This window comes from Embleya sp. NPDC025285, from assembly GCF_055558835.1.
The window spans coordinates 1-53,904 of record NZ_JBVHLU010000076.1 but is presented as its reverse complement, the minus strand read 5'-3'; the positions used below and the strand labels follow the sequence as shown (position 1 = coordinate 53,904).

Genomic DNA, 53,904 nt, shown 5'->3' with positions numbered 1-53,904 from the left:
GCCCTGGAACGGGCCCGGGCCGCGCGGACGACCGCCATGTGGGCACTGATCGCCGCCCGCAAGGAAGCCGGCGCAGCCGGCGCCGAGGACCGCGACGCCCTCAAGAAGGCCGCCATAGCCGTCCTCGCCGACGAGGGCACCTCGACCTGATCGAACGCCGGCGCGCGGGACGCGGGCGCTCGTCGCAGAATCGACGGGTGGACCGGCCCGGAGTACACGCCTACCTCGAACTCGCCGACGGCACCGGCGCCGAGGTCACCCTCGACCTGTTCGACTGGCCCGACCCGCGCAGCGCCATACCGGTGGCCTGGACCGCGGTCGTCGACGACGGCCCGGTCCTGCCCGAGGGCACCGAGGGGGTCCTGTACCCGGACGAAGAGAGCCCGGTCGACGGCCACCCGTTCGTCGTGATCGTCTCCGCCGACCGGGTCTCGCAACTCCGCGGCCGCGAATCCTGACCACCCCGCGAGACGCGGCACCGAGCGCGCGCGGCGCCCGAGCGTGTGATCGGGCGCCTCCTCCCCCGCCGGAAGGAGACGCCCACCCACCACAAGCCATCCCTCGCCGGTCGGGAAACAGGGGGAACAGCGCGCCACCATGCCTGCCCCACCCGCAACGACCCGCACGCGCCCGACCGGGTGAACCCCGATACCACCGCCCGGGCTGGCGTCAGCCCGCAGCCGGCCGAGCACCCTCGCCGAACACCGGCACGTCCGCCGGGACCACGTCCTCGCGCAGACGCAACAGTCGGATCGGGTGACGCCACTTGCCGTCCTCGAAAGCGGAGTCGACCGCGATCTCCGCGACGAGTTCGGGAGCGACCGGGATCATGGGGTGTCTTTCGCGGGAGCCCCAGGACGGCGAGAACGAGCGACCGTGCCAAGGGTGGTCGGGCGCGGCCGGTGTCAGGCGCTTCACCAGTGCGGCGTGGACGCGGGGGTCCAGGACGGTGCTGCGGCCCACGAACCGCAGCAGGCCTGCCTCGTCGAACCGGCCGAACAGGACGGTGGTCGGATTCGCCGGGCTCCCGGCGACCGCCCCGACCACCGCTTCCGTCGTGTCTCGCGTTCGGTACTTGCGCCACCGACGCTCCCCCGGCAGATAACGCAAGGCCGGGTCCTTGATCATCAGGCCTTCGAGGCCCGCCGGCGCCCATTCCCGCATCCACCGCTCGGCCAGGGCACGGTCGGTGGTGGAGGGGCACAGCGCCCACGGCGGGCCCAGGGCGTGTTCGGCAAAGAGGTCCTCCAACACGGCGCGGCGGGTGGTTTACGGCAATGCGGTCAAGTCCCGGTCCCCCAGGCGCAGCACGTCGAACGCCACAAAATTGGCCGGGTGTTCGCGGGCGGCGCGCAGCGCTGCGGCGCGGGTGCGGTTCATCCGCCGCTGGAGCAGGTCGAACGCCAGCTTCCCGTCGTGCCAGACCACGAGCTCGCCGTCCAAGAGCACGTCCACGTCGGGCAGGTCCCGGTCGGCGGCTCGGGCGATGTCCGCGAACGCGTCCGACAGGTCGGTCCCCCGGCGGGACACGACCCGCGCCGGGCCGCCGGCCGGGCGGGCCACCCAGGAACGGAACCCGTCCCACTTCGGCTCGAACACCCCCGCGTGTGGCAGGGATTCGACCGGGGCGGCCAGTATCGGCTCGGGCGGGACGATGATCGTCATGGGCGGCCGGTACCACGCGGGGCCGCGCCTCACGCCGGTGTCAGTGGTGGGTGATCCACCACACGATCCAGCCGCCAGCGGCGCTTCCGGCGCCGGCGGCCAAGCCGCGCACCGCGTTTACGAGAAAGGATCGGGCGGCGCGCACCAGACGGCCTCGAACTGCTGCGGCAGGATTGGTAGTGGGCTGGTCCTCGTTCACGATGGTCTCCCCGTGTGGGTGCGAACCCCGGTCGGGTTCGTGTCGTCCCATCGGGCTATTACGGAGGTTCTTCCGGCGACCGCCCCGGGGGGCGGGTGTCCGTCTCTAGGCTGCTGGGTTGCACAGCGCGGGTATTCCGGCGGTAGTCCGGACCGGATCCGGACCGGACGAATCGAGGTGGGCGTTCGTGGCGGGCGATGCGGGCGGCAGGGCGAAGGCCGCGAAACTGGCGCGGGCGCTAAAGGAGTTGCACGAACGGGCCGGATCCCCCACGTACGCGAAGCTGGTCCGACAGGGCGCCGAACAGCATCCGCCGGTGGTGTTGAAGGCCTCCGTGCTCAGCGACTGGTTCAACGGGCGCGGTGTGCCGGCCGATCCGGGCCGGTTCGCGTTCCTGGTGACGTGGCTGGAGCACGAGGCCGCCCGCCTCGACCATGCGTACGTCGCGACACCGACCGCGGCGTGGGAACGTCTGCGGAGCGAGGCCGTACGCGAACGCCGACCCACCGGACGACCCCACACACCACACAGCGGCGAACCTTCCTCCGCCGACACAGGGTTCGTGGGTCGGCCGGTTCGGGAGTTCACGGATCCGTTCGCGCTGGAGGTGCACCACGCCATCGACGCCCCCGAACACGCCCGAGCCGAAATGCCGGTGCTGCCGGTGTACGTGGCCCGCACCCACGACCTGGTGCTGCGCGAGGCGGTGGAATGCGCGGCGGCAGGGGAGAGCGCGATGGTCACGTTGGTCGCCGGGTCGTCCACCGGAAAGACCCGCGCGTGCTGGGAAGCGCTCCAAGGCGTGCCGGACGGGTGGCGGTTGTGGCATCCCCTGCACCCGGGCCAGGCCGAGGCCGGCCTGGCCGGGGTGGGGCCTCGCACGGTGGTCTGGCTCAACGAGGCCCAGACCTACCTCGAACCCGCCGGGGCCGGGCAGCGGATCGCCACCGGCCTGCGCGAACTGCTCCACGACCTGCGGCGCGGACCGGTCCTGATCCTGGCGACACTGTGGCCGGACCCCTTCTGGACCACCCTCACCACCAGGCCCCCCGCTGGTGCCCCGGACCCGCACGCACAGGCGCGGGCCCTGCTCACGGGCACCGACCTGCGCGTGCCTGAGGTGTTCGCCGGTGACGATCTGGACGCGGTGCGCGCTCGGGCGGGTGAGGACCTGCGGTTGGCCAAGGCCCTCACGAGTGGGGGCAACGGACGCATCACCCAGTTCCTGGCGGGCGCGCTCGCCCTGCTCAAACGCTTCGAACTCGCCCCGACCCACGCCCGGGCGGTCCTCGAGGCCGCCATGGACGCACGCCGCCTAGGACACGGACCCGTCCTGCGCCAAGCGTTCCTCGAGGACGCCGCCGACGCCTACCTCACCGACCACGAATCCGACGCCCTCGACGACGACTGGTTCGAACAAGCCCTCGCCTACGCCACCACCCGTGTCCAAGGCGCGGTCGCGCCCCTGACCCGCATCCGCCCCCGCCGACGCACCCGCGACACCACCGGCAATGACGAACTCACCTACCGCCTGGCCGACTACCTTGAACAACACGCACGACGCACCCGCAGCGCCGGATGCCCCGGCACTTCGTTTTGGGACGCTGCGCACGACCACGCCCACACGCCCGCCGACTCTCTCAACCTCGCCGGAGCCGCCCGGGAAAGATTGCGGCTGCGCCACGCCGAACGCCTCTTTGGCAGAGCAATCGTCGCTGGCAAACCAGGCGCGTTGCTAGGACTGGCCAAGCTGCGGGAAACCGCCGGTGACCGCGACGCCGCCGAGCGCCTGGCCCGCGAAGCGGTCGAAACAGGGCACCCTCACGCGCTGACGTGGCTAGCCGCAACGCGGGAATCCGCCGGTGACCGCGACGACGCCGAGCGCCTGTACCGCCAGGCCGCCGACACCGGAGACACCCACGCGCTAAAGCGACTGACCGAACTGCAGGAGAAGACTGGGGATCGTGACGGCGCCGAACGGCGGTACCGCCAAGCCGCCGACACCGGAGACACCCACGCGCTAAGGCAGCTGGCTCGGATGCGGCGCGAGGCAGGTGATCACGACGGCGCCGAACGGCTGTACCGCCAAGCCGCCGACGCCGGAGACTCTTTCGCACTGGAATGGCTGGCTCGGATGCGGGACGACGTGGGTGATCACGACGGCGCCGAACAGCTGTACCGCCAAGCCGCCGACGCCGGGCGCATGTATGCACTGGCGTGGCTGGCCGAGTTGCGGGAGGACGCGGGTGATCACGACGGCGCCGAACACCTGGCTCGCGAAGCCGCCGACGCCGGGAATTGCTTCGCACTGGAGTGGCTGGCCGACCTGCGACGAGCGGCTGGTGATCATCACGGCGCCGAACGCCTGTACCGCCAAGCCGCCGACGCTGGGTCCCTCATAGCGCTGGGGTATCTGGCCGACCTGCGACAGGAGGTGGGTGATCACAAGGGCGCCGCAAGTCTCTACCGCCAGGCCATCGATGCCGGGGACACCGAAGCACTGCTGCGGCTCGCCGAGTTGCAGGAAGATGCGGGTGATCACGACGGCGCCGAACACCTGGCTTGCGAAGCCGCCGACGCCGGAGACACCCACGCGCTAAAGCGGCTGGCTGAGCTGCGAGAGGAGACAGGCAAACGCAACAGCGCAGAGCGCCTGCGCGCGTTGCTCCGATGTGGTCTCGACGCCGAGGACGACATGTCACCCGTCGACGGGTAGACCGACGTCGGCCCCAGAGCAGGCAAGGTGGGACTCCGGGTCGAACCGGTGGACGAGCCGGACGGGCTCAGGCCCAAGCGCGCCTGCGGAGTTGGCCTTTGAGATCGCGCTCGGCTTTGCGGCGGCATACCGGGAGTGGGTCGCCCGACGGGAAACTCGACACCCGCACTCGCAGTGACTTCCTTGACCGCGTCCTGCCCTGCCCTGCCCCCGCAATCGACCCTTCCGAGGAACACCACGGCACTCCGGTCGAGACACTGCCGACTTCGACGTCGGTTGCCTTCACATTGGGTGCTTTGAGTTCGACGATCAGGTGTCGCACTCGGTCGTGTTCTTGAGTGCTGGCGCTGAGCATGAGGTCGACGCGGGCGAGCCGCCCGTCCTCGGTCCGCACCGATCCGTCGGCGGGGGTGTCCAGTCCGACGACACGGCGGTGGTGCTCCAGCACCTTGGTGAGACCGATCTCGCTGCTGGTCATCATGTTGAACTCTTCGCCGAAGAGCCACAGCCCGCGCTCGATGATCTTGTGGAGGTGATCCCTCTCGTTGACGTGTCGAGAGGCGTCCTCGTCGAAGATCAGATGTTCGAGGGCGGTGAGGAACTCGAGGCGGGCGGTGATTTTCGAGGAGGCCCGGATGATGCTGCTGAGACTGGTCTTCTCCAGGAGTGCGTACAGGCTTGTCGCCTCCTCCTCCCGCACCACCGGCGTGACGCGCTTGTCGGCCGGAAGGCGGGCGAGTTCCCACGCGAGCAGGTGCGGATGGAAGGAGAGGGCGTCCAGGTCAGGCTCGGCCTCCAGGAGGTCGGCGGCGAGCCGGCGGCACCCGGCGAGCGAGCGCACCGTCTGCCGGCGCTCTCGTAACGCCCCCACCAGGCCGGTGGTCACCTGGCCGATCACGGACCCGACCGCGCCGGGCAGCAGCAGCGCCTGGGCGACCTCGGACATCGCCGTCTGCATCTGCTGGGGCAGCGCCTGCCCGATCCGGCCCGCCAGGCCGCGCCGGCGCAGGTACTCCTCCAGCGGCTCCCCGGGAGTGGTGGCAAATGGCCTGGACAAGCAAGCGGTGGCCTCGACGGAGTGTCGTCGGGGCCACCGCTATCGACGGGGATCAGCAGGTTCCTCCGGCGAGCATCATGCGGGTGGGGAGCCAGGTTCGCGGGAGGCAGACCTCGCCGAAGTCGGGGTCTTCGACTTCCTCGATCCCGGGTTCGGCCCTCACCACGTATCGCTCGGTGTCCTTGGCAGGTCGGGACGCCGTATCGGCGGGATGCGTATCGGTCGCGGTGGACGGGAGTGCGGCAGGGATGCTCGCGGCCCAGCGTTGCTCGTCGCGGGGTTCGCCCTGCACGCGGTGGTGCAGCATCAGGAACCGCACGGCTTCGTCTTCGTCGGCGCCGGCGGCGAACCGCCACCAGAAGGCGGCGGGTTCCGAGCGCCCGGTCAGGTAGAGCAGGCACGAGAACACCACGGCCCCGGCGGGAACGCGCTCGTTGACGAATCCGGTCAACAGCTGGCCTGTGTTCGGGCGGCCGATCACGTGGCGGCACAGGCGCTCGAGTTCGGCGGCGGCCCGGTGTTGGTCGGTGGTCGTGTCCGTCAGCGCGGTACCACCGGTCGGGGGTGGCACGGGGCCCGATCGGGCGAGTGCGGCGGTCAGGCCTTCCTGGACGATGCGCGAGACCAGGCGTTGAGTGGCGGCCGCGGGGTCGTAGTCCGCGAAGGCCTCGTCGAGGGTTCGGCGTTGCTGTTGGAGAGCGCGGTCGAGGGTGTTCATGCGGTCATCCCCCGGGGAGGGTGGGGCCGGGCCGAATCCAAGGCGACGCTTGCGTCGAGGACGGCGGCGAGTTGCCTGCGGGCGGTGTGCACGTGGGATCGGACGGTGGAGATGGTGACCCCCAGGTAGTCGGCGACGTCGGGTACCGGAATCTGCATCACCAGGTGCAGTCGCGCGCAGGCGGCCCGCTTGCTCGGCATGGCCGCGATGGCACCCACGACGATGTCTTCCAAGGTGGTGCGTTCGGGAACGAAGGCCGCGGGATCGCCCAGGGCGTGCCCGATGGCTTCGACGTCGGGCGCGTCCGGCGCGGTGTAGTCGACGTAGACCTCGGAGCGGATGTATCGCCGCCTTCTCCAGTCGACGATCTTCCCCTGGAGCACGCGGAACGCGAGTGCCCGGGGCGGGTTGGTGTGGTCGAGGCTGTTCCAGCGCGTGTACAGGCTGAGCATGGCCTCGGAGACGACGTCGTCGGCGTCGTGGGACGACCTCAGCCGTTGCCGCGCGTAGCGGGTGAGCGCCGGCTGTTGGGCGCGGGCGAACTCTGCGAAGTCCGGGCGCTCCGGGTTCGCGAACGGATCGGATGGTCGGAGGTCGGCGGGGCGAGGCGTGGGGACGGGTGGTGCGGGGTGGTTCTCGATACGCCGGGTCAGGAGATGGAAGGCGAGTCGGATCGGTGGGGCGGGGTTTCGCAGCAGGTCGTCCCACTGCTCGAAGAGCGTCACCATGACGTCCGCGACCGCGCCTTCGGCGTCCTCGAGGGAGCCCAGGTGTTGGTAGGCGTATCGGGTCATGGTGACTTGGTGGGTCTGCACGAACGCGATGAAGTCGTTGGGCAGGAGATCGGTGAGGTCGATCGGGTCGTCGAGGGCCCTGTCGGGCACGACCTGGTCGGGGCGTTCGTTCATCGTCCCCTCCCGCGCGCGGATCGTGCCGAGTGGTGGGATCGGCCGAGAGTGCGGCCGGTTTCGACCACCGCGATCGCGCGTCGCCGCTGGGCGCCGACGAACGCGCGCAGGACCACGACGAGCACGCCTATGACGAGCCAGAGTTCTCTGGCCCGGTCGGGCCCGATGTTGCCATTCAAGACGGCGGTCCTTCCGGAGTGAGTGGGGGCGCTGCGTCCCCGGGGGCGCTCGGCGCGCCGGGGCGTCGCGAGCGCTTGGCCTTCACCCGTATCCCGAACGGCGGGCCCGATCTGTCCAAGTGTGGGCGGCGAAAATTTCCGCAACGTCTTTGAAAGGGCATCGGATTGGCGTGTGAGCTCGCACGATGCCGGCGACACCCGTCGGCGACATGCGCAACGGCGCCGCTCCCGGGGTGGGGAACGGCGCCGTATCGGCTGCGCCCGGCGAGGATGGGCAGCCGGCGTGGTCGTGGTCGGGGTGGGGTGCGGGTATCGGTGGTCGGCTGGGCGAGCGGTGGGATCGCTGCTTGTCGGTGGTGGGTGTTCTAGCAGTGTCCGGCGACGGTGACGCGGCAGGGAAGCGAGGGTTGGGGTACGCAGACCTCTCCGAAGTCGGGGTGCTCGACCGCCCGTATCGCGGATTCGGCGCGCGAGACGTAGGTCTCCGCTTCGCTCGTCCGCCGACCGCTGGGGGCTGCGGACGGGGTGGGGGCGGTGTCGTCGGGAATGCGGTCGGTCCAGCACTGGGCGTCGCCGGACTCGCCCTCGGCGCGGTGGTGCAGAACCAGGAACCGCATCGCCTCGCCCTGTTCCGCGCCGGCGGCGAATCGCCACCAGAACGCGGCCGGTTCCCATCGGCCGGTGAGGTAGAGCAGGCACGCGAATACGACGGCGCCGGCCGGGGCGCGGTTGCCGACGAACTCGCCCAGCAGGCGGGAGGTGTCGGGGCGGGCGATCACCAGGCGGCACAGGTGTTCGATCTCGGCGGCGGCGCGGTTGCGGGCGGCGTTCTCTTTCGTGTCCGGGCCGGAGCCGTCCGGGTCGGGGACCGGCCGTGGCCTTATCAGTGAGGCCGCGAGGTTTTCCTGGACGATGCGCGAGGCCAGACGTTGGGTGGCGGCGGCGGGGTCGTAGTCGGCGAAAGCTTCTTCGAGGGCACGACGACGCTGCTGCAGTGCGTGATCTAGAGGGTTCATATGTTCTTCCCCTGGGGTGGATGGGGCCGGACGGGGTCGACGGGGAGGGTCTCGCGCAATGTGGCGGCGAGGTCCCGGCGGGCGAGATGCAGGTGGGAGCGGACGGTGGAGATGGTGACCCCCAGGTAGTCGGCGACGTCGCAGAGCGGCACCTGCATCACCAGGTGCAGCCAGGCGCAGGCTCCGCGTTTGAGGGGCAGGAGCGCGAACGCGCGGGCGAGGGGGTCGCGTTCGGGGACGAATCGGCCGGGGTCGTCGTGTGTGGCGGCGGCCGGGCCGTCAGGGGCGTGGGCGGAGGTGAAGTCGACGCTGATCTCGCGCGTGTGCCGGCGGCGGCGCTGCCAGTCGACGGCCTTGCCCCGCACGATGCGGTACGCGAGTGCCTGTGGCGGGCTGCGGTGCTCGGTGATGAGGTCCCAGCGCATGTACATGGCGAGCATGACCTCGGAGACGACGTCCTCGGCGTCCTGGTGCAGTGCCCCCAGTCGTCGGCGCGCGTGGCGGATCAGCGCGGGCCGGTAGGCGCCGGCGAACTCGACGAACGCGTCCGTCCACGGCAACGCGGCCCGGATCTCCGGGCGTTCGGGCTCCGGGCGGTGGGGTGCCACGGCCCGACGGGCCCGAGCACGCCGGCCTGCCTGGTCGTCCAGGCGACCCAGCAGGAGACGGAAGGCGAGTTGGTGGGCCTGCTCCGGGAGTTCCTCCCAGTGTTGGGACACCTCCAACATGACATCGGACACGGTCTGTTCCGCGTCCTTGCGCGAGTCCAGGTAGCCGAGCGCGAACCGGGTGAGGCGATGCATGTGGTCGTGGAGGAACACGACGAAGTCGTCGGGCAACACCTGGGTCAGGTCGATCCCGTCGCTTTCCTCTTCCGCGGCGTCCGCGGCCGACGGGGCGCCCGAGGATCGTTCGGGGTCCGCAGGGTGGAACGTGGTGAGGAGACAGTCCGGGTCGAAGTCCTCGAACGCGTCCAGTACCTCGATCGCGCTGATGCCCAACTCGGCCATCTCCGCGTCGGTCGGATCGTACGGGTCGTCCAGCCGCTCGGGCGACTCGCTCATCGTCGTCCCCCTGCGTGCTCGCCCACCACAGGCGTGGGCCGGCCACCGGGGGCGGCGGGGTGTGTCCGGCGGCGCACCGCGACCGGACGCGGTGGACGAACGACGGTGGGCACGTCCGCGATGACGAGCACACCTATGCCCAGCCAGAAATCTCTGGCGCCGTCGGGCCCGAAGATGCCATTCAAGACGGCGATCCTTCCGAAGTGTGGAAATGCGCGCCCCCGAATGCGCGGAGAGGGAGCCGGGAGCGTGAGGGGCGCGCGAGTTGCCTTCACTGGGTATCCCGTACGAGAGGACGGCCGCGTCCAACCCAAACCGCAAAAACTTTCGAGCACCCCGAGGCGGTCGTTCCCGGCCGCACCAGCCGTGGCACTGCATGTCCGCGCGCCCAGGGGTCACCATCGAGGGTGCCTCATCGTCTCGGAACGCTGTCGGCCCAACCGGCCGATCGTCGGTCGGCGCTCATCGGTAACTCCGGGGTTAACCGTGGTTGCCTGAACCACCGTTGTTCTGAGTCGGCGCAAACGCGAGCCTTGAGATGCCGAGAGCGGAGCGGCCGACGCGGAGATCGCGAAACCCCCCGCCCCCACATCCTCGTTCCCAGGGAGTTCACCATGGCCGTCATCGAGCACACCCTCACCGCCCCCGCCCGCTCGATCGCCGGCACCCGCGACACCGTCGGTCGCTGGCTCACCGCCGGTGCCGTGACCAACACCCTCATGGCCGGCACCTACGTCGCCTTCTCCACTGTCGTCATGCCGCTGCTCGGCACCAAGGACGACGCCGACTTCGTGCACTCGATGCAGCACATCAACACCAACATCGAGAACCCGCTGTTCTTCGCCGTCTTCACCGCGGCACTCGCCACACCCGCGATCGCCGCCTGGAAGCTCCGCAAGCGCGGCGGCGGCTCAACGTACCGGTGGGCGATCGCCGCCCTTGCGCTCTACACGACCACGGTCCTGACCACCTTGGGCATCAACGTCCCGCTCAACGAGATGCTCGCCGGCGCCGGCAGCGTCGACCCGGGCAAGACCCGCGCCGACTTCGAGACCACCTGGAACATCTGGAACGGCATCCGCGCCGTGCTGTCCACCGCGGCGGCCGTCGCGATGGTCAAGGCCGTACGCCTGCACCGCCGCAACCACGCCTGACGAAGTCGTGATTCAACATCCTCGTTGCGCCGGGCCATGGGCCCGTGTCACCGGAAGGAGCGACCAAAGCGACTCGGTTCAGGATCAGCGATACGAACTGCGAGATCTCCGCCGGTCGGAACGCGCGACCGGGGGTCGGGGAGCGTTCAGGGCCAAATCGGCCTCACGCGCACGTTCGTTCCTGGAGAAGTGATTCGAACTCGAAGCATGGCTCCGTCCGCGTACATCGAACTACCCGACACTCATTGCGCCGGGCGCGCGCATGTCGATTGCGGTTCGCTTCAGCACCGGTCAGGCACGTAGCGTTTCGATCGTGCGTCTCGATCCTTGTAGTCCACACCAGCCTGATATCGACGACAAGATTGAGCGTGGTGTGGTGGCGCCGAGCGCGTGGACGTCGGGGATCCTCCGGTGCGTCGTCGGGTGCGCCGTCCCGTGCTCGCTCACCACGCCATCGAGTCGAGGGCCCATGTGCGCCGGGCGACGATCAGGCTCGGAGAGCGTCGATACCGTTCCGGTGTCAGTTCGTGATGCGTGGCGAGGAAGCCGTTCATTGCAGGTCGACATGTGCCGTCGTGGTGCTCGCCGTCTCGCGTACTTCGGTGCGATGTGCGTCGAGCACTGCGGAAGCACGAAGGGCGTGACATGCCGCACGGGTGTCGCGACGGTGGGTGCGGCAGTCCTCGGCCGAGACGATGTCCGGAAGGACACGGGGTGGCGAGGTGCTCGAGGGCGGCTCCCTCGGCGGCGAAACGGTCACCGATATCGCCGATCATCCGTTGCTCTCCGGGTCGGGGACCCTGCGGCGGACGGTTCGGTCGGCGATGGCGGCGCGGATGCCCTCGCTGGCGAGCCATCGGCCGAGGCGCCCGTGCAGCTCGGCGACCTGGTCGATGGTCAGTCCGGTCACCGGCGTCGGGTCAAGGCACAACCGAGGTTCGAGCGGTGTGCCGGCGGGAATCAGATCGGGGCGGTGCCGGCCGATGTCGTCGAGGAGGATCCGCCGGTGGTGTTCCTCGATGTGCGCGACCACGCCCGGTTCAAGGTCGATCGGGTGGACGACGACCCGCAGGAGAAGGCCGAACCCGTCCCGGACCACGCGCGCCCTGCCGGGCTGCGGCTCCTGCGGATGCCGAGGACACAGCAGGGTCTCCGCGAACGCGGCCACCTCGACATCGGTGACGTGCACAGCGACGCGTTCGAGTTGCACGGCCGGTGCGTGCATCCCCGCCGAGACGACCGTGAGCCGCCACGGCCGCGGGTGCTCCACGGGCACGAGGTGGATGCTCCAGGCGGGCAGGGTGACGGTCTCGACCGCCGCCTCGGTATCGGTCACGAAGGCTCCCATCGTGGGTGAGCGCGGGTGGTGGCTGCTCGTCGTCGGCAGGGTCGGGCCGAGCGGCCGTCGAGAAGGTTCGGGAGCGGGCCCGGCATCGCCGTGTACGGCATACGAGTCGGAGGGTGGCCGGGCTCGCCGCCGGACCCGCTCGCGACGATCATCACCGGGCGGCAGGCGGCGGAACGATGGCGTTGTCGATGGCGAACCGATGGCAATTCAAGCCCGATGCACGGTGGTTGTTCCGTCGCGGGGGTAGCGTGGGGCACCGCCGCCGCGCACAGGGGGACCGCATGGCGATCCGTCGCACACCGAACACCCGCCTCCGCGCTGTCCGCGAGGAGCGGTGGAAGCAGTCCCGGTCCGAGTTCGCCCTCGCGCTCCAGGCGAAGGCGGACGAGCTCGGCGAGCGCCATGCCTCTGTCGACGCCAGGTTGATCGCGCGCTGGGAGGACGGAGAGACCGCTCGCCCGCGGCCCATGTACCGGCGCCTCCTCGTCGCACTCACGGCGATGTCCGAGGCGGAGCTGGGAATCGGGCCGGTCGACTCCCCGGTGCCGGTGAACGATCCACCTCCGACACCCGTAGGCGAGTCGGTGGATCGCCGACGGTCGGTCGGCGGCGGCGCGCTCGCGATCTCCGCGGGCGCGTGGCCCGGGAGAGCGCGAGCGGCGCAACCGCGGCGCGTGGATCCGGCCCTGGTCGACTACTTCGAGGAGCAATTGGCCGGCCACTATCGGGCGGACATGATGCTGGGGCCGCGTGCGCTCATAGGGACCGTCACCTCGCAGTTGCACCTGATCGGCAACCTCCTCAAGGAGGCGGAGTCGGCCGTTCGCCGACGCCTGTCCGGGACCGGCAGCGCATACGCCGCCTTCGCCGGCTGGCTCCACCTCGACGCGGGCGACACCGCTCTCGCCGCACAGTGGCACGGCGTGGCCACCGAACTCGCGCACCGTTCCGGAAACGCCCACGCGGTGGCCTGTTCCCTCGTGGACCGGGCCATGGCGCACACCGACGCCGGAGCGGGCGCCGCCGCAGTCGACCTGTGCGCCAACGTCCTCACCGTCGGGCGCAGACTGCCCACGGAGCTGCGCGTCTTCGCGTTGCAACAACAGGCGCACGGCGCCTCGCTCCTGGGCGACCGCACCCGGACGGACCGACTCCTCGACCGGGCCGAGCACCTCGTCGGCAACGTCGACGAGGAAGTCTGGGGCACCGCATGCTTGCGCACACCCCACTACGTACAAGTGCAACGCGCCACCTGCTACGGCCGCCTGGGTCTGCACGCGGACGCGAATCGGCTCTGGCAGCAGGTCATCCCCGCATCCGGCGGATCCGCGCGCCGCGACGTCGGAGTGTGGAGCGCACGCCAGGCGCGGGCACGCGCGGGCCTGGGCGAACCCGAGGCGGCGCTGCAGTCCGCGCGGGTGGCGGTCGACGCGGCCCTGGGCACCGGCAGCGTCCGGGCCGCTCGTGAACTCGCCGCCCTGGAGTGGGAGATGCAGGCATGGCACGATCATTCGATCGGCCGTGAACTGGCCGCCCTGCTCGCACCATTGACCCTGGAGGCGTGACCATGGCCGAAGCCCTGACCCTGTCGCAGATCGAGAAGGCACTCGCCGCCGACCTCCCGGGATGGGCCACGGACGGGCGCCGCATCGAGCGCACATACGGGATCCCGCACATCGCCGGAGCGGCGTTCGTCATGCACATCGCCGCCATCCAGGACGCCTGGGGCCACCACTCCGACGCGACCCTCGGCTACAAGACCCTCCACATCAGCATCAGCTCCAGCGACCTCGGCGGACACGTCGCGGAACACGACCTCGAACTCGCCCGCCGCATCGAAGCCGTCGCACCGGCACACGGCGCACAACCAATCGACTGACCATCAGAGCGCGTCATCGCGTCGACGCGAGCGCCGGAGGGAAATCGGGCTTCCAACGGGGGCAGGACTTCACGGCCCGCCAAGCTCCCCGATGATGGGTGACGCACCCCTCGTCGAGCGCCACTCCCCTCCCCCGTTCCTGCGTCTGCCGACCACCCACCCCACCGACCACCCAGTCCGTCCGTCGGCTTTGAGTTCGCGTGCGACGTGGGGACGAGTCGACCGAACGGGACAGGCATCGAGGTTGGCAGGTTCGGGATCGTCACCCCGTCCCCTGCTTCGAGATCAGGGGGAGGTCCGACTCAGGCGGTAGGCGATCTCACGTCCGGTCAGGCTCTCCCCGGTGCACAGTTCTCGCAGTCGACATGAGCAACACACGGCCGGGGCCTTGCGAAATCGCCCCGCTGGAAGGGGAGACGGATCGCCACGCCGAGGGCCGCACCCACGCCCGATGCAATGTTTTCGGCCCTCGTGCGGCCCGTTCCTTCGCCGACGCCATCCGCGCCCGACCGTCCGGCACCGCCTCTGCCGCGACCGGGCGCCGCCGCCGCTCGCCAATCGCATGGCCGGGCGGAGTTCGCGGGTTGGCCGACATACCGCTTTACCTCCGTTGTGTCCGCCGCGCGACCTAGTAATGTTCGGTGCCGTGAGCATCCCAAACCAGCGTGAGGACCGAGAGAAGCTAATCACCGCTCTCGCTCCACAGTTGCGCCAACTGTTGAAGATCCGCGCATTCGAACACGGCCTGGACATCCAGGACGCGGCCGAACACGCCGTCCGGGCCTGGTACTCGACCGAGTCGCCGCCCGAGGTCGACACCACCGGGGCGAAGACCTGGGGCACGTTCCTGCCCGTAGGCGAGCCGGACCGGTTCAAGACCGAATGCGGACAGCGCGGCATCACCTACGTCCAAGGCCTCGCCCAGGCGGTCACCCTGTGGCTGGGCAACCACCCCTCCCCCACCGCCCCGTTGACGGCGCAACCCGTCCTGCGGGTGATCGTCGCCAACCAGAAAGGCGGCGTCGGCAAGACGTTCATCGCCTCCGGCATGGCCCAGGCCCTCGCCGAGAGCGGGCTGCGGGTGCTGCTCGTCGACTACGACCCGCAGGGCCACCTGACCGCCGAACTCGGCCTCGACGAGATCCCGGACGGCGAGGACAGTCTGCTGTCCCACATGGCCGAGGAAGCACGCGGCGACATAAGGGACTTGCTGGTCGCCCTGGATCAGGAGCGGTTCGGGCACCGACTCCACGTGCTCCCGGCGTGTGACGACGCGTTCCTCATGGACGCCAAGATGGTCAAGATCCGGTTCAGCGAGTCGGCTCTGGAGCGTGCCCTCGAACCGCTGGAGAGCGACTACGACGTCATCGTCATCGACGGGCCGCCCAGCCTCGGTCTGAGCATGGACACCGCCCTGTACTACGTGCGCCGCCGTGACGGCGAACGCGCCGACCGTTCGGGAGTTCTCACCCCCGTGTGGGCCAACGGGGCCTCGCACCGCGCGTTCAAGCTGCTGAAGGCCCAGATCAACGACCTGTGCCAGAAGGCCCGCACGGACATCGACTATCTGGGTCTAATCGTCAACGCCTACGACGGGCGCCGAGGCACGCTAGTGAAGGCCAACAAGGAACAGTGGGAGAAGAGCACCAACCCCGGTGTGCTCGCCGTCATCGGCGACCTCAAGGAGGGCCGGGAGGCCTCGGACGGCAACATCCCGCTCCTGGAGTACGCGCCCGACAGCGAACACGCCCGCGTCATGCGTGAACTGGCGAAGGAGTTGGCGGTATGAGTCCGAAGTCAGCGCGCGTCACCTCGGGCTTCAGCGTCGAGGACGAGGATGTCGAGGCGCCTCCCGCGCCCCGCCGGGTCCGCACCCGCAGCGAGATCATGAACGGCGAGGGACGCGCGCCCGCACGTGTCCCTCTCGCGGAACTCACGCACAACCCGTACAACCCGCGTGAAGAACTCGTCGAACTCGACGAGACCATCGCCTCCCTCCGCGAGAGGGGGCAGTTGGTTGCGCTCACCGTCGTCACCCGCGCCGCGTTCGAGGCAGCCCACCCCGACCACGGCGACACGCTCGCCCCGGCCCGCTGGGTCGTGCTCGACGGCAACCGGCGCCTGGCCGCCGCACACCTGGCGGGCCTGGACGAACTGCGCATCGACGTCAACGACGCGCTCGCCGCGAGCGCGGCCGACATCCTCGAGAACGCGCTCGTCGCCAACCTGCACCGCGCCGAGGTCCCGCCGCTGGACGAGGCCAAAGCGATCCGTGACCTGCTGAAGATCCACGGATCGCAGGAGAAGGTCGCCCGCCGGCTCAGCAAGAGCGGCGCCTGGGTGTCCCAACGGCTGGCCCTCCTCCAACTCCCCCAGGACCTCCAGGAGAAGGTGGAGAGCGGAGAGCTCAAGGTCAAGGACGGGCGGCGGATCGGACGCCTGCCCGCCCAGCAGCAACACACCGAGGCGGCGAAGGCCCTTAACCCGGTTAAGGCCGCCCGTCCGCAGCCCCAGGCCGCGCAGCCTCGTCCTCAGGCCCCGCCGCCCCGGCAGGTCGAGGAGCCGTCGTCCGAGGACACCCCGCAGGCTCCCGCCCCCGGTGACGTCCGCCTGGCCGAAGCCCTCGACGAGGTTCTCGGAATCACCCGGGATCCCGACGCGCTCGCCGAGGTTCTCGTCGACCGCCTCCCCAGGGACGTGGTCGTCGCCCTGACGAACAGCCTGATGACCCACATCTAGCGTCGACGAACCATTAACCGGGTTAAGGCCACGGTGGCCGCGCCCTTCGACTCGACCCCTTAACCCGGTTAACGCTCGGCGCCGGTCAGGACACGACCGGGGCCGCCACACGCAGACTCGGGCGACGTGCGCGGGGAGCGTGCCGGAGTGGCAAGGTGCTTCGCGCGGACTGGGGTGGGCGAGGTGGTCGGCAGTCTGTTCGACCGTCGGATGGCGAGCGCCGGTATTTTCGCAAAGGAAACGTTTCGCGCCATTGGGAGCACGTTTCGGCCCTGGTCTTCGGGAACCTCGCGGGGTCAGACTCGTGGGTGGGGGTTGGGAAGACTCGGGGAACTCGGAACTCTTGCCGGGGGGCGGCAATGGCGGTTCGGAGACCAGGGTGGGGTGCCCGTGGCGGGGTGCTCGCGCTGACGTTGTTGCTGCTGCTCGTCGCATGCACCGACGGGGGCGCGAAACCGAGGAAGAGTCCGGCGCCTTCGGGCGGCACCCGTGGATCGCCGCCTGCGGCCGGGGCACGACCGTCTGGGGACGAGACTGTCCGATGGCGGGACGGTTGGGCGTCTTCCGTGGGGTTGGGGGTGCGGATTGCCAAGCCCGGACTGGATGCCGGGCAGGTGCGGATGCGTACCGACCTCCCGGACGCGACGCCGCTCGACGGCATGCTGCCGGGAACCGTCCGCATCGGCCCAGTCGTCGACATCACGCCCTCCGTCCCGCTGACCGCAGCGGAGGTCCGATTCTCGTTCGAGCCCGAGCGGGATCTTCCCAACGGCACCGGCGAACAGCCCTCCACACTGGCCAACGCCTACATCGCCATCTGGGAGGGCGCGCTGGGCCTGTGGTTCCCCTTGGAGACCCGTTACGACGGGACCACACACGAACTGGTCGCCACGGCGCCGCACTTCTCGCTGCTCTCGGCGCGGGAACGCGGACGGCAGCCCCTCGACCAAGGCCGGCGTGACCGTCACCCGCGTGAAGGACATCGCCGTCACACCCGACAAGAGCTGGATCCGCGCCTTCGTCGTTGACATCAAGGAGGACAAGAAGCCGACCCGCCGGGCGTTGCGCATCGAGAACCCGCGCAAGTTCCCCCTCGCCGTCGAGGCGAACGGCCTCTTCGACGTGAGCTGGTCATTGTACGACGCACGCAGGATCGACGACGCACACGTGATGCTCGCCCGCTACCTCGAGTCCCTCGCGGGCGACAGCATGGTGCCCCGCCTGAGCAGCGCGGAGTTGCCCTTCACCGACAAAACTCCAGCCGCCGCCCGGGTCGACCTTGAGTTCGCCGCGCTCACCACCACATTCGACGTCATCTTCGGGTTGATGTCCGCCGCGAAGTCGGTCGACGACGGCGCCAAGGTCCTGGCCAGGATCTTCGCGGAACTGGTGCCGGTCGGTGGGCACAGCGCGGACGACTTCCTCGTCCGGGCCCGCCGCATGCTGGAGGACCGGCAGTTCGCGGAACCCGGCCAGTCGGACCTGTTCACCGCGGCAAACGGCCTGCTGGACGCCATGGGATGCGCCAAACGCATCTGGTCGACCCTCGAGGAACGCAGCGGCCGGCGGCTGGCGAACCTGGTCCGCGAGTGCGTGGCCATGGGCCTGGACCGGATCGGCCGGGAGACTGCGGCCTTCGCGGTCAACACCTTGAAAGGCATGCTCAACTCCGCCAAGTCGGTCTTCGAAGTCGCCGACCTGCTGCATGAGCTCGGTGAAGGCAAGGCGCCGAGCGCCGTGGTCTCCTACGCCCCGACGCTCCCCGACGGAGTCCACGACGTCCTGCTCGCCTCCGTCGACCCGGCCGGCCGGACCATCATGGTCGACCCCTTGAAGGTTCTCTGGGGCGAGGAGGCGCGGGCGGCGTGCATCAAGGCCGGGGAGACGCTCTCCGAGAGCGGGGGTTGGTGCAACGAGTACTACTGGATCAATCCCGACAAGACCAGGTTCCGGCTCACCTTCACGGCCAAGGCGAATTTCACTACCGCGCACGACACCTACTGCCCGCTCCGCAAGGGCAACCCCGTCACACCGGCCTGCCCGTCGACGGCCGAGAAAGTGCGTGACTACATCCGTCCGGACGCGCCGAAGCACTTTCACGTGGAGGTGAAGGACAACGTCGTCGTATCGGTGAACCAGATCTTCTACCCGTAGCGCCATTGGCCACGGGCTCGTCGTAGTCGGCCGATCTCGGCCCAATACCCCGACCCGGGCTCGCCGTTCTTCGGTCGAAGAACCGAAGCGCCACCGCCATCAGGGCAACCGGCAAGGACCCCGTCCTCAACACGGTCATCGCCGCCAGGCATCGTCCGACAACTGCTGCGCCGTGCCAGGCAAGACTGGGCTTCTACGGTCTGCGCATTCCGCGCAATAGGTCGCCAAGGCCCTTAACCGGGTTAAGGCCCCCCGAGCCAGGAAGACACAGGACGACAGGGCGGAGGGCCTTAACCCGGTTAAGGCCGCGTCGCCGATCCCCGCTTCGAACCCCTCCGCCGGTCACCGGCGCCGGGGAACACTGGCGGCCGTGCTGTACGACGCCCTCCGGCTCGCGGGCGACTCCGCCACCTTGGCCGACGCCATCGTGGATCACCTCCCGCACGACACCCTCCTGGCCCTGACCGACCGACTCATGGCCCGCGTCTGAACTGCGGCGTTAACCCGGTTAAGGCTCCGACGAACCCGTGTCGGCCTTAACCGGGTTAAGGCCGGCGACACGACATGTGAGGATCGCCGGACCCGTCACGCGCCCTCGAGTCGTCAACCGATGTCGACCCTTAACCCGGTTAAGGCCGTCGCTCCGGGTACATGGACATGCTGGCGTCCGATGCGTGTCGGGGCGACATCCGGTGTCGGGTCGCGGCCGCCACAGGACTGCACGACAAGTCCGATGGGCCAAGCCGCCAAACCGTGTCGGGAGGTACCCGACACAACGTCCGAGGCCGCGCCCCACCCGACACGAAGGCGCGGACCCGCCCCAGCCGCGACACGGTCGAACATGGCGGGCCGTCTCGATCGCCTCGTGTCGGGCCCGTCATGTCCGGTACCGCTCGAGAGGTGCACCGCTCAAGCGACATCGCAAACACCACCGTCAACCGGTCCTGCGTGGCCGCCAACCCACGCGCACTTCCAACCGGTCGACCGAGACGGCGGCCACCAGCCGTACGTCTCGTATCGGTGACCGAGGAGACGTGTCGGGTCGGTGTCGGCCGCACTCCGACACAGTCCGATCGCCACGTCATCCCCCCGGCCGTGTCGGCTGCTCCGCGTTGACCCGGAGACGCCCTTGCCCAACCGGGCAAAAATGATCTTGGCGGGCGTGGCGGGTGCCGCTGCGCCGTGTCGAGTCGACGAAGGCGTGTTCGACCCCGTGTCGGCCGCCACGCGGGTCCCGACATCGACCCGACAAGCCGGGACCCACTCGCCGTGGCCTTGTCGGGTGGGGCAAAGCCCGACAGAGATTCCGGCCCTGTCGGGTGGCGGCTCGAACCCGCAGCGACGCGAAGGCGTGTCGGGTCACGGTGGCCCTTGGAGTCGGACGACGGTGACGACCAAGACGCCACTGGAGACGACGTACATCGTCACGCACCCGCCGACCAGCGCCTGGCGGGTGTCGTTGTCGCGCACGGCGCGGGAGCCCGAGCCGTAGGGGTCGTTCGCCAGGGCGGTCATGCCGGCGTCGAACATGCGGCGGCGGTCGGGCGGGAGTGCGTCGCGGCCGGCGCGGGCGATGTCGCCCTACTGGACGCGGTAGCTCACCGGCCCGGCTCGGCCGGCTCGTAGTCGAGTTCCTCGGGGGTGAGCTCGCGGGCCGCGGTCGCGTCGCCGGCGCGAATGCGCGCGATCAGTGCGTCGTCCTCGTCGCGGGCCTCCTGCGGCAGGCCCCATTCGGCGGCGATCAGCGCAACGTGTTCGAGGGGAGCCTGGGAGATCTCGCGATCGAACGCCTCGCGTGTCTCGTCGTCGGGGAGTCCGGCACGGATGCCTGCAAGCGACCCGGGGAGCTCGACGAATTCACCGCCGATGTGGGTGCGCAGCACGGGCTCGTCCATGGGCGTGGTCCTCCGCTCGGGTCGGTTCGGGTCCGTCCCCCAGTGTGCGCCGGCCGCCCCGGCGCCCGACAGGGCGCGCGGGGTGGCGTGCGGAGCCCGGGATCGGTCAGTGATGGATGAGCCACAGCCTCTCAATCCAGGACCAGGCCGTCATGCCCGCTCGGTAGGCCACGCCCCAGGCGGCGTGTGCGGCGATGTCGCGACTCGCGCGGGCGGCGGCCGTGTGCCCGCCGTCGCCGGGGGCGGGACGACCGTCCGAGGCGGGGTGGTCGTGGCTGCGGGCGGGCGCTGTGTCGGTCATCGGACTTCTCCTGACTGTCGTGGTTACCGGCCGCGTGGATGGAAAGGGCGGCCTGGGGGTGGTGGACGGCGTTGGGGTGGGCCCGGGGCGGCCGGCGGTTCACCGCATACGGAAATCGGGTCCAAACAAAAAGGGCCCTCACGCACGTGTTCGCGCGTGAGGGCCCTTTTTGGGGTGGTGTCTACCAAGGTGCTCGGGCGGTGCCGGATCAGGTGCCGCCGCGTGGCCCGGATGTGCGGTCCGGCCGCCGAGCGGCCGCGCGTTCGGGTGTCGCACGCGAGGGTGCGCTGGCCGTGGCCGCGTGTCGGGCCGTTCGACGCGCGACACAGACGGGGTGGCACGGCCTTCCGCCGCGCGCGGATCGGCTCCGCGTGTATCGGCCGCACAGGTCGCAGGGCATGTCGCTGGGGGCGACCATCCACCGTTCGGGGAGCGGGTCGCAGGTGTGGGCGTGCCATTGGGCGGTGAGCGCGGCGCTCTCGTCGGGGCTGCGGGTGGTGATGGATCGTTCGGCGCCGCAGTCGTTGCAGAACCAGGCGGCCTCGCCCATGGCGAGTCGATCACGCGGTGGGGTGATGCGTCCGGAGCCGCGTTCGTAGGTGGTGGGGAGGGTGTAGGCGGGTGGCCGGTCGGTCCCCATCAGGGGGTCCACCGGTGGGGGAGGCGGGTGTTCGGCATGACGCTGTCGGGGTCGAGGTCGCGGATGGGGAGACCGAGGACGGCGTCTTGCACGTTCCGGTCGTGGCGGTCGGTGATGTGTGCGGGGGCGACGCAGTCGGGTCGTTTGCAGGCGCGGCGCAGGAGTCCTCGGGGTGGTCGCCGGCGGTGGACGAGCCAGGAGACGGTGAGGATGGTCAGGCGTCGGCCCTGCCAGGACACGTGCGGTGGCGGCACGGCGCCGGGGCGGTGCCACACGAGGTGGTCACCGTCGGGGGTGGTGTGTTCGGTGAGGACCGATCGCAGGGTGCGGACCAGGGGAGGGGCGAGCCCGAACCGGCCGTCGCCGGCCCGGGCTGCGGGGGGCGTGGTGTGTGCGGCGCGGCAGTGTCGGCAGGTGCGGCGGCCGCGGTAGTGCTGGGTGCAGCCGGTTGTGCTGTCGTGGGTGTTCGTCCTCCTCGAGGCGTGGGTGCGGGCGCGGGTGCGGGTCATGGTCGGCCTCCGGTGCGGGGGTGGTCGTCCCAGGTCCGGCCGTCGAGTTCGCGGCCGTTGGCCGTGGGGGTGCGGCCGCCCCACTGTTTGAAGAAGAACGGCACCTTCGCGGCTTGGCATCGGTCGCGTAGTGAGCGGGCCCAGTCGGGGTGCATCGGCCGGGCGCCCGGCCCGGATTCGCCGCCGGCGATGACCCAGTCGACGTCGGCGGCTGGGAGGTCGATCGGGCCCAGGAGGGGTTCGCACGAGAGGAATCGCACCGCGGCGGGTGTCCGGGCCAGTTGGGGGGTCCGGATGTCCGACCACTTCTGGGTCTCCACGGACACGCCGATCCACACGTTGGGCAGCGGCCAGGGCGGGGACCAGAGGTGACCGTGCGGTGTGGGTGTCACCGTCCAGCCGCCGCCGTGTCCGGAGTCGCCGGCGAGCCGGTGCCCGCCGAGGTCGAGGCGCCAACTTCCCCGGTGGGGCGGGGTGTTCGCGATGGTGTCGGTGGCGTGTTCGGCGACGGCTTCGCGGAAGTCGCCGCTCGACAGGACCGTCCGCATCCGCGCGGCCCGCTTCGTCAGCACCATGTAGGTGTGGCGGGAGCTCAGCGCCATCGTCGCGAACACGCGGGCGATGAACTCGGTCGGGATCCGGTCGTGGAACAGGTCGGACATCGAGTTCACGAACACCCGCCGCGGCTTGCGCCACGACAGCGGCTTGCTCAGCCGGTCCGGCCACAACCGGACGTCGAAGCCCTGCGTGAACGGGTGCCCCGGGACACCGCGCCAACGCTCGGCGAACGTCCTCGCGTAGCAGTGGTCGCAGCCCTCGGACACCTCGGTGCATCCGGTGACCGGGTTCCAGGTCGCGCCGGGCGAACCGTCGTCGCCCCGCGTCCACTCGATCTTCGTCGACGTACTCATCACCGGCCCCCGGCAAGATCGCGACGGGTACGGGCGGCCTCGCGAAGAGGGCCGCACCAGGACCGACGGGTGAAGCAGGTCTCGGTGCGTTCGATGGTCGTGGTCATGGGAGCCCTACCTTTCTGTGGCGAATTCGTGGGCGGGGTGTCCGACGGGGCGGGCGTCCGGGTCGTCGATGGTGTGGTCGTCCCAGGCCAGGGGAGTGGGCCAGCCGCGTTGCACGCCCTCGGCGCGGGCGCGGCGGCTGGGGCCGGGGGTCATGGACAGGCGGTTGTACAGGTCGCGGATGTCGAGCGCGGATCGGGCCTCGACGTGTCGTGCCCGGGCGAGGATGCCGAGCATCTCGGCGGAGCGGGGGGTGTGTTCGGCGAGGGCTGGTCGGGACCAGCCCAGGGCGATCAGTGCTTGGAGGCGGCGGCGGGTGCCGGTGGCGTCGACGACGCTTTCGGGCCGGGTGCCCAGGACGGGGTCGGTGGGGACGGTGACGGCGAGCAGTCGCTGTGCGGTGTCGTGGTGCAGGCGGGGCCGGTGTGGGTCCAGGGCCCGGTTCACGGTTTTGATGTTCACGCCGGCGAGGGCGGCGATGCGGGTCTTGGGCAGGCCCTCGGCGCGAAGGGATTCCAGGTGTGTGCGTGTGGGGTCGCTGTCGACGAACGATTGCCATTCGCCGCGGGCGCGGGCGAGCGCGCGGCGCTTGTCGTAGTGGTACATGGCGGTCCGGCAGGCGGGGTGGGGGCAGTTGGTGGAGGCGCAGGACACGGTGCCGTGTCGGCGCGATCGTCGGTGACGCCGAGGCGCGGGCGCGGTCATTGGGCGTTGCCCAACGCGACGAGCGTTCCGGTGGCGGCGAGGACCGCGGTGAAGGTGTCGTGGCGGTCCGGTGCGTGGTCGGGCGTGCGCGACCGCAGCCGGCCGTGGTCGTTGTCGGTGGTGATCCACGTGTGGCCTCGGCCGTCCCTGTACGAGACCCGCTCGCCGACGACTGCGGGCGGGGCGCTGGGCAGGGTGCTGCGCAGGGCTCGCAGCCTGGCGTATTTCTGCGTGGTGGTGTGGCCGTCCCATTGGGCGAGCGGGTGGTCGGCGTCGACGACGCGGACGTGCCCGAACAGGTCGAGGTGTGCGGGGTTGATGTGCCAGCTCATCTGGCCGGCGACGGTGTGGATGTAGACGATGGCGAACTGGGGCAGGTCGGGTGCGCGTTCGACGAGGACCGAGCGCCAGCGGGCGGCGAGGTCGGCCACCAGGTGGGCGCGTTCGCGGTAGAGGGGCTCGGTCGGGTCGGATTCGGTGGCGGACGTGGGTGTGGGTGGACGGTGGGTGGTGGTGGCGGTCACGATGGGTCCCTCCATCCGCCCCCCTTTCGTGGGGGCGGGGTTGGGCCCGGGGCGGCCGCGCTCGTTTGGTCGCGGCGTGCGGTCGCCCCGGGGGCGGATTCAGGTGATCGGCTCGATCGGTGTCGCGCGGCACACGGCCGCCGCGAGTGGGTCGCTCAGTGTGCGGGCCCGGTCGTGGCCGGCGGCGTCGCGGGCTCCTCGACGGTGGGGAACGGTTTCTCGCAGGACTGGCACGCGCGGGAGATGTAGCCGCGGTGGTCGGCGACCTGCCTGTCGGTGAAGGGCTGGTCGGACGGCTGCCGGGGCTCCGCGCACGCGAGGCAGATCCAGCGGGCGTCGGGGTCGCGCCGCACCTGCGGATTCACGCGCAGGACACCCACCGCTACGCGCTTGCGCAGCGCCCCGTCGGGCACCAGGTGGTAGGCCTTGACGATCCGCCGGTCGCAGGGCCTGGGGCGCTCACAGCGGGCGGCGGTGCGGGATCCGCGGCAGGCGGGCGTGTGGCCGTCGTCCGGGTGTTGCTCGCGATCCGCGTCCCACCAGATCGAGTGCTCCAGCCGCAACTGCCCCACGACCAGGAGCATCTCCTCCGCGGTCAACGCGGAGAGGGGAGTCGGGGAAGTCAGCAGGCGCTCCTCTCCTTCCCCCCACGTCCCCCACACGGTGTCGACGGACAGGGTGATCTCGAAACCCGTCCGGCGGTGTTCGCCGGTGGCGTCCGGGTCGGGCACCTCCACCACGAACGCCCCGAGTTCCTCGTCCAGGCACATCCGCGCGTCGGGAGCGTCCACGGTGGCGCGGAACGCGTCCCACGCCGCGTCGCGTGTCGGGTGGGTCGTCTCCTCGCCGTGCGGGGTGATCAGCGCCCAGGTGGGCATCCCGGTGGGAACGGGGTACCGCTCCTCGGGCCAGATGTCCGGGTCGGTGATGTGGTGCTCGGTGATTTTGAAGTCGAGGGTCACGATGACGTTTCCTCCTCTGCGCCCCTCGGGCGCGGTGGTTGGAGCCGGCGCGGGTTCAGGTGGTCAGGTCGATCGGGGTCGCGCCGCGCACGTCGGCGAGGCGGGTACGCAGTGCGTGGGCGTGGCCGCGGACGCCGTCGCGGGCGGCGGTGTCGGCGGCGAGTTCGTCGAGGGTGGCGAGCGCCTGGTCGACGTCGCGCGCGGTGAGGCGGCCTCGGCCGCCGGCGAGGGTGTGCAGGACGTGGATTCCGGGGCCGCGCGAGTACATCGCGGCCTCGGCCGCGAGCAGATTCAGGCTGGTGCGGTCGCCGAGGTCGGTGTCGCCGGCGCGGATCATCGGGCGGTGCCCGTGTCGGCGAGGATGTGCCGCCAGGCGTCGCGGATCTCGTCCGGGCCCGGGGCGTACACGCGGCGCAGGGGTTTGATCAGGCCGACGTGGTGGGTGCCGCGTGTGACGGCGAGGGGTTGTGCCGGGTCGCTGCCGCCCCACATCACCAGCGGCAGGAACTCGTCGGAGATGAACTTGGCGAGCTGGTTGGCGTACAGCACGACCTCGCGGTCGAGGGCGGGGCCGGTGGCGATCGCCTCGGCGACCAGGGGCCGCCAGTTCGGGTAGTCGCCGATGTAGTGGTGTTCGACGGTGTATTGCTGTGCGCCGAGGTGGACGACGAGGGCGGAGGTGCCGTCCCGGTCGGTTTCGGCGGGGACGTGTTCCAGGTACGCGTCGTCGGTGGTGGCCAGGGTGGTCAGGGCGTCGACGGCCCGGCGGGGCACGTGCGCGTCCCAGGTGCCGATGCCGGGGGTGTCGATCACGGTGGCGCCCAGGGTGTACAGGCCGGAGGCGACGACGTAGAGCCGGTCGCCGCGCGCCTGCAGCCGGATCCCCCGGGTGAGTTCCAGTGTCACGTCCTCGCCGCAGTGCGGGCGGACCTCGCGCAGCGCTTGGACGAAGTCGGCGGCGAACACCGGTGCCGACGAGGCCGGTTCCGGCCGGGGCGGCCGGACGGTGCCGGCGGGCGCGCGGGTGTCGCGGTAGGTGATCGGTTTGCCCAGGCTCTTCGCGTGGGCGATCTCCTCGAGGGTGTCGTCGCCGATGTACCCGTCGGGGCAGACGACGACCACTTCGTCCGCGTACGCGATCTTGGCGCGGTGGACGCGGCCCAGGCGTTCCTTGAGGGCGGTGACCGCGTCGGGGGTGGCCCACAGGGGTGAGGGCCGGTCCAGGCCGACGCCGGCCGGGGCGAGGACGAAGTGGCCCTGGGCGGTCAGTCGCGCGTTCTCTCGGGCCAACTCGGCCGTGAACCGGAGGGATCCGCACAGGCACACGATGTGCGGCCGCTCGGACTCGGCGGCCCGGGCGGGGACGGTGCGTTCGAGGGTGGTGGTCAACGTGACTCCCGAGGTTCGACGGGATGCGACGGCCGGGTCGGCCGTGCTCGAAACCCCCGGACCCGCTTGGTTCCGGGGGCAACGGGCGCGGCCGGGTCAGCCCTGGTCGCAGTGGTCCCGCATGGCCATCGGCTCGGGGTGGGCGAGCCGGTCGTCGATCACCCGGTGCCAGTCCATCCAGGTACCCGGGTCGACGTCGTCCGGCGTGATCCGCGCGGCCTCGGCGGCGGCTTGGGCCAGCGTGGCGTGCACGAGCGCCTCGGTGGCCCACGCCCGGCCCTTCACCGGGTCGTTGCCCTGGTTGTACTGGTGGGCGATCTTCGCCAGGCGTTCGGCCTCGACGTAGTGGCGGGCTCCGCTGCTCATGTGCTGTTGCTCCTTCGGTCCGGTGTCGGGTTGTGGTCGTGCGGGACGGTCCGGCGGGTGTGCGGCGCGTCGGGGGCCGGCCGTGGACGGCTCCGCCGGCCCGGTCGCGTCGTGCGGACGCGCGGAGGCTGGGGGTTCGGGGCGGGTGTGTCAGCTCGTGAGGGCGTGGACGACTGCGGCGATCAGGTCGCGGGCGCTGGGTGGGGTGACGGCGTTTCCGGCCATGCGGACGCGTTCGCGTTTGGTGCCGAGGAGTACGTACTCGTCGGGGAAGGCCATGGCGGCCTGGATCTCGGGGACGGCGAGCATCCGGAACAGGCAGTCCTGGACGTCGAGGTCCGCGACGACGAGGGCGTGGCGTTCGATGGTGGTGACGGTCGAGGCGGGTTCGCCGATCGGCCGCGCTTTGCCGTTGCCGTAGTAGGGCACGAGCAGCGCGTCGGTCTCGCTGGTGGTGCGGGTGCGCATCGGCTCGTCGACCGGTAGCGCGGCCTCGTTCCACGTTCCGCCCGAGGGGACGAGCAACGGCGGCCAGGTGATCAGGGATTGATGCCCGGCGGTGGTGAGGGTGCGCAGGGGTTCGGTCGCGGGAGTACACATCTGGGCCGCGTCGCCGCGCGGGGTGTTGTTGCGCATGACGAGCGTGTGTTCGGCTGCGGTGACCGGCCGGAGGGGCCTCCCGAACGTGTGCTCCGTGGGCACCGGCGAGCTCAGCGGCCCGTGGTCACCGCCGCCCCGGGGTTCGGCGGCGAGCGGCCCGTACGCCAGTGCCTTCGTGATGCTCGTGGTCTGCGTCGTGAGCGGCGCGTCCACCGGCCGCGTCCGGACCCCCGGCCTGCGCTCGAACGTGTGGCCCGAGGCTTCGAGGGTGATCGGGCGGGCGTACTTGGCAAGCCCCGCCCGGATCCGGGCGAGCGTCTTGGCGGCGAGCGGGCGCGGGCGGTCGCCGATGCGTTGACCCGGAACCGTCCAGTCGATCGCGTCGGCCGCCGGCCGCACCGCGGGGTGGACCTCGACGTGGCAGCGCGCGGTCGGACAGCGCCACACGTACTGGGCGCGGTACTTGCCGCCGGGGCGGTCGTGGCGCTTCCACGCCTGCACCGCGCGAACCGGCCGGTCACACGCGGGGCAGTGCGCGGTCGGGCGGGTCCACCGGTCCAGGTCCGGGCACGGGGACGGCCTGCGGTGGGCGACGGCGTACCAGCGGTCCCGGGACTGCGGGGCCGCCGGGCCGAGCGCGGCGGCGAACATCGAGTTCATGAACACTTGGTGCACGCAGTACCCGAGCGCCTGCAGGGCGGCGCGCCACGCACCGAAGAGTTCCCAGTCCCGCACCTCCACGACGTTCTCCACCACGATCGCGCGGTAGCGGTGGTGTTCGGCGAAGCGGACGACGTCCCACATCGTCGCCCGCGACCGCACGGCCGCCTCGTCCGGCAGCGGCGGCTCGTCGAGCAACGACGTCTGGGCCGCCGCGCGCCGCTTCCCCTTGGCGTTCGTGTGGTTCGTGCACTCGGGGGAGAACCATCCGATGTCCGTGGTGGGGTAGCGGCGCGGGTCGACCTGGGAGAGGTCCGCGCAGTCGTGGTCGGTCGTGGGGTGGTTGGTGTTGTGGGTCTCGACGGCGAGCCGCCAGTGGTTCGCGGCCAGCCGCACGGACACCCCCGGGACCTGCAGGGCACCCGTGGAACTGCCGCCCGCGCCGCAGAACAGGTCGGTCATGGTCAGCGTCACGGCCGTTCACCGCCTGCCTGCGACGGCGCGGGTGACCGTCTCGGTGGTCGAGGGCCGAGCGGTCGCCGGGTCGTCGCCGTCGCCGTGGCCGCCGTGGCGGGGCGGTTCGGCAAGGCGTACGGCCCGGGCCTGGTACCGGGTTGCGTCGCTCATCGCGTACTCCTTCGACAGGTGTCGGGTTGTGGGTTCGCCACGGCCCGGGCGGGGGTCCGGCCGGGCGGGGCCATGGACGCTCCACTCCGCCGGCCCGGTCAAGTCCGTGCGTGGGGGCGGGCTTTGCTGGGTGGCGAGGGGCTGTGGGTGGGTCCGGGCGGGTGCATGTGGCCTGAACTGCGGCGGGGATCGCAGCGCGGGAGCTGCCGGCGTTCGGGGCCGTGCGGACGCGTCAGCGTTTGGTGACAAGCGGTGCTCGGTGGGCCGTCGATCGGATCTCGGGACGGCGGGCGGGCAGGCGGTCCCGGACGCCGAGGTCTGCAACGACGAGTGCGTCGCTTCGCAGGCGTGACGCCTGCGCGGCGGGTTCGGCGACCGGCGGCGCATGGCCGGTGTGTCGTCGGTGTCGAGCGGGCGCGGTGCCGGATTCGGCCGCGCTCGAAACCCCCGGACCGCTTCGGTTCCGGGGGCAACGGGCGCGGCCGGGTCAGCCCGCGTCGGAGTGCGTCCGCGCGGTGGCTTCCTCGGGTTGGGCGATGCTGGCGCCGACGGCCTCGCCCACCCGCGCCGGCAGGTGGGGGTGGGTGTTGACGGCTTCGAGCAGCGCGGCAAGGATAAGGGTCTGAGCGAGGGTCGCCTGCGCGAGAGCTTCGGTGGCGAGGGCTTACCCGGCCGTGGGGTCCGCACCGTCGCCGTAGCTGTGGTGGTGGGCCATGCGGGCGAGGCGTTCGGCTTCCGCCACGTGGCGCTGGTATCCGGTGTTCATCGTGCAGTCTCCTTCGGTGTCGGTTCCGGGGTCGGGCGGGTGATTCCGGGATGGTGTGTGTCCGGCCGTGCGGTGGCGGCCATGGACGCTCGACTCCGCCGGCCCGGTCAAGTCGGTTCGCGGGCGCGGACGATCGCGCGGGTCGGGCGGCCGGCCGGGGGCGGGCTATTGCCAGACGTTGCCGACGAGCACCTTGGCGCGGTCGCGCAGCGCCCACAGGCGGCCGGTGCGGCGCTCGGTGGTGCTGCGCGGCTTGCCCCAGGCCTTGAGGAGGCGGGTGGCGTCGCGCATGGCCTTGGTGTCGTCGGTCGCGTCGAACCGGGTGCTGTCGGCGATGAGTTCGACGCCCGCGGCGGTGTCGGCCGAGATGTAGTCGAGGCGGTAGCTGTTCACGTGCTGGGATCCCGTCTGCGGGGGGCTGCCCGGCCGGGTTCGGCCGCGCTCGAAACCCCCGGCGCCACGTGGGCGGTTCCCGGGGGCAACGGGCTCGGCCGACTACACGGCCGACGCGGCGATCGCGGTGATCGCCGCGGTGAGCGCGAGCACGAGCAGCGCAAGCCTGATCAGCGCGTACTTGCCGGCGGTGATCCGGCCCAGGCGCTCGTACTCGGCGGCGAGCTCGATCGGCGTCTCGCGCTCGGCGATCAGCCGCAGCGCGGCGTCGGGGTCACGCGCAAGGCGCTGCCATCCGCCGGTGCGGGGCAGCAGGACCGCGACCAGGAGCACGACGGCCAGGACCAGGCCGGCCCCGGCGGCCCGGGCGAGAACGGCGGGCAGCGTCGACAGCACCGGGGCGCTCAGCCCGATCCCCGCGAGCAATACCGCGGCCTTCCGGTCGGCGGCGCGGTGGCCGGCGATGCGGTCGTCGATCCTGCGGTGCAACGCGGCCACCAGGCCCGCGTCGTCGAGGCCGGGCGCCGTACCGGCCCCGATGTCGTCGACGGCGGTCACCGCCCGGCCTCCGTGCCGTCGGGGTTCGCGCGGCGGTAGGCGTCCAGGACGTGCTTGGGGACGATGCCCCGGTCCGGGCACGCCAGCCCGGTACGCACCGCCCACGCCCGTGCCCTGCGGCCCTCCTCCCGCCGCTGCGCCGGGCCGGGGTCGGCTACGGGCACACGCGACGGCGTGACGGTCGCGGGCACCGAACCGGTGCCGCTTTTGGCGACGCGCAGGTCGGCCTCGGCTCGGGCGAGCATCAGTTGGGCCTCGATCAGGCGGGTGGTGGCCGCGTCGACGGCCCGCGCGGTCGCGGTGTTCGGCGAGACTGGTCAGGCCCTGGGCGGTGCGCTCGGCCAGGGCTCGGATCCGAGCGGTGGGGTGCGCGGTCGCCCACTCGAACAGTTCCTCCAGCTCTTCTTCCACGTTCAGGTCATCGCCGTCGGTGTGGTCGTGTGTGCGGGGGCCTTCCGGGTCGGTGTCGGTGGTGGGCTCGGGCACGATCTCGATCGCCATGGCGAGATTCCTTCGTCTCGGTGTCGGGGTGGGCTCGTGCGCCCACGGCCCGGACCGCGCCACCGACACCGGGATGTGGTGGGGCGCGGTCGGGACCGTGTGGGCAGGGGCCGAGGGAGCGGCCCGGTCACCAGGGCGGGGGTGTGTCGTCGTCGACGACGGTTTCGCCGGTGAAGCACGGCACGCACAGGCCGCGTGAGGTCGGGATGCAGTAGTCCTGGACCACGCGGCAGCCGGGGCAGGTTCGACGGGCGCGCATGGCTTCGTCGAGCGCGCGGGCCTGGTCCTCGGTCGTCGGGCGGACGCGTTCGGCGCGTCCGATGTCGTACAGGTAGGCGACACGCAGCCCGCGTCGCCATCGGATCTCGGCGGCGATCTCCTGACGGCCCTTGCCGGGGCTGAGACCGAGCCTGCGCAGCTGGCGGCGGGTGAGCAGGTACCAGGGGGCGTGCCTGTACGCGTAGACCTCGATCCCGGTCTCGGTGGTCTCGGTCATCGTTCGGTGAGGCGGGTGGACGGGTCGTGGTGGGGGTCGCGGAAGCGGTGGCGCGGGTCGGGGGGTGTGTCGTGGCCGTAGCCGAACGAGATCAGGCGGATCGAGTGCACGGGATCTCCTTGGTTGCGAGGGCGAGTCCGGGTGCGGGGTCAGGTGCGGTGGCCGTGGCAGGGCCGATCGGTGTTGACGTGGGCGAGGCTCATGGCCTGGTCGACGTCGTCGAGGTCGTGAATCGCGTGGCCTGGCGGCGGCCGCAGCCCGCGAAGGGGGTGAGCAGGGTTGAGGAGGGCTGCCGCGTCGGAGACGTGATCGGACCAGGCCCGGATGCCGTCGCCGAGGTGGGCGATCGCGCACGCCGGACGGGGGGTGTGGTCGACTCCGCGCGGCAGGGGCAGGCGGATACGGTCGATCGCCGCGTGGGTGCGGGGGCGCGTCACAGGGAAACGGTGTCGCCGTATTCCTTGAGGCCGGCGTTGTCGCGGTAGAAGTCGCCGTGGCATGCCTCGCCGTCGGCGAGGCGCAGGGCCTTGAGGTGCGTCTCGGTGTGGTCCCAGGCGTCGTCCCAGTCCCGGCCCTCGAAGTACACGCGGTCGACCAGGCGTTCCTTGCCGCTGGTGTCGGTGATGTACAGGTCCGCTCTGAACTCGTCAGCCATCGCCGCCACCGTCCCCATCCGTGTCCGTCGTGGGGCGTTGTTGGGAGACGGACAGAACGATCCCGTCGTCGCGGATTCGGCGTACGCGTGGGTGGGGCCAGTCCTCGATGGCGTAGAGGATCGCGAAGTCGTCCATGTCGAGCCAGCCGCCGACGGTGCCGCGGGGGTCGTGTTCGGCGTCGGCCAGCCAGACGGCGGCCTGGCCGTTGCGTGCGTCGAGGCCGTGCGGGCGACGGGCGGCGACGATCCGGACCAGCTCCGGAGTGAAGTCGCTGGTGGGTTCGAACTCGTCGCGCAGGCGCCAGGTCTGCCCGGGGGCGGCGATCAGCCAGGGAGACAGGTCGGCGACGCGTACGCACGCGATGCGGGTGGCGACCGGGCGCGGCAGGTGGTCGTCGAGCACCAGGGCCTCGATCCAGGCGTTGACGAGCGCGGCTGCGCCGTGTGCGCCCAGGACGTGGTCGACGCGCTTGTCGGCGTCGCGGGGCGCGGTCATCGGCCGGCCTCCTTGCCGGCCGGGACGGCGGCGGCGAGGTCGGCCGCGAGAGTGCCCAGGCCGGCGGTGCGCAGGCCGGTGAGGATCAGCGCATGCGTGTCGTTGTCGCCGCGTCGGGCGGCGAGTTCGAGGCGGCGGGCGAGGTCGGCGCGGGTGGTGGCGGTGGTGGGGTCCGGACGTGCGGGGGCGATGGCGTTCACGATGAGTGGGCCCTTTCTCGGTCGACGGATCGGATGTGGGTGGGTCTCCGGGGCGGCCGCGTCTCGGCCGTCCTCCACGACCCCGGACACGCGTTCCGGGGTCATGGGGAGCGGTCGGGCTGTCAGGGGTGGATCACGCCGGTGTTGCCGCAGTTGTCGCAGCCCTCGCCGTAGCAGCGGCAGAGGGTGATCCGAACCTCCTCCTGGTCGTCGGGGTCGTCCGGGGGCGCAGCAGGCGGTGGCGGGATGGTCCCGGCGGGCGGGAGGTAGTCGTCGGCCCAGGGGTCGGTGGTGGCCAAGAGGGTTCTCCTCGTCGTGGGTTGGGGTCGCTCGTGCGACCATGGCCCCGGCCGGCGGTGAAGCCGGTCGGGGCCGTGGCCGCACGGACTACTCGTCCTCCTCGTCGCACTCCTCGCACGGCGGGATCAGGCGTGAGCCGTGGCAGCCGGGCGTGCAGGCGATCTCGTCGCCGAACGTGTCCTCGACCTCGCCCCACTTGGTGATGTGGCCGGCGATCTCCTCGCGGGCGAGCGTCAGCGCCCAGCGCAGTTGATGCGGGCTCAGGTCCTCGACGCGGATCGGATCGACGCCGACGCCGAACAGCGCGCGCAGATCGAAGATTTCGGTATCCGCGGCTTCCGTCGGGGCCGGGTCGACGGCGACCTGCGGCTCGGTGAGGGAATCGGCCCGGTCGTTGGCGTGGTGGGTGGTGGGCAGGACGTCGCGGTGCACGTCGCGGTGGACCAGGTCGACCGTGACTCCGGCGGCGGTGATGTGTTCCGCGACCCTGCGGGCCGCGCCGACCGCACGGTGCCTGCCGCCGATTCTCTCGCCTATTTCGAACTGTTGCTTCCGACTGCAATCGATCATGGTGCGGTCTGCCACGGCCCGTACCGCTGAGGCAGGTCGCGCCAAGGAGCCCCAGTCCGCAGCCGCCACAACACACCATTGACCACCTACTGTCGGCGATCACGCCATGGACGGCCCCGCCCGTCCGCCTGCGGCAACAAGGGCTCTATCCGCTCCCACGCCGCGTCCGTCACCTCGCCTTGACCTGCCACAAGACCGATTATTGGACCGGCTATAGGGTCCTCCCTGTGGCGAATCATCAGGACGAGACCAGAGCGGCCTACGACGGAGTCGTTGAGCTGTACGCATCGCTGTTCGCAGACCGGCTGGAGACGCAGCCGTTCGCCCGGGCCATGCTCGGCACTTTCGCCGAACTGGTGCGCGCGACGGGCAACCTGCGGGCAGCGGACGTTGGATGCGGGCCCGGACATCTGACGGCCATGCTTCACGAACTGGGCCTGGACGCTTTCGGACTCGACCTTTCCCACGGCATGGTCGACCACGCCCGGCGGGCCCATCCTGCGCTGCGCTTCCAGGAGGCGCGGATGGAGTCCTTGCCGATCGAGGACGGTGTGCTCGGCGGCGTACTGGCCCACTACTCAATGATCCACACCCCACCGGGGGAACTGCCTGAGCTGCTCGCCGAGCAGGTCCGCGTCCTGGCGCCGGGTGGCGTGCTCCTGGTCTCCTTCTTCGGGACCGACGGACCAGAGCCGGTCAAGTTCGACCACAAGGTGGCACCTGCCTACAGCTGGCCGGCGGACCACCTCGCCGAACTGCTGGCCGATGCCGGACTCGTTCCTTTCGCTCGGCTGCTCCACGACCCGGCCTCCGAACGGGGCTTTCTCGACGCCCACCTGCTGGCCCGCCGCCCATAGGTCCATCCGTCCGGCTGGCGGGCTGGCTCCATCCCGCTCGTCGCGCGCGTCAGGTGGTGCTGGTGGGCAGGCTCCGGACGGGGCTGCGGCGGGTGGTGTTGTCGGTGCGCCGGTCCACAGGTTCAGGGCTGCGGTGGCGACGGCGGCGGTGAGTTCCTCGACGCCGGGGGTGGCCAGGACGTGGCGGTAGACGTCCTCGTCCAGTCCGGTGCGGTCGCGCGTCGCGGGGTCGTGGTGGGGGTTGCGGAACGCCCTGCGGAGGTCGCAGACGATCTCGGCGACCGGCGGCGGCGCGGGGTGGCCGTAGCCGAACGACACGATCCGGATCCCCGGGTTCGGCGCGGGTTCGCCTTCGAGGTGGGCGAACATCGCGTCCTCGCCCCGGGCGATCTGCTCGGTGGCCTCACGCTCGCTGGCCATCCACTCCGGGGAGTACACGAGGTCGTCGTGGTGGGTGGCGTCGGAACCGGGGTCGTCGGCGGCGTGTACCGGGCGGTGGTGGGTGGGTTCGGGCATGCGAGATCACTCCCGTGACGGGGATCGGATGGTGGTGGGGGTCGGGTGATCGTGCGCCCGCCGCCCGGACCGGACCCTGTCGGGGCCGGTCGGGACGGTGGGCCCGCGTGCCGTGACTGCTGTGGGTGCGTCGGGGATCATGCGGGTGGTGCGGCGGCCAGGTGCGTGCCCGCTCGGCCGGGGCGGCGGCCGTTGACGGTGGCCGTCGCCGCGTCGGCCTGTGTGCCCAGGTACGGGAACTCCGCCTCGCCGGACTTGACGCGGTACATCGCGACGTCGGCGGCGCGCAGCAGCGCGGTCCACGGCCGGCCGGGCAGGTCTGCGGCGTGGGCGGCGCCGACGGACACCGAGCACGGCAGCGTGAGATCCCCGTACGCGATGGGTTCGCCCAATCGGGTGCGCAGGACTACGAGTTCGCGGCCTGCGTCGGTGTGTGGGAGGCGGACGAACGCGGCGAACTCGTCGCCACCCAGACGCGCCGCGATGCCTCGCCGTGCCGCGCACCAGCGGTGCAGGCGCCTGGCGATGGCAAACAGGACCCGGTCGCCCGCGGCGTGTCCGAAGACGTCGTTGATCTGCTTGAAGCCATCGGCGTCCAGGAGCAGGGCCACGACGTCGTCCGCACGGTGTCCGGTGGGGAGGTGTTTCTCGCCGTGGTCGGTGAGGGCCTGGCGGCGTCGCAGGCCGGTGAGTTCGTCGCGTCCGGCGGCCTCGAGACGGCGGCGCAGGCGGACGTCGTCGGCGACCGCGAGGGCCAGCGGTAGGGCGGCGGCGGTGAGCAACAGGGCGCGGGAGCGCTGTCGTTGCGGGGTGTGGATGGGCATGATGGTGGCGATCCCGTCTCGTCGTGGGGCGGATCACGGAGGCGCACCCGGCTGTCCAGGCGTGGGGTGCGCCTCCTCGTCGTGGGGGTTCGGGTCGTTCGTGTGCTCGCCGTCCCGGGCCCGCGGCGCCGCTCCTCGGTGGAGCGCGGCGCCCGGCGCCAGGGGCATGCTCCGGGTCGGTCAATGCGGCCCGTGCGGGTCAGCCGATGTCGAAGATCAGCTCGTCGCCGCGCGTCACCATGAGGGTGGTCTCGCAGATGCCGCACCTGCGGGTGAGGTAGGCGCGGTCGCCGTCGACGGCGGGCATGTCCTGGTCGCAGCACAGGGGGACGTCGTCCAGGTCGAACTCGTCGCCGATGGTGAGCTCGAAGCCGTAGCTGGTCGTGGGCGTGGCGTACATGTCTTCTCCGTTTTCGGTTTCGGTTCGGGCGGTCAGGCCGGGCGGGGGTGGTGGAGGGCGCTGGGGTTGGTGTGCATCGGGTCGTCCGCGCAGTCCTGGGCCCATGCCTGGTGGGTCCAGCAGGTCGCCCGGTCGTCGCCGTGCATGCCGGTGTCCTCGAGCCGGTTGTCGCGTTCGATCGCTGCGGCGAGCCTGCGGTCCGGTTTGCGGTCCATGCGGTGGTCCTTCCGTCGGTGGGTCGGCAGGGTGTGGCCACACGAGGTGGCCGCGCCGGGCGGGCGGTGGGATGCCGGCCGTCCTCCACGGCCCCGGACCCTGGGTTCCGGGCGCATGGGGATCGGCCGGTCAGGCGAAAACGGAGGACAGGGCGTCCGCGGCGACGTGGGCGAGGCGGTCGACGAGGTCGGACAGCGTCTCGGCGAGCGTGGTGCCGGAGAGCATCGCCCCGGCGGCGATCCCGAGCAGGACCAGCAGGAGCACACCGCGTTTCCAGGACAGGTACAGGGCCGCGAGGACGGCGAGGACGCCGGTGGTGACGGACACCGCGCTGCCGCCGGTCCCGGCGACCGAGGGACGGCTGGTGTCGGCCGCGTGGGCGACGGCCGGTGCCCAGGCAAGGGCAAGGGTGGTCGCGGCGACGACGACGGCGCGTCGCACGCGGCGGGTTCGGGTGTTTTCGCGCATGGCTGATCACTCCCGGAGTGGGATGGACGGTTCGGTGTCGGGTGGGTCGTTGCCCGCGGCGCCGGCCGCTGCGCCCGGGTGTGGGGGGCAGCGGCGGGACCGTGGGGACAGGGCCTGGGGTCAGTCGCGTGGGGGTCGCCGGGTCACGAGCAGCAGCGTCAGGCCGGCGGCCGCGCCCAGGGCGGCGGCGAGTGCCCACAGGAGGTCGGCTCCGGCGGCGATGCCGGGGGCGGCTGCGCCGATGCCGTAGCCGATCCCGGCGACGGCGACGCCGAGTCCGATGCCGCCGACCGCGAGGCCGAGTGCCCATTGCGGCACGGTCGTTCGCCCGGCCGGTGTGGTCGGGGTGGGGGTGATCTCGTACGGGCCCGTCGCGTGGCCCGGGGTGCCGGTGGTGGCGGGGACGGTGAGGTAGGCGGGGGTGACGGTGCCGTCGGCGGTGGTGATGGTCACCACGGCGGTGGTCGTCGCGGCGGCCGCGTGACGCGGCAGGCCGGGGTGCTTGGGCAAGTGGTCGGTGGGCAGCACGAATCGACTCCTGGCGTGGTGTTGGGGTACGGGGCGGCGGTTCTGTCGGTTCTCCGCCCTCGCCCGGGCCGGGGGTGCGGCGCGGGCGGGGACGGGCAGCCGGCAGCGGCTAGTCGGTGGCCTGTCGGTCGTTGACGGTTTGGATGACGATCGACCGCAGTGAAAGGCCTTGGAGGGCGATGACGGAGGCTGCGGTCCAGGCCAGGACGGTGATGCCGGCGGCGACCTCGCGGCCGGGGGCGTCGGTGCCGGTCCACACCATCGCGACGGTGGCCGCGCCCCATGCCGTCCAGGTCAGTCGGCCGCCGACCGAGCCGAGGCCCGCGACGACCAGGGTGACGAGTCCGGTCCAGGCCCACAGGGAGAACGTCGTGCCGGCGTCGAGAGGCAACGACTGCGTGTGGGTGTCGAGGTAGTGGCGGACCGGGTCGGTGACGGTCAACAGCACTCCGTCCGGCACCGACCCGCCCCGGACATGGCTCTGGCACCAGTGGACCAGGCCGAGCGCGAGGCGGAACAGGCCGATCAGGACGTAGACGATCAGGACGCCGCCGACGGCGGAGCCGGCGGCCGTGAGGGTGGCTCGGATCCATCCGGCCATGCCGTTCCAGCCCAGGCGCGGCGCGCGGTGGATGTCGGAGACGAGCAGGCCGACGTGTCCGTGTCGCCACCACGGCGGGGTGTCGGGGTTGTCCTGGTCGGTGTCGGGCGTGGGTTCGGCGGTTTCGTGGGTCATGTCCGGTCCTCGGGTGCTGTTGGACTGCACCGGCCGGGCGGCCGGGCAGGGTGGGTGGGGCCGCGATTCGGCCTCGTCCTGCGTTCGGGTGGCGAGTGGTCAGGTGTCGCGCAGGCTTTGGATGGCGGCCAGCGCCGCCTGCGGGGAGGTGATCTCGTCCGGGTGGGGCCTGCCGCCGGTTTTGGCGCAGGGGCGGCCCGTTCCGCGCCGGCCCCGCGGTCCGCCCTTGCTCTTGGAGGGTCGGTCCCGGCCGTCCCCGTCCCCGTCGCTGTCGTCGTTTTCCTCGAGGTCTTCGTCGGGGCGGGTCCAGTCGCCCCACAGGCCGCGCTTGTCGAGTTCGGTGATCTCGTGGTCGGTGAGCCGGTTGATCTCGTCCGGGAACAGGTCGCCGAGGTCGGTGTCGAAGTCGGCGTAGAGCGTGCGGATCAGCACGGGGCGGCCGTTGTCGAGAACGATGACCGCCACGCCGCCCGTGCCGACGCCGTTCTCGGGGTCGGCTTCGCCGGTGATCGCCCGGTCGATGGCGCTGCCCTCGACGGCGGCGTAGCGGGCGGGGATCATCGGGATGTCGTAGACGTCGGTCATGGTGCCCTCGACGGCCTTGCGGGTGGCGCCGGGGGAGCCGCAGTTGAAGGTGATGGGGCGGGAGTTCTGTCGCAGGTTGTCCTTCATCGCGGTGGAGAAGCCGTCGTCGACGAAGGGGGATTGGCCTGCGACGCACAGGCCGACGCCGTATTTGAGGCCGGTGACGGTCAGGTCGTCGCCCAGTTGCTGGATCTCCGCGCCGTACTGGGCGTCCTTGGACGCGGCCATGAACTCGTCCGCGTAGACGTTGAGGAGCGAGTAGGGGCAGCGCGGGTCTCCGGGTTTGTAGTCGTGGGGGCGGCCGTCGTGGGACCAGGGCATCTCGGCGCGGATCTCGCACAGGGCCCGGGCGGCGCGCAGGCTGCGGAGCATCCACAGGGGGTCCGCGCCCTGGCGGTCGATGTGCTCGCCGAGCACGGGGAGTTTCCCGTCCGCGCGGACGGAGGACAGCCAGATGACGGCGCCCGCGAGGGATTGCGCGGCCATGCTGAGCGCGAAGTACTGGGTCTTGCCGCTGCGGGAGACGCCGAGGATGAGGGCGTGGCAGGCGGCGTCCTTGTCGGCCTGCCAGACCATGCTCCGCACGGGCTGTTTCGTGACGGTGTATCCGCACACGAACATGCCCTTGGCGTCGGGGGTGAGCAGCTCGCGGGTGGCGCGGAACGTCTGGCTCAGCGGTGGTTCGTCGAAGACGCTGAGCAGGAAGCGGTGACCCTCGATCAGGAGGAACACGCAGGCGTCGTCGTAGGTTCGGCCGAGCGCGCGACAGACCTTGTCCGGGTCCACGCGCGGGTTGTCGGCGGGGTCGACCATCTCCGCCGTGTAGAACGTCACGGCCCGTTCGCGGTCGCGCCTGATGTCAACCAGGCGCGAGCCGGGCGCGCCGCCGCCCGCGCGGGCGACCTTGTCGATCCATTTCTCCTGGTCGGTGGGGGCTTCGCGGCGTCGGCTTCCGGCGTCGGGGGTGACGCGGACCTCGAGCCAGCCGGGGCCGCTCTCACGGCCGGGTTGGTGGGGGACGGTGTCGAGGCGTACGTCGCTCGCGTGGACTCCGAACGCGGCGGCGACGTCGTCCTCGCTCACGCCCTTGATCGGGCGGCCGGGTTCGTCCGCGCGCAGCAGCACCGTCATGTCGTGTGCGGTGCCCTGGTGCGGGACCGCGCGCACGACGTGGGCGCGACCGGGGTTCCCGGCGCGTTCCCACAACGCGGCCGCGCCGCGGGTGAGTGCGTCCGCGCCGGTGTCGACCGGTGCCGGTTCGGCGGGGGCCGGTGCGGGCCTGGGGGCGGGGGTGTGGTCGAGGGCGGGGCGGAAGCGGCGTCTGGTGGTGCGTGAGAGCGGCAGGATCGCCGCCCCGGTCGCTGCCCATCCTGCGGCGATCAGCGCGTCCCAGCCCCAGCCGGGGGTGAGCATCGCGGCCAGGTCGACGCCCAGGCTGGTCACCAGGGGCGACCAGCGCATCATCTTGCGGCCGACGCCTTCCACGCTTCGGGTCGCGTGGAAGGTGGCGAGGGTGCCGGTGGCTCCGGCGAGGACGATCACGCTGTTGGTGATGCCGTCGGGGGCGATGTTGGGGGCGGCGACCAGGACCGGCGCGGCCAGGGCGTAGGCGAGGCGCTCGAGGGCGACGCTGCGGGACACCGAAGGCTCCTTGGGGAAGAGAAGGGGAGAACGTGGGGGAGGGGCGGGAACGACAGGGGGTGGCCACGCCGGTCGGCGTGGCCACCCCCTGTTCGAAGGCGCGTGTGTGGTCGGGTGGTTCAGCGGGCGAAGAAGCCGGGTTTGGGGGTGCGTTCGCGGCGGGTGGTGCGGATCTCGTCCAGCGCCCGGTAGAGCCGGGCGTGCAGCGCCTTGGCCTCGCGGGCGAGGTCGGCGACGTCCTGCGCCGTGTCGTCCAGGGCGTGGACGCGGGCGGCGGCCCCGCGCAGCGACCGGGAGACCTCCCAGGTCATGCCCACGAACCTGGCGTCGAGCTGCGCCTGTGTGATGTCGACGGCCGCGCGCTGGGCGTGGTCCGCGTTGCGGTGCAACCTGGCGGCCAGACGCCCCATTTCGGCGGACGCGTCGTCGACCGCCTTCGCCAGCCGGGTCAACTTGCTCTGGACGGCCCGGAAGCCGTTGTCGCCGTCGGCCGCGACGGCCGCCCGGTTGTTGCCGGACCGCCGTGCCGCGAGTTCGCCGCTCATCGGCAAGACCTCCTTCGGGATCGGGTGGTGGGGTTCACTCGTGGTGGGCGGCGGCGGATGCGTGCCTCAGGCCCGCGTCGACGACGGCGATCATGTCCTCGCCGTAGACCCGGGCGACGTCGCGGGCGACCGTGGCCGCCGCCTCGTACGCGGCCTCGCACTCCTCGGCGCACCGCCGGGCCTGGGCCTTCATGCGGTCGGCGGCGTCCGCGAGGTCGGCGATCCTGCTGGTGACGCGGGTGTCGATGTTGTGGTCGCCGGCCAGGTCGGCGGACATCTCCCGCATGGCGTCCGCAATCTTGCCGACGTCCTGGGCCATCGTCTCGATCTCGTCCTGATCGGTCCGGGCGTCCAACGCGATCTTGGCCATGTCCTGCAGGTACTGCTCGAACGTGGTCTCGGTGCGGTGTCGGGCGGCGAGCCCGCCCTGGGCCGAGGCATTGGCCGGTGGCCTGCTGCTCACGCTGTTCTCCTTGCTGTGGTCGGGCGCGGCGGGTGCGGGCCCGGGTGAGTGGTCGCCCTCGGGGGTCGGGGGTCGGGTGGCGCCCGGGCGCGTGGTGTGGGGTGGTTCGGCCGCGGCTGCCAGGGCCTGCGGGCCGGGTGCGACGGCCGCCGGTGGCCCCGGTGTTCCGGGGTCGCGTGGGGGGCGGCGCTCGTCCTCGACGACCTCCGTCTGCCAGAACACCGTGGGCCCGTCGGGCTGGTCCTGGTCCCGGTGGTGGTGGCGGAGGTTCTCCGCCCACTCCCGCAGTCCGTCCAGGAATTCCGCGATGCGTTCGCGCATCCGACGGCGCCCGCCGTCCGTGTCCTTGCGATCGCGGGTCCTGTCGTCGCCCGCGTCGCCCTGTCCCGCATCGTCCTGCCCACGGTCCTTGTCGTTGCCTCGGTCGTCGCGTGCGTGCTCTCGGCCGGTGTCGGGGTCCGGGTCCGGCTTGTCGGTGGTCCCCGAGGCGTCGGGGGCGACGGGGTCGTCGAGCAGGCGCAGCGTCTCCCAGGCCGTGCAGCGCGGGTCCTTGCACGCGGCGATGATGCGTTTGGCCTCTTCGACGTCCCCGCGGTTGGCCGCCTCGGCGGCGCGGCGCACGGCGTCCCAATCGACCTCGCAGACGTCGTCCGGATCGGCATCGGAACGCCCGCCCCCGCGGCCCTTGGCGCCGTTCTGCCGGCCTTTCGAGCCCCGGGTCGAGTCCTTGGCCCCGGAAGCCTCGTCCCGGCCGTCGGAGGGCCGTTCAGAGGCCTTTGTGCCGTCCTTGCCGGTACCCTTCGGGGTCTTCCCGCCGGTGCCCGTGCTCCCCGAATTCCCGCCGCCGGAACCGGACTTGCCACCGGACGGGCTCTTGCCGCCGGACTCGCCGCCCGAACCCGTCCCGCCGGTCCTGCCGGACCCGGACGACTTGCCCGAACCCGTCCCGCCGGTCTTGCCGGGCCCCGACGACTTGCCCGAGCCCCCGCCGGAACCCTTACCGCCGCCGGAGCCCGCGCCCGTGGTGCCGGGACCCCGGCCGCCGCCCGAGCCCTTCGACCCGGCCCCGGTTCCGGCGCCACCGACCCGCCCGGCGCCCGAGCCCTTGCCGCCACCCGGCGGGGAGCCGCCCGAGCCCTTCGACCCGCCGGCACCCGAGCCGCCGGGGCCGGACCTGCGCCCGGAACCCCCACCGGGGCCGGAGTTGTTACGGGCCCCGGACGCTCCCGAACCGCCTTTGAAGCCGCCCTTGGCGCCGCCGGACCCGCCCGAGTTCCCCCGCGAGCCGCCCGAGCCGCCGGTGTCCGCCTTGCCCCGGGCCCCTGCGCGGTCGGCCCGCCCCTTCACCCGGGCCTGGCGGAGCTTTCCGTTCGCCTCGATCATCCCGACGTCGCGGTCCGTCCGCGCCTGGAGCAGCGCGACCTTCCGAGCTATCTCCGCCTCGCGAAAAGCACTTTCCTCCGCCAGGCGGATCTGACCCTTCGCGACCAGGTATTCCAACCAGTCGCCGAACCGATCGGCGAAGGACCTTCGGTGGGCGTATTCACCGTCGATATCTTCGTCATTTTCCTCGTCGGATTCCTCGTCGCTCCGATTCGGAATGCCCTCGGAGCGCACGGCTGCCGCCGGATCCGGAATGGGAATGGGCGGGAACTCGGGTGTGTGCTGCCGGATTTCCGACGCATCGGGATCGTCATCGTCGTCCGGCGGGGGGACGGTGTCGGGGTAGGTGGGGATGGGCGGCGGGACGTACGAGGCGTCGCCGCGGTCGGGGAACGGCAGCACCCGGCCGTCGTCCCGGTCGTCGGACACGGGATCTCCTCTCGGGGTGGACTTGACAGACGGTGATCTCCGCGTGCACGCGCGCACGCGGGCACGCGGGCACGCTTTTCGCGCGCGAAGCCCCCACGACGAGTTCGTGGGGGCCTCGTGGTCGCGGTCAGTGACGCGGGGGGTGTCGGTCGACGACGGCCTCGGCGTACTTCAGGAGGTCGTCCCAGATCCGTCGATCGCCGGTCGCCCTGTGCTGCATCGCGGTCAGGAACAGACGGTTGACGAGCGCGTAGGCGTCGCGGGCTTCCGACCGGCCGGCTTTGACTTCCTTGGCGATCGCGGTGCGGACCAGACGGAACCAGATTTCCATCGCACCCGACTCGCCGCGCAACTCGCGGGCTCTGCTGTCCTCCCGCGCGAACCATTCCCGGCGTTTCTCCGACCGGAGTTCGGCACTGGTGCGGGGCCGGCTCATGCGGACTTCCCTCGGTCGCGACCGAGATCGTAAATCGACGCGGGACCACCATAACCCGAATTCCCGCCCGTAGAGCCCCTTTCCGCATCGCCGGCGGCGTTCGGTGCGGACCGCAGGGCGGGATTCCTTTTGCGTTCCCGCGCCAATTCCCTTTCCTTGCGGCGGCGGGGCAGGGCATCGACCTCCTCGGCGTGGGCGCGCCGCTTGTGGGTGCTCTTCTCCAGGCCGTCGGTGAGGCCGTGGACATGCTTGAGCACCTCGCGCAGCGCGCTCTCGACCGGCCGCGCACGCAGCCGGGCCTGGTACCAGCGATCGCCCTCCACGTGCACGCCCCGCAGATGCACCCGCGTCTCGCGCTGGAGCAACTCCAGGTTCGCGCCGATGCCCAGCAACACCCGCTGCACATCGGCCAGGTACCTCGCGTACGCCTCCGGATCCTGCGCCACGCTGCGCATCAACGCGGCGTGCCGGGACGCTTCCTCGGCGTCGTTGGTGTTCATCAGGGCCTTCCTCTTCCGGTGGGGGAGTGGGATCTTCGGTGCGGCGCACGGCGCCTTCGCCGGTCCCCGAGGCGATTACGGCGTCTCGGGGGCCGGCGGAACCGTCGGCAACGCGTTCTTCGGGTCAGGCCGGGACGCCTTCGGCAATCCCGAGGAGCTTTCGGGCGCGCTTGCGCCGGTCGTGCGCGGTGGTGACGGAGACGCCGAGGCTTGCGGCGATGTCCTCCAACGTGAGCGCTTCGTCGCCGAGTTCGCGGATCATCGCGGCCACACGGCGCACGTCCCTTTCGGTCGGCGTCATCCGGGCTTCGGCTTCGAGCTCCGCGGCTTTCGCCTCGGCCGCCGCGGCGTCCTGACGGTCGCGGGCGATCCGCAGTTGCGCGGCGGCCCACTCGGCCTCGCTGTCGGCGGCCTTCGCCCGACTTTCGGCCTCGGCCCGCTCCCTTTCGGCGACCCGCGCCCGGCTTTCGGCGGCCTCCTCGGCGGCTTTCGCCGCCTCGGCCTCGGCCCGCTCGCGCTCCGCCTCGGCCGCAGCCTCACGGGCCCGGGCCTCGGCAGCCTCCGCCGACTCCCGTGCCCTCGCCTCCAGTTCGGCGCGCAGCCGGTTCGCGTCCCACCTGAGCTGCTCTTCCTCCGCCTCGCGGCGGGTGCGGGCGGCCTCGGCCTCGGCCTCCGCCGCGATCCGCGCGACGTCCGCCTGGGCCCTCGCCTCACGTAGCCGAAGCTCTTCTTCGGCCCGCCGAAGCTCGGTCGAAGCCGCGTTCTGCGCCTCGGTCCGCGCGAGCGCGAGTTGTCCTTCCGCACGGATCGCGGCGGCCTCCGCTTCCAGTTGCGCGGTGCGGATCCGCGCTTCGCTTTCGACTCGGCGAAGCTCGCTTTCGGCTTGCCGAAAGCGCTCGCGTTCGGCCCGAAGGCGCTCCCGCTCGGCTGCGTCGGCGGGCACGTCCAAGGCCTCGTCGACCGAAAGTCCGAACTTGGCGAGGCGAAGCGGCAGAAGTTCCTCCGAAGTCGCCAGCCGCTTCCACATCTTGTCGTACTTCTTGTGCAGCATCTGCCGATAGACCAGCCGCTCCTGGTCCCGCCGCAGCGCCACCTCGTAGGAGGGGATCTCCCACAGCGTCATCTGCCTCGCGATCCGCGCCGAAGCGACCGGCGACAACAGACGGCGGGACAGCCGCACTCCCTCCATGCGTTCGCGCTCGTCGGCCTCGCCGATGTGCGAGGCGTACAGGTGGGCGGCGATCTCGGAGAAGACGACCCACAGGCTCGCGAGGACCGCGTGGCCCAGCTGCGCGGGGAGCGACACCGACGACGCCCAGTTCAACCAGATCGTCACGCCCGCGCCCGCGCGCGGCACCCACGCCACCCATGCCAGTCGCCGCCCGGAGCGAATCAGCAGCAGGTTGACCAGGGAGAAGCCGAGGATGCTCAGGTCGATGCCGATCGGCAGCATCCACGGGTCGGTGAACGCCCAGCCGCCCTCGGACAGCGGCGCGGCGGCCTTGGCCTCCACGGCGCTGTAGGAGGAGACCAGGCCGAGCCCGGACACCCCGCCCGCGAGCGTGACACACAGGACCAGCAGCCATCTCTCGCCGCGTGAGAACGGCTTCGGCCGCCTCTTGCCCTTCTTCTCCCGGTCCGGGAGCGGATCGGGTACCGGGGTAGTGGTGGGGGTGGTCATGACGTACTCCGTTTCCGAGGACGAGAAAATGGGTGGACCGGTGGAGCCGGGAGCTCCCGGGTTGGCCGGCTCTCCTCACCGCCGCGACCCCGGAACCGGGGGCGCGGCGGATCGGGCAACCGTCAGCCGTGGGCTGCGTGGTCAGCGGGCGGCGCGGCGCGGGAGCCGCGCAGCACGATCGGTGGCGGAGTGGTGGGGGTGGTCGCCGCACGGGCAGTGCGGCGAGGTGCGGCCGCAGCCGCAGAGGCACGGGGCGTCCGGTGTGTCGGTGTCGGAACGGTCGCGAGAGACGGGGCAGCCGAACAGCACCCACACGACGAACCACAGGCCGGCGGCGAGGAACAGCCACATCAGGGCGATCAGGACGTAGGTCATCGGTGTTCTTCTCCGGTCGGGATCGACGGTGGCTGGGTGCCGCGCGGCGGCAGGGCGGAGGTCACGCGGCCCGGCGCATGTCGTCGGTGGTCAACCCGGGCGTGGCGACCACGAGCGGGACCGTGTCCAGGCCGTCGCGGCCGCGCATCACGGTGTTCATGAGGGCGGGGGCGCGGACGGCGAGGTAGGGGTCGACGTCGAGCAGGTCGCGGGCCCGGCCCTCGGTACCGGCGCCGGGCATGCCCTCGAAGAACTCGGCCGGGATGCCGAGCAGCGCCTGGAGGCGGCCGGCCATCGCGGCCGGAGTGGTGGCGGGGGGCGGGGTGTCGATGTGTCGGGCGCCGGGCCCGGGCATGGTGTTCACGGTGGCTCCTGGGTGTTGGGGGTGTTCGCCGGGTCGCGGGTCGGTGATTGGGTGACCGGCCCGCGACGTACTTCGGTCGGGTGTCGGTGGGCGCGTGTCGCCGGGACGGGAGGGACCGGGGCGGGTCGGACCGCCGGGGCGCGGCGGTCGGTGCCGCCGGACCCCTTTCGATGCCGTCGTCCTGGTGGCCGCCGCCGGTAGACGACGGGTCAGGCCGCGGCGCGGGCGCGGTTGCGGGCGGCGCGGCGCTTGAGCGCGCGGCGCTCGTCCTCGCTCAACCCTCCCCACACACCCGCGTCCTGGCCGGACTCCAACGCCCAGCCCAGGCACTGCTCCATCACGGGGCAACGGCGGCTTCTCTGGGGGGCAACCCAGTGTGGTGTGACGTTGTGTAGAGAGGCTAAGTTGATCTTCTGAGAGTCATTCTCAGGGGGTGCGGCTCTGTGGCGGGTTGTTGCATCAACCGTCAGATCATGGAGTTGCAAGTGCGGGCCTTTCCTGTGGATTTGCCGTCTGGAGTGCGGTACTGGACGGTCGTCGACGACGACCTCCTGGTGGTACCGGTCGCTGATCAGTGGCTGCGTTTCTTGCGGTTCGGCCGGAGCCGGGCCGAGTTGACGACGAAGGCGTTCGCCGGCGGCGCGTCGTTGTACCTGCGCTGGTGTCAGGCGACCGGGCGTCAATGGCCCACGGCAGCACGGGACTTGGGCTTGTTCATGGTCTGGCTGAAGTACACGCCTTCGACGCCGGACGGCGGCTCCGCGCCGGTGGTGCCGGGTCCGGGGTCGGAGCCGGCCCGGGGGGAGCGGCGGATCAACGCCGTGTTGTCGGCAGTACGGGGGCTGTTGTCGTACGCGGTGTCGGTGGGCGAGGCACCGCGCTCGGTCCTCGGGCAGATCTATGAGCTGGCGGACAGCCGGGACTTGCCGGTGGAGGCCCAGGGCGAGGACAGCGGTCTGTCCTACCGGCTCCGGGCCCGTCACCGGGTGCGGGAGCCGGAGGCGGATGTGGACCGGGCCTCCGACGAGGAACTGGTGGCGATGTTCCTGGAGTGCCGCAGTGCCCGGGACCGGCTGGTCGTGCTGCTGCACGGCCGGGTCGGGCTGCGCCGCGGCCAGGTGGCCGGTCTGCGCCGCGGCGACTGCCACCTGCTGCCCGATTCCCGGGCCCTGGGCTGCGACCACAAGAGTGCTCATCTGCACGTTCGGCGCCGTGAGAACAGCAACGGCGCCTGGTCGAAGTCGAAGCAGGCGTGGACCCAACCGCTGGACTTCCTCGTGGTCCAGGCCTTCGACCAGTACGTCGACGAACGCCACGAGATCCTGGGGGCAGGCGGCAGCGACTTCCTGCTGGTGAACCTGTTCCGCGAGCCGCTCGGGGCGCCCATGACGCCCGATGCGTTGGGTGAGCTCTTCGAGCGCTTGAGCCGGCGCGCGAAGTTGTCCCGGAAGGTGGGCCCGCACATGGCACGCCGGGCGTTCGGCAGCAATGTCTCGGACGCCGGCGGGTCGTTGGACGAGGTGCAGGTCCTGCTCGGGCAGACGCACCCGGGGTCTGCCCGGCCCTATCTGATCCCCGATCGGGCCCGGCTGCGCGAGGCGATCGAACGGGTTCCGTCGCCGCGGGTCCGGCCCGGATTCGGGGAGATCTGATGGCGACGCCGCTGTCTCCGGCCCAGGAGCCGCAGGACCTGAGGATGCGGGAGATCGTCGCCGCGCTGGACGTCGACTTCCTGAGCCTGCTCGGCTGGGACTGGGACGTGCGGGTGGTCCGCTATCCCAAGAGCCACCCGGTGCTGGGAATGCCGGACTGCCGGATCTCCGGCTGCGTCACGGGGACCGTGCTCGGCGAACCGATGTGTGTGGGCTGCACGATCCGCTGGAGGAAGTCCGGGTTGTCCCTGGAGGACTTCACCGCCGGAGGCAGGACCGGCCAATACCGAAGCATCGGCCAGACGCTTTGCCGGGTGCCGGGCTGTGAACGGCCGTGCAGGTCGGTTGCCGCCCGCGTCTGCTCAGCGCACCACTACCAATGGTCGAGGTCGGGCGACCCGACGCTGGAGGACTTCCTCCAACGCCCGAATCTGCGGCCGCTGGCCGGCATCGGGCCTTGCCGGGTCGCCTCCTGTTACCGGGTGCGAGGCAGAGAGGGAAACGTCTACTGCGACGTGCACTCCGCGCGGCTCGCCATCGAACGCCGACGCGGGAGCTTCGACGGTGACGAACAGCGGTGGCGCCTGACGACACCGGCGGTGGCCGTCGGCCGGGAGGTCAGCCTGAGGGGTCTGCCCGACCGGCTGGCCGCCGAGCTGCTCTACTGCCTGCAGGTCCGCACCGCGCGGGACGTGAAGACCCGCGACCACCGGTTCCGGCAGCTCTGCGACCGGCTGCGGCTCCTTGGGGTCCCGAGCCTGGAAGCACTCGAGGACGCGGACCTGGTTCGCGCGGAAACGACCGGCGACCTCCGAATGCTCGTCCGAGGCGCCCGGACGGCTCTGCGCCGATTGGGGACGACTCCGGAGACCGAACGACTCGAAGACGTATGGGACTTGGTGGTCTTCGGGCACAACGGCACGCTCAATTTCAGCAAGATCCATCACAGGCATTTCCGCGAAGCGGTCAAGATATGGGCCTACGACGAGCTCCCGCGACGGCGGGGCCGGTCCGTCGCCAGTGCGTTGCAGAACATGATCCGCGGCATGACGTTGCTCTCGGAGAGCCTGCGGCTGCAGCGTGAGGACGCCGGCCGGCAGCCAAGGCTCCTCGGCCGCACGGACATGGTCAATTTCTGCAATCGGGTCGCCTTCCTCGCCGAGACCGGCACGTTCGGCGCACACCATCGGGTCAACGTGATCCGTTACGTCCGGCAGATCACGAACAGGATCCGGGTCATGGGGCTGACCGGGCCCGGCCAGATACTGGAGGGCCTGCCGAGCGACTTCACGTTGTCCAGCCAGGACATCCCGGACGAGCCCGAGGACGCCGAGGCCGGCCGGGACCTGCCGGACGAGGTGATGCGAGAGCTCTGCGACAACCTCGACCTGCTGGAGAAGACCAGCAACCGCGAGTACCGCGTCGCCACCGAGCTGGTGATCGACACCGGGCGACGGCCCGACGAGATCGCCACGTTGAAGTGGGACTGTCTGGCCAAGGACCCGGACGGTTCGCTCATCCTGCTCTACGACAACCACAAGAACTACCGGCTGGGCCGCCGTCTGCCGATCGCTAAGGCGACCGCCGCCGTGATCACAGAGCAGCAGGAACGAGTACGCGAGCGATTCCCCGGCACCCCGACCGGCATGCTCAAACTGCTGCCCAGTCCCGTGGCCAACCCGGCGGGGAAGAAGTCCATCGGCCCGATCGGGGACGCGCACCGGGCGTGGGTCGACGAGTTGGCCGACATCATGATCCCCGTCGTGGTGGAGGTCGACGGGCAGCCCGTGACGAAGCTGCTGCCGTTCGACAAGTCCAGGATCTTTCCCTACGCCTACCGCCACACCTATGCCCAACGTCACGCGGACGAGGGCATCGCGCCGGATGTCCTCATGGATTTGATGGACCATCGCGAATTGTCCACCACACAGACGTACTACCGGGTCAGCCAGGAGCGACGACGCGAAGCCGTCGACCGGGTCACCGCCCTGCAGTTCGACCGACACGGCAGCCGCGTCTGGCGCAAGGCCCAGGGACTGCTCGACTCCGAACACGTGCGGCGAGCCATCGGCGAGGTCGCCACGGCCTACGGCGTCTGCCTGGAGCCCCACAACGTCGCGGCCGGCGGGCAGAGTTGCCCGATCAGGTTCCGCTGCGTGGGCTGCAACCACTTCCGCACCGACGTCTCCTACCTTCCGGACCTGGAGCGATACCTGTCCGACCTGCTACAAAGCCGCGAACGGCTGATGTCGGCCTTCGAAGCCGACGACTGGGCCCGCAGCGAGGCCCTGCCCTCCGAGGAGGAGATAAGCCGGGTCCGCCGCCTCATCAACCGGGTCAAGGCGGACCTGGACGACCTGTCCGTCGAGGAACGCTCCCAGATAGAGGAAGCAGTCGCCGTGGTCCGCCGCGGCCGCTCAGTGATGCTGGGCATGCCCCGCGTCGGCCAGCCGCTTCCCGACGTCAGGCCCTGGAGGCTTCCGTGATCCCTGCCATGCGCGACGGCCGGCAGGCCGACACCGAGCGGCGCCGCCAGCGCGTCGCCACCGCAGTGAAGAACGCCGCGAGGAACGGCACGCCCATCAGCGTCTCTGCGATCGCCCGGCAAGCCGGAGTCGATCGCAGCTTCCTCTACCGTCACCGCGACCTCCTGGAGATCGTGCACGCGGCCGAGCTCGAACCTGCGACCCAGGACCCGGCAGGCACTTCGCCGGTGAGCCGGGCCTCGCTTCAGGCCGATCTCGCCAACGCCCAGGCTCGCAACACTCGCCTGGCGTCCCACGTTCAGCAGTTGGAGAAACGGCTCTCGCAGGTGCTGGGGACCCAGGCCTGGCAGGAGTCGGGCCTCGGAGCCCCAGCAGACATCGACGAGCTCCAACGGAAGATCACGAGGCTGGAGCAGCAGAATGTGGACTTGACCGCTTCGCTGGAGGAAGCACGATCTGATCTCGAAGCCGCGAGGGCGGCCAACCGTGATCTGACCAGAGCACTGAATCAACGTGCCTGAGCTTGGCCGTCTCAGGGCGGCGCAGGATCGAGTGTTACGGAGTAAGCGAGCATGTGGGACGGGCCCTTCTATCGAGTCAAACGCGATGGATACGAGATCTGTTTCGTACCTGGAGCAGGAGAGGACCTGGACGAGGTCTGCAACGTGGACATGTGGGTCGTCCGCGATGATGGCGAACGCTGGTCCGGAACTGTGTTCACGCTCGACGAGGTGCACCGCATCATGGACCGCCAGCGCCAGGCAGGAGACCCGGAAGGCGATTACTGGTGGTGTTGGGACGGCCTCATCGTCCGCGACCCGGGCGTGGCGTCTATGGCCGCGGTCATCGACGGACTCGTCGCCTCCGGCGAGTACGAGACGGTCCTTCGTCATGTCGGCCCCGAAAAGGACATCTGACCTGAAGGGCTGAGGCCGGATCACGTCGAACGGCAGTGGTGCCACATGTGTTGCACACGATAGTCTCAGCTGAACCGGCGCTGAGCTGCACATAGTGGTCTCCACTCGCCTCGCGCCACACGGTTACCCCCAGAGAAGGCGGCAGACCGCCTTCGCCTCCTCGATCTGGAGCAGGGCGGGGCCGGTGTTGCCGAGCGGGAAGAACAGCTCCGGGTCTTCGTCGCGGCAGGCAGCGACGTGGCGCCAGTCCATGGAGTACCTCTCCGGCCGCGGCGGGCGCGGCCTGTGTCGTGGGTGCGGTGATCGGTACGTGCACGGGGCCGTGCCACCGGAGTTCGGTGGCACGACCCCGAGGACGGGCGGTTCAGCGGGCGGCCATCTGCACGCGGGCCAGGGCCTCGGCCGCGCGTTCGGCGGCAGCCAGATCGGCGGCGGCCTTGGCACGCAGACGCTCCAGCTCGGCCATGTCCTCGTCGCTCACGGCCGTCACCGCTTCTCGGCCCGGCGGCGCGCGGCGTCCATCCGGACCCGGCGCAGCGCCTCGTTGGACTGTCCGCCGTCTTCGGGCCGGGGTTCGGCGGGCACAGGGTTGTTGTTCGATACGGTGGGGTTCACAGGCGTTTTCCCTTCAGGTTGGGCCTGTTGCGGCTCCGGGGCTTCGACCCCCGGGGCCGCTTTGTGCTTCTTCGGCCGTTCCAGCGGCCGTGAGGGCCGACACCGCAACCGGTGTCGGCCCTCACGGGTGCTGGGATACGCCGGGCCCGGGCGGGCACGGCGGCCTGCCCGGTGTGGTTCGTGGGTGTCGTCCGTCGGTGCGGTTCCATGTCGGCGACCGCAGATGGTTCGTGCGCCCCACCGCCGGCCCGATCGACCCCTGTTCTTCCCACCGTGCGGGCTGTTTGGTGTCCCGAACACAGACCCGGACAGGCCCCTGACCAGGTGGGACAGTCACCGCAGTGTTCGGGACAGCCCAGGGCTGTTGTTCTTCGCAGCGCCGACGGAAAGCCTTGTTGCTCGTCGTCCGTGTCGCTCGACGGGGCGCTCACTCGACAAGGCCTCGGGGCCGAAGCCGCCCGACGGCCGGTTCTTTCGGATGCTTCGAACAACAACGGGAGTTCTCATGCGACTTCGTCATGCGCTCACCGCGGCTGTCATCGGCACCTCGCTGGTGACCGGTGCCATGGCCGTACCCGCGCAAGCCGTACCCACTGGCAGGGTCGGCTCGTCCGCCAATCCTGCCGAGTACGACTGCCCCCGGGTCCACACGACCGGCCAGTACGCGTACACCTGGTGCCGCGTGTACAAGGGCAAGGTCCGCCTGATCGCCGACTGCAACGGGCCCGACGCCTACTCGGGCTGGATCACCCCGAAGGCGGGCAACCCGACCCAGCGGCTGCAGGCGGGACCGTGCCGCCTCGGGCTCGGGCCCAACAGCGGTGTGCAGGGGGCGTCCTGATGGCCGACCATCGCGGCAGGCGCCTCGCGCACTCCGCAGCCGCGGCGGCAGCAGCGCTGCTGTTCGGGTTCGTCGGCCCGGTCGGTTCCGCGACTGCGGCCGTCGACGGCTCGGGTTCCGGCTCGTCCGCCGGCGTCGTCGTCGCGCGATGGACCGTCAACGTGAAATGCCCGGTGGAGCGCATCTCCGACCTGCACATCGTGGACGTGGTGTATGGAACCGGGACAGGATCCACCCACGCCAGCGCCAAGAAGAACGCCCTGAAAGACGCCAACAATCAGATACCGGCAGGGCACCGAGCGCACCACTGCAGGGTGATCTAAGAAGTCGTTTCATTTGGCATATTGGCGATAGCAGATCAATGCGGCAGCGATGCTGACGAACGCGCCGAAGTGCGCCGCCTTGACCTCGTATCGGCGGTGGAGGCGGCGGAAGGCGTTGAGCCAGGACGTTGGGTCGGCCGCGCGGCGAGGTGCCCGCTGGGCGGGTCCTTTTCCGCGCGGCCTCCCGCCGAACCGGAC

The 53,904-nt window shown here is 71.2% G+C and carries 65 protein-coding genes and 6 pseudogenes (1 of these 71 only partly in view); 17 read left to right on the top strand and 54 right to left on the bottom strand.

The features are described from left to right. Together ACZ4FV_RS36950 and ACZ4FV_RS36945 are read left to right on the top strand one after the other, a co-directional pair. Positions 1–150: the 3' portion of a hypothetical protein gene (locus ACZ4FV_RS36950; RefSeq protein ID WP_402240898.1), read on the top strand. 108 nt of this gene lie to the left of the window's left edge; the window shows 150 of its 258 coding nt (coding positions 109–258); its start codon lies beyond the left edge, outside the window; it ends in the stop codon at positions 148–150. 47 nt (positions 151–197) lie between these two features. Then, entirely contained in the window at positions 198–458 is a 261-nt protein-coding gene (locus ACZ4FV_RS36945; RefSeq protein ID WP_402240896.1) for a hypothetical protein, read from the top strand. 211 nt (positions 459–669) lie between these two features. Here ACZ4FV_RS36945 and ACZ4FV_RS36940 read toward each other — a convergent pair. Then, a pseudogene (locus ACZ4FV_RS36940) lies at positions 670–1,665 on the bottom strand (ATP-dependent DNA ligase). 40 nt (positions 1,666–1,705) lie between these two features. Next, positions 1,706–1,864, bottom strand: coding sequence for a hypothetical protein (locus ACZ4FV_RS36935; RefSeq protein ID WP_465324912.1), 159 nt, complete (start codon positions 1,862–1,864; stop codon positions 1,706–1,708). A 187-nt stretch (positions 1,865–2,051) separates the two neighbouring features. Here ACZ4FV_RS36935 and ACZ4FV_RS36930 point away from each other — a divergent pair, with 187 nt between their 5' ends. Further along, a complete protein-coding gene (locus ACZ4FV_RS36930) occupies positions 2,052–4,580 on the top strand; it encodes a tetratricopeptide repeat protein (RefSeq protein WP_465324911.1) in 2,529 nt (842 codons plus the stop codon). A gap of 67 nt (positions 4,581–4,647) precedes the next feature. Here the strand turns inward: ACZ4FV_RS36930 and ACZ4FV_RS36925 are convergent, their stop codons facing one another. From ACZ4FV_RS36925 to ACZ4FV_RS36900, 6 genes are all read right to left on the bottom strand, one after another. Next, entirely contained in the window at positions 4,648–5,637 is a 990-nt protein-coding gene (locus tag ACZ4FV_RS36925; protein ID WP_465324910.1) for a hypothetical protein, read from the bottom strand. 52 nt (positions 5,638–5,689) lie between these two features. Continuing rightward, a complete protein-coding gene (locus ACZ4FV_RS36920) occupies positions 5,690–6,355 on the bottom strand; it encodes a hypothetical protein (RefSeq protein WP_402240886.1) in 666 nt (221 codons plus the stop codon). Further along, positions 6,352–7,263 carry an RNA polymerase sigma factor gene (locus tag ACZ4FV_RS36915; RefSeq protein WP_465324909.1) on the bottom strand — a complete coding sequence of 304 codons (912 nt, stop codon included), beginning with the start codon at positions 7,261–7,263 and terminating at the stop codon, positions 6,352–6,354. Before ACZ4FV_RS36915 ends, ACZ4FV_RS36920 begins: the two co-directional genes overlap by 4 nt. Continuing rightward, positions 7,260–7,442, bottom strand: coding sequence for a hypothetical protein (locus tag ACZ4FV_RS36910; protein WP_402240883.1), 183 nt, complete (start codon positions 7,440–7,442; stop codon positions 7,260–7,262). The genes ACZ4FV_RS36915 and ACZ4FV_RS36910 overlap by 4 nt, the downstream gene beginning before the upstream one ends. 365 nt (positions 7,443–7,807) lie before the next feature. Further along, positions 7,808–8,458, bottom strand: coding sequence for a hypothetical protein (locus tag ACZ4FV_RS36905; protein WP_402240880.1), 651 nt, complete (start codon positions 8,456–8,458; stop codon positions 7,808–7,810). Further along, a complete protein-coding gene (locus ACZ4FV_RS36900) occupies positions 8,455–9,522 on the bottom strand; it encodes an RNA polymerase sigma factor (protein WP_465324907.1) in 1,068 nt (355 codons plus the stop codon). The genes ACZ4FV_RS36905 and ACZ4FV_RS36900 overlap by 4 nt, the downstream gene beginning before the upstream one ends. A 614-nt stretch (positions 9,523–10,136) precedes the next feature. Here ACZ4FV_RS36900 and ACZ4FV_RS36895 point away from each other — a divergent pair. Then, entirely contained in the window at positions 10,137–10,676 is a 540-nt protein-coding gene (locus ACZ4FV_RS36895) for an anthrone oxygenase family protein (protein ID WP_402240875.1), read from the top strand. Between the two features lie 772 nt (positions 10,677–11,448). Here the strand turns inward: ACZ4FV_RS36895 and ACZ4FV_RS36890 are convergent. Then, entirely contained in the window at positions 11,449–12,012 is a 564-nt protein-coding gene (locus tag ACZ4FV_RS36890; protein WP_465324902.1) for a hypothetical protein, read from the bottom strand. Positions 12,013–12,305: 293 nt separating this feature from the next. Here ACZ4FV_RS36890 and ACZ4FV_RS36885 point away from each other — a divergent pair, with 293 nt between their 5' ends. From ACZ4FV_RS36885 to ACZ4FV_RS36860, 6 genes are all read left to right on the top strand, one after another. Beyond that, positions 12,306–13,589, top strand: coding sequence for a Twin-arginine translocation pathway signal (locus tag ACZ4FV_RS36885; RefSeq protein ID WP_465324898.1), 1,284 nt, complete (start codon positions 12,306–12,308; stop codon positions 13,587–13,589). Between the two features lie 2 nt (positions 13,590–13,591). After that, positions 13,592–13,903, top strand: coding sequence for a 4a-hydroxytetrahydrobiopterin dehydratase (locus ACZ4FV_RS36880; RefSeq protein WP_402240962.1), 312 nt, complete (start codon positions 13,592–13,594; stop codon positions 13,901–13,903). A 646-nt stretch (positions 13,904–14,549) separates the two neighbouring features. After that, positions 14,550–15,692 (top strand): ParA family protein, encoded by a 1,143-nt coding sequence (locus ACZ4FV_RS36875; RefSeq protein WP_402240867.1) that lies wholly within the window; start codon positions 14,550–14,552, stop codon positions 15,690–15,692. Then, positions 15,689–16,642, top strand: a complete 954-nt coding sequence (locus ACZ4FV_RS36870; RefSeq protein WP_402240864.1) for a ParB/RepB/Spo0J family partition protein — start codon at positions 15,689–15,691, stop codon at positions 16,640–16,642. The genes ACZ4FV_RS36875 and ACZ4FV_RS36870 overlap by 4 nt, the downstream gene beginning before the upstream one ends. A gap of 578 nt (positions 16,643–17,220) precedes the next feature. After that, complete coding sequence (locus ACZ4FV_RS36865; protein WP_402240861.1) at positions 17,221–17,670, top strand: hypothetical protein; 450 nt, start codon at positions 17,221–17,223, stop codon at positions 17,668–17,670. Beyond that, positions 17,615–18,796, top strand: coding sequence for a hypothetical protein (locus ACZ4FV_RS36860; protein ID WP_465324890.1), 1,182 nt, complete (start codon positions 17,615–17,617; stop codon positions 18,794–18,796). Before ACZ4FV_RS36865 ends, ACZ4FV_RS36860 begins: the two co-directional genes overlap by 56 nt. Before the next feature lie 1,359 nt (positions 18,797–20,155). Here the strand turns inward: ACZ4FV_RS36860 and ACZ4FV_RS36855 are convergent. From ACZ4FV_RS36855 to ACZ4FV_RS36735, 25 genes and pseudogenes are all read right to left on the bottom strand, one after another. Beyond that, positions 20,156–20,326 (bottom strand): hypothetical protein, encoded by a 171-nt coding sequence (locus ACZ4FV_RS36855; protein WP_402240857.1) that lies wholly within the window; start codon positions 20,324–20,326, stop codon positions 20,156–20,158. A 68-nt stretch (positions 20,327–20,394) separates the two neighbouring features. Next, on the bottom strand, positions 20,395–20,691 hold the full coding sequence (locus tag ACZ4FV_RS36850; protein WP_465324886.1) for a hypothetical protein: 297 nt from the start codon (positions 20,689–20,691) through the stop codon (positions 20,395–20,397). A 106-nt stretch (positions 20,692–20,797) separates the two neighbouring features. After that, positions 20,798–20,992 (bottom strand): hypothetical protein, encoded by a 195-nt coding sequence (locus ACZ4FV_RS36845; RefSeq protein WP_465324884.1) that lies wholly within the window; start codon positions 20,990–20,992, stop codon positions 20,798–20,800. A 208-nt stretch (positions 20,993–21,200) separates the two neighbouring features. Further along, positions 21,201–21,632 (bottom strand): hypothetical protein, encoded by a 432-nt coding sequence (locus tag ACZ4FV_RS36840; protein WP_402240848.1) that lies wholly within the window; start codon positions 21,630–21,632, stop codon positions 21,201–21,203. Next, positions 21,632–22,141 (bottom strand): hypothetical protein, encoded by a 510-nt coding sequence (locus ACZ4FV_RS36835; RefSeq protein WP_465324883.1) that lies wholly within the window; start codon positions 22,139–22,141, stop codon positions 21,632–21,634. Before ACZ4FV_RS36835 ends, ACZ4FV_RS36840 begins: the two co-directional genes overlap by 1 nt. After that, positions 22,138–23,052 (bottom strand): DUF5131 family protein, encoded by a 915-nt coding sequence (locus ACZ4FV_RS36830; protein WP_465324880.1) that lies wholly within the window; start codon positions 23,050–23,052, stop codon positions 22,138–22,140. Before ACZ4FV_RS36830 ends, ACZ4FV_RS36835 begins: the two co-directional genes overlap by 4 nt. Positions 23,053–23,166: 114 nt before the next feature. Continuing rightward, on the bottom strand, positions 23,167–23,763 hold the full coding sequence (locus ACZ4FV_RS36825; RefSeq protein ID WP_465324878.1) for a hypothetical protein: 597 nt from the start codon (positions 23,761–23,763) through the stop codon (positions 23,167–23,169). A gap of 95 nt (positions 23,764–23,858) precedes the next feature. Next, positions 23,859–24,401, bottom strand: a complete 543-nt coding sequence (locus tag ACZ4FV_RS36820; RefSeq protein WP_465324877.1) for a WDGH domain-containing protein — start codon at positions 24,399–24,401, stop codon at positions 23,859–23,861. 140 nt (positions 24,402–24,541) lie between these two features. Further along, positions 24,542–25,348 (bottom strand): hypothetical protein, encoded by an 807-nt coding sequence (locus ACZ4FV_RS36815; protein WP_465324875.1) that lies wholly within the window; start codon positions 25,346–25,348, stop codon positions 24,542–24,544. A 55-nt stretch (positions 25,349–25,403) separates the two neighbouring features. Then, positions 25,404–25,685 carry a hypothetical protein gene (locus tag ACZ4FV_RS36810; RefSeq protein WP_465324871.1) on the bottom strand — a complete coding sequence of 94 codons (282 nt, stop codon included), beginning with the start codon at positions 25,683–25,685 and terminating at the stop codon, positions 25,404–25,406. Next, positions 25,682–26,737, bottom strand: a complete 1,056-nt coding sequence (locus ACZ4FV_RS36805; RefSeq protein WP_465324868.1) for a hypothetical protein — start codon at positions 26,735–26,737, stop codon at positions 25,682–25,684. The genes ACZ4FV_RS36810 and ACZ4FV_RS36805 overlap by 4 nt, the downstream gene beginning before the upstream one ends. Positions 26,738–26,833: 96 nt before the next feature. Further along, the gene (locus tag ACZ4FV_RS36800; protein WP_465324866.1) at positions 26,834–27,103 is read right to left on the bottom strand and encodes a hypothetical protein; all 270 of its coding nucleotides are present in this window, start codon (positions 27,101–27,103) and stop codon (positions 26,834–26,836) included. Positions 27,104–27,253: 150 nt separating this feature from the next. After that, the gene (locus tag ACZ4FV_RS36795; RefSeq protein ID WP_465324864.1) at positions 27,254–28,837 is read right to left on the bottom strand and encodes a DNA cytosine methyltransferase; all 1,584 of its coding nucleotides are present in this window, start codon (positions 28,835–28,837) and stop codon (positions 27,254–27,256) included. A 6-nt stretch (positions 28,838–28,843) separates the two neighbouring features. After that, positions 28,844–28,990, bottom strand: a complete 147-nt coding sequence (locus ACZ4FV_RS36790; protein WP_465324862.1) for a hypothetical protein — start codon at positions 28,988–28,990, stop codon at positions 28,844–28,846. A gap of 931 nt (positions 28,991–29,921) precedes the next feature. Then, positions 29,922–30,149: a hypothetical protein gene (locus ACZ4FV_RS36785; protein WP_465324859.1), complete on the bottom strand. Its 228-nt coding sequence runs from the start codon at positions 30,147–30,149 to the stop codon at positions 29,922–29,924. A gap of 102 nt (positions 30,150–30,251) precedes the next feature. Further along, a complete protein-coding gene (locus ACZ4FV_RS36780) occupies positions 30,252–30,707 on the bottom strand; it encodes a Pycsar system effector family protein (RefSeq protein WP_465324857.1) in 456 nt (151 codons plus the stop codon). Next, entirely contained in the window at positions 30,704–30,952 is a 249-nt protein-coding gene (locus tag ACZ4FV_RS36775) for an Lsr2 family DNA-binding protein (protein ID WP_465324855.1), read from the bottom strand. The genes ACZ4FV_RS36780 and ACZ4FV_RS36775 overlap by 4 nt, the downstream gene beginning before the upstream one ends. A gap of 383 nt (positions 30,953–31,335) precedes the next feature. Further along, the gene (locus ACZ4FV_RS36770; RefSeq protein WP_465324853.1) at positions 31,336–31,704 is read right to left on the bottom strand and encodes an RRQRL motif-containing zinc-binding protein; all 369 of its coding nucleotides are present in this window, start codon (positions 31,702–31,704) and stop codon (positions 31,336–31,338) included. A 149-nt stretch (positions 31,705–31,853) separates the two neighbouring features. Continuing rightward, complete coding sequence (locus tag ACZ4FV_RS36765) at positions 31,854–32,141, bottom strand: hypothetical protein (protein ID WP_465324851.1); 288 nt, start codon at positions 32,139–32,141, stop codon at positions 31,854–31,856. Next, positions 32,138–32,359 carry a hypothetical protein gene (locus ACZ4FV_RS36760; RefSeq protein WP_465324850.1) on the bottom strand — a complete coding sequence of 74 codons (222 nt, stop codon included), beginning with the start codon at positions 32,357–32,359 and terminating at the stop codon, positions 32,138–32,140. Before ACZ4FV_RS36760 ends, ACZ4FV_RS36765 begins: the two co-directional genes overlap by 4 nt. Next, positions 32,352–32,855, bottom strand: a complete 504-nt coding sequence (locus ACZ4FV_RS36755) for a hypothetical protein (RefSeq protein ID WP_465324849.1) — start codon at positions 32,853–32,855, stop codon at positions 32,352–32,354. The genes ACZ4FV_RS36760 and ACZ4FV_RS36755 overlap by 8 nt, the downstream gene beginning before the upstream one ends. After that, a complete protein-coding gene (locus ACZ4FV_RS36750) occupies positions 32,852–33,055 on the bottom strand; it encodes a hypothetical protein (protein WP_465324848.1) in 204 nt (67 codons plus the stop codon). The genes ACZ4FV_RS36755 and ACZ4FV_RS36750 overlap by 4 nt, the downstream gene beginning before the upstream one ends. Before the next feature lie 122 nt (positions 33,056–33,177). Further along, positions 33,178–33,354, bottom strand: coding sequence for a hypothetical protein (locus ACZ4FV_RS36745; RefSeq protein ID WP_465324846.1), 177 nt, complete (start codon positions 33,352–33,354; stop codon positions 33,178–33,180). A gap of 88 nt (positions 33,355–33,442) precedes the next feature. Continuing rightward, complete coding sequence (locus ACZ4FV_RS36740) at positions 33,443–33,940, bottom strand: hypothetical protein (protein ID WP_465324919.1); 498 nt, start codon at positions 33,938–33,940, stop codon at positions 33,443–33,445. Continuing rightward, positions 33,928–34,116, bottom strand: a pseudogene (locus tag ACZ4FV_RS36735) (transposase); the annotation flags it as partial. The gene ACZ4FV_RS36740 and the pseudogene ACZ4FV_RS36735, both read right to left, overlap by 13 nt. 36 nt (positions 34,117–34,152) lie before the next feature. On the opposite strand from ACZ4FV_RS36735, the gene ACZ4FV_RS36730 reads away from it, so the two are divergent. Next, entirely contained in the window at positions 34,153–34,782 is a 630-nt protein-coding gene (locus ACZ4FV_RS36730; protein WP_465324844.1) for a class I SAM-dependent methyltransferase, read from the top strand. A gap of 141 nt (positions 34,783–34,923) precedes the next feature. Here the strand turns inward: ACZ4FV_RS36730 and ACZ4FV_RS36725 are convergent. The 16 genes and pseudogenes from ACZ4FV_RS36725 to ACZ4FV_RS36650 all read right to left on the bottom strand — a co-directional run. Continuing rightward, positions 34,924–35,151: pseudogene (locus tag ACZ4FV_RS36725) on the bottom strand (RapZ C-terminal domain-containing protein); the annotation flags it as partial. 284 nt (positions 35,152–35,435) lie between these two features. Further along, entirely contained in the window at positions 35,436–36,122 is a 687-nt protein-coding gene (locus tag ACZ4FV_RS36720; protein ID WP_465324842.1) for a GGDEF domain-containing protein, read from the bottom strand. A gap of 199 nt (positions 36,123–36,321) precedes the next feature. Further along, complete coding sequence (locus ACZ4FV_RS36715; protein WP_465324841.1) at positions 36,322–36,522, bottom strand: hypothetical protein; 201 nt, start codon at positions 36,520–36,522, stop codon at positions 36,322–36,324. Between the two features lie 32 nt (positions 36,523–36,554). Next, a complete protein-coding gene (locus tag ACZ4FV_RS36710) occupies positions 36,555–36,737 on the bottom strand; it encodes a hypothetical protein (protein ID WP_465324840.1) in 183 nt (60 codons plus the stop codon). Between the two features lie 130 nt (positions 36,738–36,867). Continuing rightward, positions 36,868–37,206 (bottom strand): hypothetical protein, encoded by a 339-nt coding sequence (locus ACZ4FV_RS36705; RefSeq protein WP_465324838.1) that lies wholly within the window; start codon positions 37,204–37,206, stop codon positions 36,868–36,870. 120 nt (positions 37,207–37,326) lie between these two features. After that, entirely contained in the window at positions 37,327–37,734 is a 408-nt protein-coding gene (locus ACZ4FV_RS36700; protein ID WP_465324834.1) for a hypothetical protein, read from the bottom strand. A 109-nt stretch (positions 37,735–37,843) separates the two neighbouring features. Then, positions 37,844–38,470 carry a hypothetical protein gene (locus ACZ4FV_RS36695; RefSeq protein WP_465324832.1) on the bottom strand — a complete coding sequence of 209 codons (627 nt, stop codon included), beginning with the start codon at positions 38,468–38,470 and terminating at the stop codon, positions 37,844–37,846. Between the two features lie 99 nt (positions 38,471–38,569). Then, on the bottom strand, positions 38,570–40,696 hold the full coding sequence (locus ACZ4FV_RS36690; RefSeq protein ID WP_465324829.1) for a chromosome segregation protein ParM: 2,127 nt from the start codon (positions 40,694–40,696) through the stop codon (positions 38,570–38,572). 119 nt (positions 40,697–40,815) lie between these two features. After that, positions 40,816–41,241 carry a conjugal transfer protein TraB gene (locus tag ACZ4FV_RS36685; RefSeq protein WP_465324825.1) on the bottom strand — a complete coding sequence of 142 codons (426 nt, stop codon included), beginning with the start codon at positions 41,239–41,241 and terminating at the stop codon, positions 40,816–40,818. 34 nt (positions 41,242–41,275) lie between these two features. Continuing rightward, positions 41,276–43,516: a hypothetical protein gene (locus tag ACZ4FV_RS36680; RefSeq protein ID WP_465324822.1), complete on the bottom strand. Its 2,241-nt coding sequence runs from the start codon at positions 43,514–43,516 to the stop codon at positions 41,276–41,278. 127 nt (positions 43,517–43,643) lie between these two features. Continuing rightward, entirely contained in the window at positions 43,644–43,952 is a 309-nt protein-coding gene (locus ACZ4FV_RS36675; protein ID WP_465324820.1) for a hypothetical protein, read from the bottom strand. Continuing rightward, complete coding sequence (locus ACZ4FV_RS36670) at positions 43,949–44,452, bottom strand: hypothetical protein (protein ID WP_465324818.1); 504 nt, start codon at positions 44,450–44,452, stop codon at positions 43,949–43,951. Before ACZ4FV_RS36670 ends, ACZ4FV_RS36675 begins: the two co-directional genes overlap by 4 nt. A gap of 124 nt (positions 44,453–44,576) precedes the next feature. Next, positions 44,577–46,133, bottom strand: coding sequence for a DUF2637 domain-containing protein (locus ACZ4FV_RS36665; RefSeq protein ID WP_465324814.1), 1,557 nt, complete (start codon positions 46,131–46,133; stop codon positions 44,577–44,579). A 141-nt stretch (positions 46,134–46,274) separates the two neighbouring features. After that, positions 46,275–46,508 carry a hypothetical protein gene (locus tag ACZ4FV_RS36660; RefSeq protein ID WP_465324811.1) on the bottom strand — a complete coding sequence of 78 codons (234 nt, stop codon included), beginning with the start codon at positions 46,506–46,508 and terminating at the stop codon, positions 46,275–46,277. Positions 46,509–46,569: 61 nt separating this feature from the next. After that, the gene (locus tag ACZ4FV_RS36655) at positions 46,570–46,872 is read right to left on the bottom strand and encodes a hypothetical protein (protein ID WP_465324807.1); all 303 of its coding nucleotides are present in this window, start codon (positions 46,870–46,872) and stop codon (positions 46,570–46,572) included. A gap of 209 nt (positions 46,873–47,081) precedes the next feature. After that, positions 47,082–47,225, bottom strand: a pseudogene (locus tag ACZ4FV_RS36650) (WhiB family transcriptional regulator); the annotation flags it as partial. Between the two features lie 120 nt (positions 47,226–47,345). Between ACZ4FV_RS36650 and ACZ4FV_RS36645 the strand changes: the two are divergent. From ACZ4FV_RS36645 to ACZ4FV_RS36630, 4 genes are all read left to right on the top strand, one after another. Continuing rightward, a complete protein-coding gene (locus ACZ4FV_RS36645; RefSeq protein ID WP_465324804.1) occupies positions 47,346–48,524 on the top strand; it encodes a tyrosine-type recombinase/integrase in 1,179 nt (392 codons plus the stop codon). Continuing rightward, positions 48,524–51,010: a hypothetical protein gene (locus ACZ4FV_RS36640; RefSeq protein ID WP_465324802.1), complete on the top strand. Its 2,487-nt coding sequence runs from the start codon at positions 48,524–48,526 to the stop codon at positions 51,008–51,010. Before ACZ4FV_RS36645 ends, ACZ4FV_RS36640 begins: the two co-directional genes overlap by 1 nt. Further along, positions 51,007–51,531: a DUF6262 family protein gene (locus ACZ4FV_RS36635; protein ID WP_465324800.1), complete on the top strand. Its 525-nt coding sequence runs from the start codon at positions 51,007–51,009 to the stop codon at positions 51,529–51,531. Before ACZ4FV_RS36640 ends, ACZ4FV_RS36635 begins: the two co-directional genes overlap by 4 nt. Before the next feature lie 144 nt (positions 51,532–51,675). Continuing rightward, positions 51,676–51,927 carry a hypothetical protein gene (locus tag ACZ4FV_RS36630; protein ID WP_465324798.1) on the top strand — a complete coding sequence of 84 codons (252 nt, stop codon included), beginning with the start codon at positions 51,676–51,678 and terminating at the stop codon, positions 51,925–51,927. A 138-nt stretch (positions 51,928–52,065) separates the two neighbouring features. Here the strand turns inward: ACZ4FV_RS36630 and ACZ4FV_RS36625 are convergent. The 3 genes and pseudogenes from ACZ4FV_RS36625 to ACZ4FV_RS36615 form a co-directional block, all read right to left on the bottom strand. Next, positions 52,066–52,179: pseudogene (locus tag ACZ4FV_RS36625) on the bottom strand (WhiB family transcriptional regulator); the annotation flags it as partial. A 112-nt stretch (positions 52,180–52,291) separates the two neighbouring features. Then, positions 52,292–52,417: a hypothetical protein gene (locus tag ACZ4FV_RS36620; protein WP_465324795.1), complete on the bottom strand. Its 126-nt coding sequence runs from the start codon at positions 52,415–52,417 to the stop codon at positions 52,292–52,294. Further along, entirely contained in the window at positions 52,414–52,542 is a 129-nt protein-coding gene (locus ACZ4FV_RS36615; protein ID WP_465324793.1) for a hypothetical protein, read from the bottom strand. The genes ACZ4FV_RS36620 and ACZ4FV_RS36615 overlap by 4 nt, the downstream gene beginning before the upstream one ends. 505 nt (positions 52,543–53,047) lie before the next feature. Between ACZ4FV_RS36615 and ACZ4FV_RS36610 the strand changes: the two genes are divergently transcribed. Both ACZ4FV_RS36610 and ACZ4FV_RS36605 read left to right on the top strand, forming a co-directional pair. After that, positions 53,048–53,383: a hypothetical protein gene (locus ACZ4FV_RS36610; protein ID WP_465324791.1), complete on the top strand. Its 336-nt coding sequence runs from the start codon at positions 53,048–53,050 to the stop codon at positions 53,381–53,383. Next, a complete protein-coding gene (locus ACZ4FV_RS36605) occupies positions 53,383–53,706 on the top strand; it encodes a hypothetical protein (protein WP_465324789.1) in 324 nt (107 codons plus the stop codon). Before ACZ4FV_RS36610 ends, ACZ4FV_RS36605 begins: the two co-directional genes overlap by 1 nt. A gap of 9 nt (positions 53,707–53,715) precedes the next feature. Here ACZ4FV_RS36605 and ACZ4FV_RS36600 read toward each other — a convergent pair. Further along, positions 53,716–53,904 (bottom strand): annotated as a pseudogene (locus ACZ4FV_RS36600) (hypothetical protein); the annotation flags it as partial.

Bases quoted from the DNA above. Each gene is read 5' to 3' on its own strand.
- ACZ4FV_RS36640 (WP_465324802.1), top strand. From the start codon at position 48,524: ATGGCGACGCCGCTGTCTCCGGCCCAGGAGCCGCAGGACCTGAGGATG.
- ACZ4FV_RS36830 (WP_465324880.1), bottom strand. From the start codon at position 23,052: ATGAGTACGTCGACGAAGATCGAGTGGACGCGGGGCGACGACGGTTCG.
- ACZ4FV_RS36670 (WP_465324818.1), bottom strand. From the start codon at position 44,452: ATGAACACCAACGACGCCGAGGAAGCGTCCCGGCACGCCGCGTTGATG.
- ACZ4FV_RS36710 (WP_465324840.1), bottom strand. From the start codon at position 36,737: ATGGACCGCAAACCGGACCGCAGGCTCGCCGCAGCGATCGAACGCGAC.
- ACZ4FV_RS36775 (WP_465324855.1), bottom strand. From the start codon at position 30,952: ATGCTCGCCCGAGCCGAGGCCGACCTGCGCGTCGCCAAAAGCGGCACC.
- ACZ4FV_RS36715 (WP_465324841.1), bottom strand. From the start codon at position 36,522: ATGTACGCCACGCCCACGACCAGCTACGGCTTCGAGCTCACCATCGGC.
- ACZ4FV_RS36895 (WP_402240875.1), top strand. From the start codon at position 10,137: ATGGCCGTCATCGAGCACACCCTCACCGCCCCCGCCCGCTCGATCGCC.
- ACZ4FV_RS36790 (WP_465324862.1), bottom strand. From the start codon at position 28,990: ATGAGCGACGCAACCCGGTACCAGGCCCGGGCCGTACGCCTTGCCGAA.
- ACZ4FV_RS36850 (WP_465324886.1), bottom strand. From the start codon at position 20,691: ATGGACGAGCCCGTGCTGCGCACCCACATCGGCGGTGAATTCGTCGAG.
- ACZ4FV_RS36720 (WP_465324842.1), bottom strand. From the start codon at position 36,122: ATGCCCATCCACACCCCGCAACGACAGCGCTCCCGCGCCCTGTTGCTC.
- ACZ4FV_RS36675 (WP_465324820.1), bottom strand. From the start codon at position 43,952: ATGAGCCGGCCCCGCACCAGTGCCGAACTCCGGTCGGAGAAACGCCGG.
- ACZ4FV_RS36760 (WP_465324850.1), bottom strand. From the start codon at position 32,359: ATGGCTGACGAGTTCAGAGCGGACCTGTACATCACCGACACCAGCGGC.
- ACZ4FV_RS36610 (WP_465324791.1), top strand. From the start codon at position 53,048: ATGCGACTTCGTCATGCGCTCACCGCGGCTGTCATCGGCACCTCGCTG.
- ACZ4FV_RS36695 (WP_465324832.1), bottom strand. From the start codon at position 38,470: ATGACCCACGAAACCGCCGAACCCACGCCCGACACCGACCAGGACAAC.
- ACZ4FV_RS36645 (WP_465324804.1), top strand. From the start codon at position 47,346: ATGGAGTTGCAAGTGCGGGCCTTTCCTGTGGATTTGCCGTCTGGAGTG.
- ACZ4FV_RS36685 (WP_465324825.1), bottom strand. From the start codon at position 41,241: ATGAGCGGCGAACTCGCGGCACGGCGGTCCGGCAACAACCGGGCGGCC.
- ACZ4FV_RS36915 (WP_465324909.1), bottom strand. From the start codon at position 7,263: ATGAACGAACGCCCCGACCAGGTCGTGCCCGACAGGGCCCTCGACGAC.
- ACZ4FV_RS36880 (WP_402240962.1), top strand. From the start codon at position 13,592: ATGGCCGAAGCCCTGACCCTGTCGCAGATCGAGAAGGCACTCGCCGCC.
- ACZ4FV_RS36835 (WP_465324883.1), bottom strand. From the start codon at position 22,141: ATGACCCGCACCCGCGCCCGCACCCACGCCTCGAGGAGGACGAACACC.
- ACZ4FV_RS36870 (WP_402240864.1), top strand. From the start codon at position 15,689: ATGAGTCCGAAGTCAGCGCGCGTCACCTCGGGCTTCAGCGTCGAGGAC.
- ACZ4FV_RS36920 (WP_402240886.1), bottom strand. From the start codon at position 6,355: ATGAACACCCTCGACCGCGCTCTCCAACAGCAACGCCGAACCCTCGAC.
- ACZ4FV_RS36855 (WP_402240857.1), bottom strand. From the start codon at position 20,326: ATGTTCGACGCCGGCATGACCGCCCTGGCGAACGACCCCTACGGCTCG.
- ACZ4FV_RS36820 (WP_465324877.1), bottom strand. From the start codon at position 24,401: ATGGAGGGACCCATCGTGACCGCCACCACCACCCACCGTCCACCCACA.
- ACZ4FV_RS36665 (WP_465324814.1), bottom strand. From the start codon at position 46,133: ATGACCACCCCCACCACTACCCCGGTACCCGATCCGCTCCCGGACCGG.
- ACZ4FV_RS36905 (WP_402240880.1), bottom strand. From the start codon at position 8,458: ATGAACCCTCTAGATCACGCACTGCAGCAGCGTCGTCGTGCCCTCGAA.
- ACZ4FV_RS36840 (WP_402240848.1), bottom strand. From the start codon at position 21,632: ATGGGGACCGACCGGCCACCCGCCTACACCCTCCCCACCACCTACGAA.
- ACZ4FV_RS36770 (WP_465324853.1), bottom strand. From the start codon at position 31,704: ATGACCGAGACCACCGAGACCGGGATCGAGGTCTACGCGTACAGGCAC.
- ACZ4FV_RS36845 (WP_465324884.1), bottom strand. From the start codon at position 20,992: ATGACCGACACAGCGCCCGCCCGCAGCCACGACCACCCCGCCTCGGAC.
- ACZ4FV_RS36660 (WP_465324811.1), bottom strand. From the start codon at position 46,508: ATGACCTACGTCCTGATCGCCCTGATGTGGCTGTTCCTCGCCGCCGGC.
- ACZ4FV_RS36755 (WP_465324849.1), bottom strand. From the start codon at position 32,855: ATGACCGCGCCCCGCGACGCCGACAAGCGCGTCGACCACGTCCTGGGC.
- ACZ4FV_RS36800 (WP_465324866.1), bottom strand. From the start codon at position 27,103: ATGAGCAGCGGAGCCCGCCACTACGTCGAGGCCGAACGCCTGGCGAAG.
- ACZ4FV_RS36825 (WP_465324878.1), bottom strand. From the start codon at position 23,763: ATGTACCACTACGACAAGCGCCGCGCGCTCGCCCGCGCCCGCGGCGAA.
- ACZ4FV_RS36900 (WP_465324907.1), bottom strand. From the start codon at position 9,522: ATGAGCGAGTCGCCCGAGCGGCTGGACGACCCGTACGATCCGACCGAC.
- ACZ4FV_RS36605 (WP_465324789.1), top strand. From the start codon at position 53,383: ATGGCCGACCATCGCGGCAGGCGCCTCGCGCACTCCGCAGCCGCGGCG.
- ACZ4FV_RS36810 (WP_465324871.1), bottom strand. From the start codon at position 25,685: ATGATCCGCGCCGGCGACACCGACCTCGGCGACCGCACCAGCCTGAAT.
- ACZ4FV_RS36705 (WP_465324838.1), bottom strand. From the start codon at position 37,206: ATGCGCGAAAACACCCGAACCCGCCGCGTGCGACGCGCCGTCGTCGTC.
- ACZ4FV_RS36885 (WP_465324898.1), top strand. From the start codon at position 12,306: ATGGCGATCCGTCGCACACCGAACACCCGCCTCCGCGCTGTCCGCGAG.